The sequence below is a fragment of the Spiroplasma endosymbiont of Polydrusus cervinus genome, from assembly GCF_964019755.1.
Lineage (GTDB): Bacteria > Bacillota_I > Bacilli_A > Mycoplasmatales > Mycoplasmataceae > Spiroplasma.
Window position 1 is genome coordinate 576,716 of record NZ_OZ026469.1, and the last position, 57,671, is coordinate 634,386.

75 protein-coding genes, 3 rRNA genes and 10 pseudogenes (1 of these 88 cut by a window edge) are annotated in these 57,671 nt (G+C 26.0%); 35 read left to right on the plus strand and 53 right to left on the minus strand.

Annotation, left to right across the window (positions count from 1 at the left end; genetic code table 4):
* Positions 1–216 precede the first annotated feature (216 nt).
* From AACK78_RS03620 to AACK78_RS03640, 5 genes are read left to right on the plus strand one after another with little or no spacing between them, the layout of a single operon-like run.
* Positions 217–441, plus strand: coding sequence for a hypothetical protein (locus AACK78_RS03620; RefSeq protein ID WP_338954365.1), 225 nt, complete (start codon positions 217–219; stop codon positions 439–441).
* Positions 434–1,894, plus strand: a complete 1,461-nt coding sequence (locus tag AACK78_RS03625) for a PBSX family phage terminase large subunit (protein ID WP_338954366.1) — start codon at positions 434–436, stop codon at positions 1,892–1,894. Before AACK78_RS03620 ends, AACK78_RS03625 begins: the two co-directional genes overlap by 8 nt.
* Positions 1,894–2,172, plus strand: a complete 279-nt coding sequence (locus tag AACK78_RS03630; RefSeq protein ID WP_338954368.1) for a hypothetical protein — start codon at positions 1,894–1,896, stop codon at positions 2,170–2,172. The genes AACK78_RS03625 and AACK78_RS03630 overlap by 1 nt, the downstream gene beginning before the upstream one ends.
* Complete coding sequence (locus AACK78_RS03635) at positions 2,165–3,556, plus strand: hypothetical protein (RefSeq protein WP_338954370.1); 1,392 nt, start codon at positions 2,165–2,167, stop codon at positions 3,554–3,556. Before AACK78_RS03630 ends, AACK78_RS03635 begins: the two co-directional genes overlap by 8 nt.
* A gap of 3 nt (positions 3,557–3,559) precedes the next feature.
* Positions 3,560–4,843, plus strand: coding sequence for a hypothetical protein (locus AACK78_RS03640; protein ID WP_338954372.1), 1,284 nt, complete (start codon positions 3,560–3,562; stop codon positions 4,841–4,843).
* 1,083 nt (positions 4,844–5,926) lie between these two features.
* Here the strand turns inward: AACK78_RS03640 and AACK78_RS07510 are convergent.
* Together AACK78_RS07510 and AACK78_RS03650 are read right to left on the minus strand one after the other, a co-directional pair.
* Positions 5,927–6,166 carry a lipoprotein gene (locus tag AACK78_RS07510; RefSeq protein ID WP_422396885.1) on the minus strand — a complete coding sequence of 80 codons (240 nt, stop codon included), beginning with the start codon at positions 6,164–6,166 and terminating at the stop codon, positions 5,927–5,929.
* A gap of 120 nt (positions 6,167–6,286) precedes the next feature.
* A complete protein-coding gene (locus AACK78_RS03650; protein WP_338954376.1) occupies positions 6,287–7,540 on the minus strand; it encodes a hypothetical protein in 1,254 nt (417 codons plus the stop codon).
* A 330-nt stretch (positions 7,541–7,870) separates the two neighbouring features.
* Here AACK78_RS03650 and AACK78_RS03655 point away from each other — a divergent pair, with 330 nt between their 5' ends.
* The 6 genes from AACK78_RS03655 to AACK78_RS03680 all read left to right on the plus strand — a co-directional run bounded on the left by AACK78_RS03655 (position 7,871) and on the right by AACK78_RS03680 (position 12,377).
* Positions 7,871–8,332 (plus strand): hypothetical protein, encoded by a 462-nt coding sequence (locus AACK78_RS03655; protein ID WP_338954378.1) that lies wholly within the window; start codon positions 7,871–7,873, stop codon positions 8,330–8,332.
* A 123-nt stretch (positions 8,333–8,455) separates the two neighbouring features.
* The gene (locus AACK78_RS03660) at positions 8,456–8,767 is read left to right on the plus strand and encodes a hypothetical protein (protein ID WP_338954380.1); all 312 of its coding nucleotides are present in this window, start codon (positions 8,456–8,458) and stop codon (positions 8,765–8,767) included.
* Positions 8,768–8,890: 123 nt separating this feature from the next.
* Entirely contained in the window at positions 8,891–9,751 is an 861-nt protein-coding gene (locus AACK78_RS03665; RefSeq protein ID WP_338954382.1) for a hypothetical protein, read from the plus strand.
* Positions 9,752–9,757: 6 nt separating this feature from the next.
* Complete coding sequence (locus tag AACK78_RS03670; RefSeq protein WP_338954384.1) at positions 9,758–10,675, plus strand: hypothetical protein; 918 nt, start codon at positions 9,758–9,760, stop codon at positions 10,673–10,675.
* Positions 10,665–11,873, plus strand: coding sequence for a hypothetical protein (locus AACK78_RS03675; RefSeq protein WP_338954385.1), 1,209 nt, complete (start codon positions 10,665–10,667; stop codon positions 11,871–11,873). The genes AACK78_RS03670 and AACK78_RS03675 overlap by 11 nt, the downstream gene beginning before the upstream one ends.
* 15 nt (positions 11,874–11,888) lie before the next feature.
* Positions 11,889–12,377 carry a hypothetical protein gene (locus AACK78_RS03680; RefSeq protein WP_338954386.1) on the plus strand — a complete coding sequence of 163 codons (489 nt, stop codon included), beginning with the start codon at positions 11,889–11,891 and terminating at the stop codon, positions 12,375–12,377.
* 19 nt (positions 12,378–12,396) lie between these two features.
* On the opposite strand, the gene AACK78_RS03685 is transcribed toward AACK78_RS03680, so the two are convergent.
* The 3 genes and pseudogenes from AACK78_RS03685 to AACK78_RS03690 form a co-directional block, all read right to left on the minus strand.
* Positions 12,397–12,993, minus strand: a complete 597-nt coding sequence (locus AACK78_RS03685; RefSeq protein ID WP_338954388.1) for a DDE-type integrase/transposase/recombinase — start codon at positions 12,991–12,993, stop codon at positions 12,397–12,399.
* Positions 12,994–13,014: 21 nt separating this feature from the next.
* Positions 13,015–13,287: pseudogene (locus AACK78_RS07515) on the minus strand (hypothetical protein); the annotation flags it as partial.
* A complete protein-coding gene (locus tag AACK78_RS03690; protein ID WP_338954390.1) occupies positions 13,254–13,517 on the minus strand; it encodes a transposase family protein in 264 nt (87 codons plus the stop codon). The pseudogene AACK78_RS07515 and the gene AACK78_RS03690, both read right to left, overlap by 34 nt.
* Before the next feature lie 301 nt (positions 13,518–13,818).
* Here AACK78_RS03690 and AACK78_RS03695 point away from each other — a divergent pair, with 301 nt between their 5' ends.
* A complete protein-coding gene (locus AACK78_RS03695) occupies positions 13,819–14,202 on the plus strand; it encodes a hypothetical protein (RefSeq protein WP_338954392.1) in 384 nt (127 codons plus the stop codon).
* Between the two features lie 26 nt (positions 14,203–14,228).
* On the opposite strand, the gene AACK78_RS03700 is transcribed toward AACK78_RS03695, so the two are convergent.
* The 9 genes from AACK78_RS03700 to AACK78_RS03740 are packed head-to-tail and all read right to left on the minus strand — an operon-like array spanning position 14,229 to position 17,422.
* Complete coding sequence (locus AACK78_RS03700; protein WP_338954394.1) at positions 14,229–14,408, minus strand: hypothetical protein; 180 nt, start codon at positions 14,406–14,408, stop codon at positions 14,229–14,231.
* A gap of 4 nt (positions 14,409–14,412) precedes the next feature.
* Complete coding sequence (locus AACK78_RS03705) at positions 14,413–14,886, minus strand: hypothetical protein (protein WP_338954396.1); 474 nt, start codon at positions 14,884–14,886, stop codon at positions 14,413–14,415.
* A complete protein-coding gene (locus AACK78_RS03710) occupies positions 14,871–15,164 on the minus strand; it encodes a hypothetical protein (protein WP_338954398.1) in 294 nt (97 codons plus the stop codon). Before AACK78_RS03710 ends, AACK78_RS03705 begins: the two co-directional genes overlap by 16 nt.
* On the minus strand, positions 15,165–15,722 hold the full coding sequence (locus tag AACK78_RS03715; protein ID WP_338954400.1) for a hypothetical protein: 558 nt from the start codon (positions 15,720–15,722) through the stop codon (positions 15,165–15,167). It abuts the gene before it with no gap.
* A gap of 14 nt (positions 15,723–15,736) precedes the next feature.
* Positions 15,737–16,528 carry a hypothetical protein gene (locus tag AACK78_RS03720; RefSeq protein ID WP_338954402.1) on the minus strand — a complete coding sequence of 264 codons (792 nt, stop codon included), beginning with the start codon at positions 16,526–16,528 and terminating at the stop codon, positions 15,737–15,739.
* A 2-nt stretch (positions 16,529–16,530) separates the two neighbouring features.
* Positions 16,531–16,677, minus strand: a complete 147-nt coding sequence (locus AACK78_RS03725) for a hypothetical protein (protein WP_338954404.1) — start codon at positions 16,675–16,677, stop codon at positions 16,531–16,533.
* On the minus strand, positions 16,670–16,960 hold the full coding sequence (locus AACK78_RS03730) for a hypothetical protein (RefSeq protein WP_338954406.1): 291 nt from the start codon (positions 16,958–16,960) through the stop codon (positions 16,670–16,672). The genes AACK78_RS03725 and AACK78_RS03730 overlap by 8 nt, the downstream gene beginning before the upstream one ends.
* A gap of 13 nt (positions 16,961–16,973) precedes the next feature.
* The gene (locus AACK78_RS03735) at positions 16,974–17,105 is read right to left on the minus strand and encodes a hypothetical protein (RefSeq protein ID WP_338954408.1); all 132 of its coding nucleotides are present in this window, start codon (positions 17,103–17,105) and stop codon (positions 16,974–16,976) included.
* Entirely contained in the window at positions 17,105–17,422 is a 318-nt protein-coding gene (locus tag AACK78_RS03740; protein ID WP_338954410.1) for a hypothetical protein, read from the minus strand. The genes AACK78_RS03735 and AACK78_RS03740 overlap by 1 nt, the downstream gene beginning before the upstream one ends.
* Positions 17,423–18,408: 986 nt before the next feature.
* Here AACK78_RS03740 and AACK78_RS03745 point away from each other — a divergent pair.
* From AACK78_RS03745 to AACK78_RS03765, 6 genes and pseudogenes are all read left to right on the plus strand, one after another.
* Complete coding sequence (locus tag AACK78_RS03745) at positions 18,409–18,942, plus strand: DDE-type integrase/transposase/recombinase (protein ID WP_338954412.1); 534 nt, start codon at positions 18,409–18,411, stop codon at positions 18,940–18,942.
* A 60-nt stretch (positions 18,943–19,002) separates the two neighbouring features.
* A pseudogene (locus tag AACK78_RS03750) lies at positions 19,003–19,329 on the plus strand (IS30 family transposase); the annotation flags it as partial.
* Between the two features lie 218 nt (positions 19,330–19,547).
* On the plus strand, positions 19,548–21,716 hold the full coding sequence (locus AACK78_RS03755) for an AAA family ATPase (protein ID WP_338954416.1): 2,169 nt from the start codon (positions 19,548–19,550) through the stop codon (positions 21,714–21,716).
* 152 nt (positions 21,717–21,868) lie between these two features.
* Positions 21,869–22,132 (plus strand): transposase family protein, encoded by a 264-nt coding sequence (locus AACK78_RS03760; protein WP_338954390.1) that lies wholly within the window; start codon positions 21,869–21,871, stop codon positions 22,130–22,132.
* 173 nt (positions 22,133–22,305) lie between these two features.
* Positions 22,306–22,371, plus strand: a pseudogene (locus AACK78_RS07520) (hypothetical protein); the annotation flags it as partial.
* Between the two features lie 21 nt (positions 22,372–22,392).
* On the plus strand, positions 22,393–22,785 hold the full coding sequence (locus AACK78_RS03765; protein WP_338954418.1) for a DDE-type integrase/transposase/recombinase: 393 nt from the start codon (positions 22,393–22,395) through the stop codon (positions 22,783–22,785).
* 9 nt (positions 22,786–22,794) lie between these two features.
* Here the strand turns inward: AACK78_RS03765 and AACK78_RS03770 are convergent, their stop codons facing one another.
* The 3 genes and pseudogenes from AACK78_RS03770 to AACK78_RS03775 all read right to left on the minus strand — a co-directional run bounded on the left by AACK78_RS03770 (position 22,795) and on the right by AACK78_RS03775 (position 23,915).
* Positions 22,795–23,391: a DDE-type integrase/transposase/recombinase gene (locus AACK78_RS03770; protein WP_338954420.1), complete on the minus strand. Its 597-nt coding sequence runs from the start codon at positions 23,389–23,391 to the stop codon at positions 22,795–22,797.
* Between the two features lie 21 nt (positions 23,392–23,412).
* Positions 23,413–23,685: pseudogene (locus tag AACK78_RS07525) on the minus strand (hypothetical protein); the annotation flags it as partial.
* On the minus strand, positions 23,652–23,915 hold the full coding sequence (locus AACK78_RS03775) for a transposase family protein (RefSeq protein WP_338954390.1): 264 nt from the start codon (positions 23,913–23,915) through the stop codon (positions 23,652–23,654). The gene AACK78_RS03775 and the pseudogene AACK78_RS07525, both read right to left, overlap by 34 nt.
* 121 nt (positions 23,916–24,036) lie before the next feature.
* On the opposite strand from AACK78_RS03775, the gene AACK78_RS03780 reads away from it, so the two are divergent.
* On the plus strand, positions 24,037–24,219 hold the full coding sequence (locus AACK78_RS03780; RefSeq protein ID WP_338954422.1) for a hypothetical protein: 183 nt from the start codon (positions 24,037–24,039) through the stop codon (positions 24,217–24,219).
* A gap of 111 nt (positions 24,220–24,330) precedes the next feature.
* On the opposite strand, the gene AACK78_RS03785 is transcribed toward AACK78_RS03780, so the two are convergent.
* The 11 genes and pseudogenes from AACK78_RS03785 to AACK78_RS03855 form a co-directional block, all read right to left on the minus strand.
* Positions 24,331–24,690: a lipoprotein gene (locus AACK78_RS03785; RefSeq protein WP_338954423.1), complete on the minus strand. Its 360-nt coding sequence runs from the start codon at positions 24,688–24,690 to the stop codon at positions 24,331–24,333.
* Between the two features lie 20 nt (positions 24,691–24,710).
* A complete protein-coding gene (locus tag AACK78_RS03790) occupies positions 24,711–25,556 on the minus strand; it encodes a hypothetical protein (protein WP_338954425.1) in 846 nt (281 codons plus the stop codon).
* 209 nt (positions 25,557–25,765) lie between these two features.
* A pseudogene (locus AACK78_RS07530) lies at positions 25,766–26,747 on the minus strand (IS30 family transposase).
* A gap of 432 nt (positions 26,748–27,179) precedes the next feature.
* Positions 27,180–27,644, minus strand: a complete 465-nt coding sequence (locus tag AACK78_RS03820) for a hypothetical protein (RefSeq protein WP_338954436.1) — start codon at positions 27,642–27,644, stop codon at positions 27,180–27,182.
* Between the two features lie 386 nt (positions 27,645–28,030).
* A complete protein-coding gene (locus AACK78_RS03825; RefSeq protein WP_338954438.1) occupies positions 28,031–29,050 on the minus strand; it encodes a hypothetical protein in 1,020 nt (339 codons plus the stop codon).
* 312 nt (positions 29,051–29,362) lie between these two features.
* Positions 29,363–29,578, minus strand: a complete 216-nt coding sequence (locus tag AACK78_RS03830) for a hypothetical protein (RefSeq protein ID WP_338954440.1) — start codon at positions 29,576–29,578, stop codon at positions 29,363–29,365.
* Positions 29,579–29,990: 412 nt separating this feature from the next.
* Positions 29,991–30,155, minus strand: coding sequence for a hypothetical protein (locus AACK78_RS03835; protein ID WP_338954442.1), 165 nt, complete (start codon positions 30,153–30,155; stop codon positions 29,991–29,993).
* 538 nt (positions 30,156–30,693) lie between these two features.
* A complete protein-coding gene (locus tag AACK78_RS03840; RefSeq protein ID WP_338954444.1) occupies positions 30,694–30,834 on the minus strand; it encodes a hypothetical protein in 141 nt (46 codons plus the stop codon).
* A gap of 351 nt (positions 30,835–31,185) precedes the next feature.
* Positions 31,186–31,292: ribosomal RNA gene (gene rrf / locus AACK78_RS03845) — 5S ribosomal RNA — on the minus strand.
* 71 nt (positions 31,293–31,363) lie between these two features.
* Positions 31,364–34,278, minus strand: a 23S ribosomal RNA gene (locus AACK78_RS03850).
* 273 nt (positions 34,279–34,551) lie between these two features.
* Positions 34,552–36,073 (minus strand): 16S ribosomal RNA (locus tag AACK78_RS03855).
* Together the 16S, 23S and 5S rRNA genes form the textbook arrangement of a ribosomal RNA operon.
* Before the next feature lie 400 nt (positions 36,074–36,473).
* Between AACK78_RS03855 and AACK78_RS03860 the strand changes: the two genes are divergently transcribed.
* Positions 36,474–36,824, plus strand: a complete 351-nt coding sequence (locus AACK78_RS03860; RefSeq protein ID WP_338954446.1) for a nitroreductase family protein — start codon at positions 36,474–36,476, stop codon at positions 36,822–36,824.
* A gap of 38 nt (positions 36,825–36,862) precedes the next feature.
* Positions 36,863–37,111 (plus strand): hypothetical protein, encoded by a 249-nt coding sequence (locus AACK78_RS03865; RefSeq protein WP_338954448.1) that lies wholly within the window; start codon positions 36,863–36,865, stop codon positions 37,109–37,111.
* A 552-nt stretch (positions 37,112–37,663) separates the two neighbouring features.
* Here the strand turns inward: AACK78_RS03865 and AACK78_RS03870 are convergent.
* Positions 37,664–37,777: a lipoprotein gene (locus tag AACK78_RS03870; protein WP_338954450.1), complete on the minus strand. Its 114-nt coding sequence runs from the start codon at positions 37,775–37,777 to the stop codon at positions 37,664–37,666.
* Positions 37,778–37,813: 36 nt separating this feature from the next.
* Between AACK78_RS03870 and AACK78_RS03875 the strand changes: the two are divergent.
* Positions 37,814–38,071: pseudogene (locus AACK78_RS03875) on the plus strand (helix-turn-helix domain-containing protein); the annotation flags it as partial.
* Positions 38,072–38,112: 41 nt separating this feature from the next.
* Here the strand turns inward: AACK78_RS03875 and AACK78_RS03880 are convergent.
* The 19 genes and pseudogenes from AACK78_RS03880 to AACK78_RS03960 all read right to left on the minus strand — a co-directional run bounded on the left by AACK78_RS03880 (position 38,113) and on the right by AACK78_RS03960 (position 44,815).
* Positions 38,113–38,709 (minus strand): DDE-type integrase/transposase/recombinase, encoded by a 597-nt coding sequence (locus tag AACK78_RS03880; protein ID WP_338954454.1) that lies wholly within the window; start codon positions 38,707–38,709, stop codon positions 38,113–38,115.
* A gap of 21 nt (positions 38,710–38,730) precedes the next feature.
* Positions 38,731–39,003: pseudogene (locus AACK78_RS07535) on the minus strand (hypothetical protein); the annotation flags it as partial.
* Positions 38,970–39,233 (minus strand): transposase family protein, encoded by a 264-nt coding sequence (locus AACK78_RS03885; RefSeq protein WP_338954456.1) that lies wholly within the window; start codon positions 39,231–39,233, stop codon positions 38,970–38,972. The pseudogene AACK78_RS07535 and the gene AACK78_RS03885, both read right to left, overlap by 34 nt.
* Before the next feature lie 70 nt (positions 39,234–39,303).
* A complete protein-coding gene (locus AACK78_RS03890) occupies positions 39,304–39,630 on the minus strand; it encodes a hypothetical protein (RefSeq protein ID WP_338954458.1) in 327 nt (108 codons plus the stop codon).
* 219 nt (positions 39,631–39,849) lie between these two features.
* Positions 39,850–40,188 (minus strand): hypothetical protein, encoded by a 339-nt coding sequence (locus tag AACK78_RS03895; protein WP_338954460.1) that lies wholly within the window; start codon positions 40,186–40,188, stop codon positions 39,850–39,852.
* Positions 40,157–40,306, minus strand: a complete 150-nt coding sequence (locus AACK78_RS03900; protein WP_338954462.1) for a hypothetical protein — start codon at positions 40,304–40,306, stop codon at positions 40,157–40,159. The genes AACK78_RS03895 and AACK78_RS03900 overlap by 32 nt, the downstream gene beginning before the upstream one ends.
* A gap of 286 nt (positions 40,307–40,592) precedes the next feature.
* The gene (locus AACK78_RS03905; protein ID WP_338954465.1) at positions 40,593–41,057 is read right to left on the minus strand and encodes a hypothetical protein; all 465 of its coding nucleotides are present in this window, start codon (positions 41,055–41,057) and stop codon (positions 40,593–40,595) included.
* 23 nt (positions 41,058–41,080) lie between these two features.
* On the minus strand, positions 41,081–41,248 hold the full coding sequence (locus tag AACK78_RS03910; protein ID WP_338954467.1) for a hypothetical protein: 168 nt from the start codon (positions 41,246–41,248) through the stop codon (positions 41,081–41,083).
* 52 nt (positions 41,249–41,300) lie between these two features.
* Complete coding sequence (locus tag AACK78_RS03915) at positions 41,301–41,768, minus strand: hypothetical protein (protein WP_338954469.1); 468 nt, start codon at positions 41,766–41,768, stop codon at positions 41,301–41,303.
* Between the two features lie 70 nt (positions 41,769–41,838).
* Positions 41,839–41,985 carry a hypothetical protein gene (locus tag AACK78_RS03920; RefSeq protein ID WP_338954471.1) on the minus strand — a complete coding sequence of 49 codons (147 nt, stop codon included), beginning with the start codon at positions 41,983–41,985 and terminating at the stop codon, positions 41,839–41,841.
* Complete coding sequence (locus AACK78_RS03925) at positions 41,978–42,160, minus strand: hypothetical protein (RefSeq protein ID WP_338954473.1); 183 nt, start codon at positions 42,158–42,160, stop codon at positions 41,978–41,980. Before AACK78_RS03925 ends, AACK78_RS03920 begins: the two co-directional genes overlap by 8 nt.
* A gap of 69 nt (positions 42,161–42,229) precedes the next feature.
* Entirely contained in the window at positions 42,230–42,352 is a 123-nt protein-coding gene (locus tag AACK78_RS03930) for a hypothetical protein (RefSeq protein WP_338954475.1), read from the minus strand.
* Positions 42,353–42,444: 92 nt separating this feature from the next.
* Positions 42,445–42,783, minus strand: coding sequence for an HNH endonuclease (locus AACK78_RS03935; RefSeq protein ID WP_338954477.1), 339 nt, complete (start codon positions 42,781–42,783; stop codon positions 42,445–42,447).
* A gap of 9 nt (positions 42,784–42,792) precedes the next feature.
* Positions 42,793–42,987 (minus strand): hypothetical protein, encoded by a 195-nt coding sequence (locus AACK78_RS03940; protein ID WP_338954479.1) that lies wholly within the window; start codon positions 42,985–42,987, stop codon positions 42,793–42,795.
* A 119-nt stretch (positions 42,988–43,106) separates the two neighbouring features.
* Complete coding sequence (locus AACK78_RS07540) at positions 43,107–43,337, minus strand: recombinase RecT (RefSeq protein ID WP_422396886.1); 231 nt, start codon at positions 43,335–43,337, stop codon at positions 43,107–43,109.
* Positions 43,309–43,443, minus strand: a complete 135-nt coding sequence (locus tag AACK78_RS03945; protein ID WP_338954480.1) for a hypothetical protein — start codon at positions 43,441–43,443, stop codon at positions 43,309–43,311. Before AACK78_RS03945 ends, AACK78_RS07540 begins: the two co-directional genes overlap by 29 nt.
* 1 nt (position 43,444) lies before the next feature.
* The gene (locus tag AACK78_RS03950; RefSeq protein ID WP_338954481.1) at positions 43,445–43,717 is read right to left on the minus strand and encodes a hypothetical protein; all 273 of its coding nucleotides are present in this window, start codon (positions 43,715–43,717) and stop codon (positions 43,445–43,447) included.
* A 59-nt stretch (positions 43,718–43,776) separates the two neighbouring features.
* Positions 43,777–44,148, minus strand: a complete 372-nt coding sequence (locus AACK78_RS03955) for a hypothetical protein (protein ID WP_338954483.1) — start codon at positions 44,146–44,148, stop codon at positions 43,777–43,779.
* A 7-nt stretch (positions 44,149–44,155) separates the two neighbouring features.
* Positions 44,156–44,815: a hypothetical protein gene (locus AACK78_RS03960; protein ID WP_338954485.1), complete on the minus strand. Its 660-nt coding sequence runs from the start codon at positions 44,813–44,815 to the stop codon at positions 44,156–44,158.
* Positions 44,816–44,996: 181 nt separating this feature from the next.
* Between AACK78_RS03960 and AACK78_RS03965 the strand changes: the two genes are divergently transcribed.
* Entirely contained in the window at positions 44,997–45,305 is a 309-nt protein-coding gene (locus tag AACK78_RS03965; RefSeq protein ID WP_338954487.1) for a hypothetical protein, read from the plus strand.
* A gap of 35 nt (positions 45,306–45,340) precedes the next feature.
* On the opposite strand, the gene AACK78_RS03970 is transcribed toward AACK78_RS03965, so the two are convergent.
* A complete protein-coding gene (locus AACK78_RS03970) occupies positions 45,341–46,081 on the minus strand; it encodes a DNA-methyltransferase (protein WP_338954488.1) in 741 nt (246 codons plus the stop codon).
* A 737-nt stretch (positions 46,082–46,818) separates the two neighbouring features.
* Between AACK78_RS03970 and AACK78_RS03975 the strand changes: the two genes are divergently transcribed.
* The 9 genes and pseudogenes from AACK78_RS03975 (at position 46,819) to AACK78_RS04010 (ending at position 53,798) form a co-directional block, all read left to right on the plus strand.
* Positions 46,819–46,944, plus strand: a complete 126-nt coding sequence (locus AACK78_RS03975; RefSeq protein ID WP_338954491.1) for a hypothetical protein — start codon at positions 46,819–46,821, stop codon at positions 46,942–46,944.
* Between the two features lie 46 nt (positions 46,945–46,990).
* A pseudogene (locus tag AACK78_RS07545) lies at positions 46,991–47,140 on the plus strand (IS3 family transposase); the annotation flags it as partial.
* A 39-nt stretch (positions 47,141–47,179) separates the two neighbouring features.
* Entirely contained in the window at positions 47,180–47,344 is a 165-nt protein-coding gene (locus tag AACK78_RS03980; RefSeq protein ID WP_338954493.1) for an integrase core domain-containing protein, read from the plus strand.
* A gap of 194 nt (positions 47,345–47,538) precedes the next feature.
* On the plus strand, positions 47,539–48,147 hold the full coding sequence (locus AACK78_RS03985; RefSeq protein WP_338954495.1) for a hypothetical protein: 609 nt from the start codon (positions 47,539–47,541) through the stop codon (positions 48,145–48,147).
* Positions 48,148–48,211: 64 nt separating this feature from the next.
* Positions 48,212–50,185 (plus strand): DUF2779 domain-containing protein, encoded by a 1,974-nt coding sequence (locus AACK78_RS03990; RefSeq protein WP_338954496.1) that lies wholly within the window; start codon positions 48,212–48,214, stop codon positions 50,183–50,185.
* Between the two features lie 18 nt (positions 50,186–50,203).
* On the plus strand, positions 50,204–51,163 hold the full coding sequence (gene fmt / locus AACK78_RS03995; protein ID WP_338954498.1) for a methionyl-tRNA formyltransferase: 960 nt from the start codon (positions 50,204–50,206) through the stop codon (positions 51,161–51,163).
* A 2-nt stretch (positions 51,164–51,165) separates the two neighbouring features.
* Positions 51,166–51,708 (plus strand): hypothetical protein, encoded by a 543-nt coding sequence (locus AACK78_RS04000; protein ID WP_338954500.1) that lies wholly within the window; start codon positions 51,166–51,168, stop codon positions 51,706–51,708.
* A gap of 435 nt (positions 51,709–52,143) precedes the next feature.
* Positions 52,144–53,562, plus strand: a complete 1,419-nt coding sequence (locus tag AACK78_RS04005) for an NADP-dependent glyceraldehyde-3-phosphate dehydrogenase (RefSeq protein WP_338954502.1) — start codon at positions 52,144–52,146, stop codon at positions 53,560–53,562.
* Positions 53,563–53,669: 107 nt separating this feature from the next.
* Positions 53,670–53,798 carry a hypothetical protein gene (locus tag AACK78_RS04010; RefSeq protein ID WP_338954504.1) on the plus strand — a complete coding sequence of 43 codons (129 nt, stop codon included), beginning with the start codon at positions 53,670–53,672 and terminating at the stop codon, positions 53,796–53,798.
* A 354-nt stretch (positions 53,799–54,152) separates the two neighbouring features.
* Here the strand turns inward: AACK78_RS04010 and AACK78_RS07550 are convergent.
* Positions 54,153–54,480: pseudogene (locus AACK78_RS07550) on the minus strand (IS30 family transposase); the annotation flags it as partial.
* 64 nt (positions 54,481–54,544) lie between these two features.
* On the opposite strand from AACK78_RS07550, the gene AACK78_RS04015 reads away from it, so the two are divergent.
* The 3 genes and pseudogenes from AACK78_RS04015 to AACK78_RS04020 all read left to right on the plus strand — a co-directional run bounded on the left by AACK78_RS04015 (position 54,545) and on the right by AACK78_RS04020 (position 55,668).
* Positions 54,545–54,808, plus strand: coding sequence for a transposase family protein (locus AACK78_RS04015; RefSeq protein ID WP_338954456.1), 264 nt, complete (start codon positions 54,545–54,547; stop codon positions 54,806–54,808).
* Positions 54,809–54,981: 173 nt separating this feature from the next.
* A pseudogene (locus AACK78_RS07555) lies at positions 54,982–55,047 on the plus strand (hypothetical protein); the annotation flags it as partial.
* A gap of 21 nt (positions 55,048–55,068) precedes the next feature.
* Entirely contained in the window at positions 55,069–55,668 is a 600-nt protein-coding gene (locus AACK78_RS04020; protein ID WP_338954506.1) for a DDE-type integrase/transposase/recombinase, read from the plus strand.
* A gap of 210 nt (positions 55,669–55,878) precedes the next feature.
* Here the strand turns inward: AACK78_RS04020 and AACK78_RS04025 are convergent, their stop codons facing one another.
* From AACK78_RS04025 to AACK78_RS04035, 3 genes are all read right to left on the minus strand, one after another.
* Positions 55,879–56,799, minus strand: coding sequence for a hypothetical protein (locus AACK78_RS04025; protein ID WP_338954508.1), 921 nt, complete (start codon positions 56,797–56,799; stop codon positions 55,879–55,881).
* Between the two features lie 214 nt (positions 56,800–57,013).
* Entirely contained in the window at positions 57,014–57,448 is a 435-nt protein-coding gene (sufU, locus tag AACK78_RS04030) for a Fe-S cluster assembly sulfur transfer protein SufU (RefSeq protein ID WP_338954510.1), read from the minus strand.
* Positions 57,449–57,671, minus strand: the 3' end of a protein-coding gene (locus AACK78_RS04035) for an aminotransferase class V-fold PLP-dependent enzyme (RefSeq protein ID WP_338954512.1). The gene runs 1,007 nt beyond the window's last position; the window shows 223 of its 1,230 coding nt (coding positions 1,008–1,230); its start codon lies beyond the right edge, outside the window — the gene reads right to left on this strand; it ends in the stop codon at positions 57,449–57,451.

The following is a 57,671-nucleotide window of genomic DNA, read 5'->3' on the forward strand; positions in this document are numbered from 1 at the left end:
CATTAAATAATAGCAATTTTAATATGCAAAAAGGAGTAAAAAATGAAAGAATTTAATCCAAAAACAGCAAGTTTGGCAACTTTTTATCGTAAAATATAGCAATTTTGAGAAAATAAATCACCTAATAAACCATATACTTTAAATGATTTATTCAATGAATTAAACCTTTCTCGCAAGTGAAGATATGATACTTATGCGAGCAACAAGATAGTTCCTTTGATTGAACGACAAGTTGATAAAATTGAAAGTGAACTTATTAAACAAATGGTTAAAACGCCTGATGGGGTAAAAACATATTGACAACGAGCATTTAATTATAAATATTCCTTACAAGAAAAAGAACTTGAAAAAGAATTAAACTTAAATAATCAACAACCAATAATTGTTAATTTACAAACGGATATTAGAGATATTAAAAAAGAAAGTGATAATAATGCTTAATCATTTTACTTATTTATTAGAAACGTCTTATTGGTTATTACAAAATAGTAGTATTGGTAATAAATATCCCTTTGCTAAAAAGTTTGAATTAGTAAATGAAATTAATCAAATTGGGACACGATATAGTGGTAAGACTATATCAAATATTAAAATGTTTGGTGAATTATTAAAAATTAGTTTATTAATTAGAGAACCAATTTGTATAATTGCTAGTATGTATTGGAGTAAAGATTTAAAAGATAGTGTCTTTCAAAATATATGAAATATGTTAGATGAAAATAATATACCTTATAGTATTAATTTATCAAATTTTACTTTTACTTTATCAAATGGTAGCAAAATATATTGTAAAGGTTTACATTCACCAAGTCGGAAAGAAAAATTAAAAGCCTTTGCTGATTTGAATAAGTATAAATTAGTAATTGATTGAAGAGAAGAATGTGACCAATTTCAACAAAAAGATTTAAGTGATTTAGAATTTGCTATTCGTGGTTATAAAAATAAAATAACAATTAATACGTGTAATCCTGAAAGTTTAAAAAGATATATTGTTGGCTATTGTAATGAATTATTAGCTTTTAATGAAGAAATAATGCGTAATAAATATGAACAAATTAAATATATTGAAAAATGAAATATGAAAATTATTATTCATTATTCTAGTTGAAGACTTAATTATAAATTACCACAAGATAAAGTTAATGAACAATTAAGATTAGAACAATTAGATATTGAAAGAGCAAGAGTATGGAGTTGAGGATTGCCCGGTAATACTAGTGGTTCAATTTTTGCAAGATATATTGATATTATGCAAGCAACAGATATTATTCAACCAACGAAATTATTAGGTGGTGTTGATATTGCTAATGCTACTAGTCTAAAAGGACACACTACTGCCGCTAGTTTTTGACTATATAATTCATTTGATAAAAAAGCATATAAAGTCACAGAATATACTCATTCAAATGCTACACAGCAATTTAAAACTGAATTAGAACAGGTAAAAGATATTTTAGAGTTTTATAATAATCAATTAAATCAATATTTTAATTTAATACAACAAGGTATATCAATAAATATTGATGATAGTGCTTATTCAACATTACAAAGTTTAAATCGAGAAAAATATAATTATTCTTTTGGTCAATATATGACATTTAAACCAGCACAAAAACAAAAATTTAAAATACGACATCGTATTGAGGCATTTACAATGTTAATAAATACAAACCAATTAAAATGATTATGAGAAAAATGTCCTGTAAGTAAAACACAATATGAATTAATTCAATGAGAAGATAAGTCATATGCCAGAGAAGAAAGAATGTTAGATTTATATGATGATACATTTGATAGTGATTTTTATGCTTTACACTTTGAATTAATACCAATGGTTAAACATAATAGTTCAGCAGATTATAAATTATGACAACAAAGGGAGTGAATGACTTAATGAAAAAAGATATTTATGTAATACATGATGAGCGTGTATTAAATGCAAAAAGACCTTATATGTCTGTTTGTGGACAAGTTAAAAAAAGACTTTGTCAAGAATTAAAAAAAGATAATATCGCAATATGTAAATTAAGTTTATATAACGAATATATTAAAAAATATCAAAAAATTAAAGTATGTGTACAAGTTTTAGCAAATGAGCCAAATTTATTAACAGTAAATATTATTAATTATGCACTTATCTTAAAATTAAAGGAGAAAAATAATCATGAATAATACTTTCCCCAGTTTACCAAACTTAAATGATATTAATAGTGTTTTAAAATTTTATAACTATGATTGAACAATTAATTTAGCAAATATTATTTCTCGCCATCAAATGCGATTAATAAATGGTAAAGATATTTTATTTAAATCGCATCGTAAAGACATTTTAGAAAAATTAAACTGATGATATGAAACTTATAAAATAAAAGAAAAATTAGATAAAAATGAATTAACAGCAAGTTTAATGGGTAAAACTATTTTTGGTTTATTAGAAACTAGTGATGGAAATATTGATTTATGAATTAACCATTTTAACTTTACATCTCGTGTAAGTAAAATAAACGAAATTGAACAAGGTGCTGATATTTGATTAAATTATCACCAATCAGACAGTAAATTTATTTTAAATTTAATTTGTACCAAAGATAAAATAGTTATTAACGGTTGGCCAAAAAATAACGAAATAGTTGTTGGACAAAGCAAAACACAAATTGAAGATAATGTTAGACCTGTATTAATACAAGAATTTAAAAACAAATTAGGTATTGTACCTTTTTGAGAAATGATTAATGAGCCCAATCCATTATTCTTATCAACATCAACTACTTTAAATCCATGACCCACAATGGCAAATTGTTATAAATTACAATTTGATTTAGAAGATAGTTTTAATATTAAATCAAAAGAAAGATGAGCAAATCGTACGCACTGATATGGAATATTAGACGATGATTTAATGACTGCCTATAACAAAGGTAATAAAAAAGTATTACAAGATGCTTTTGATGATATTTTTATTCAATCAGGTCAATCAGCTGTAGATGGTCAATTATCACAATCTTTACAAGTAGTACAAGGGACACCAACCTTAGAAACATATACTGACGACCAAAAAGCAATTATTGAGCAAGTATATTTAGCCTGCCATTTTTCTAGTCCATTTGGTGATAAATCAGATAATGACCAGAATAAAACCCAATCATTATTAACTAAAACAAAAGACTTAGAAAAACAAGCATATTTACAAGCATATCGTAAACAATATTATACTAAAATGTTTGATACTGTTTTAAAATATTATGGTTTATGGGACGGTAGTGGTGAGCGCCCTTATGGATTTTATTTTATTAGTGCTAGTTTAGTTGACCAAATGCGACAAAATGAATTAATTACTGCTAGATTAGATAATGGCACAATGGAACCAGTAAGAGCCATAACTGAATATGACAATATTGATGAATTAGAAGCAACAAAATATTATGAAAAAATAGAAGAATGACAAGATAAATTACAAACAAAAGAAATCGAACATAATAATAAATTAATGGAATATGATGAAACTGGTAATAATCAAAATGCCTTGCAAGGTAGAACAGAAATAAAGGAGAATTAAAAAATGAGTAGAATTAACCCCGGAGTTATCGAAGAACTAAGAAGACAAGCCCACGATACTTTAATAGATATTAGAGAAAATATACGAGATAATCGCCATTGAATGGTATTTCCGTTTAATATTTATAGTTCATATATTCCTGATACTGAAACAGGTTGAAAACCCAATAACGCAAAGCCTAGTGATTATGGTAGTTATTCAAGAATATTTGATAATATGGAAAGCACTATTGCCCAATGACAAGACAGTTTAAAAATAGTTCAAAAACATAAAGGTGAAGAAACTAAGATATTAACGATTGATGATTTTAATAACCAATCAATTAATTCAACTATATGAGCAAATAATGAAACACCTTTCGCGATAAAATTAAAAGATGAAAATAATAATGTTTATTGAAAATTAATTGATGGGGAAAATATTTATGATATTAATAGAATGTTAGAATACTTAAAGCAATATAAATTAAGTTATTTTACTAATAATGATAATGAAGCAGATAACTTTTATACAAAAGAAGTTAAAGTTGGTAAATATTGAGATGCTTATATGATTGATGATAGAATTTCAATTCAATTTGGAGAAGCTAAATTTGAACAAGTATTTACTCAGCAATCAACTGAAAGACAATATACTTTATTAATTTTAGATGAAGATGCAAATAAATTAAATATTAATGATTATTATAATTTTTATACGGTTTTTAATGACCATGGATTAAATATTGGTGGAGGTAATATAAATATTGCTCCCCAAGATAGACAATGATTATATCCATCAAATGTTATTAATTATTATTCACCATATGATGGTAGTTTTTTATGACAAGAAATTACCTTTTCAAGTATTAATGACAAAATTAGTAATAGTGGTTTATCTGTTAGACAATTTATTCAAACATCAGCACCAGGCGAGGGTTATTGTTTTCCTAAAATAACTTATTATGAGAAAACAAATAAAGGAATTCTTGAATTAGATGAGGTTTTATTAAAAGATCCTGGTGTTAGAGCAATGGCAGTTAAATTTTATGGTAATCCGATCTTTTTTGATATGCCCGTTATTGGTCGACCAATTATTAAAGGTCAATTTAATAAAAAAGTAATGAATTCAAGAGATTTGTTAATGTATAAAATGTTTCCTGCTCCCCCTGATAAAATAAATACTTATGCATCACCAGAAGTAAGTTGATATAACATTCAAGGGATTCAACCAACAATGATAACTGGTTATAAAGATTGAAAAAAAGATATGGAAAGTAGATATGACTTTTGAAAACAAAAAAAATAGTGAGGGTATTGTTATAACTGACCAAGAAAAGTCAACAGCAACTAATCCTACGGTTGGCACAACTATTAATGAAGAAGATAATAATTCTAAATTTTATTGGTCTAAAAATTGAAGGATTATTCCACCAGATAAAGTAAAAGTAAATAATAAAGATGTTAATAATATTATTAGTACTCAAGCATCATCTTATTTTAGAAGAAAAGATGAATTTGGCAATACTGTTGGTAGTGTTCAAATTGAGTATAATAAAATGGGTTTATGTAATGTTTGAGATATTTTAAATATGAATAATTTTATTAATCGCCAAGTTACTGTATTACCTTTAAACTATACACAAAAATTAGTGTTTAATCCTTTTACTATTCCAGGTGGTGTTGGTAAATTCCTAAACTTTATTTCGTTTGGTATTCCATGAGGCTGAGTTATTAATCAAGATGAAAAAACTTGACCTAATTTTCAATGACTTAATGGCTTTATGAGTGCTAATGTTTATAGTTTTTATAACCATGCTTTTTGAAGTGGTAATGCAAAAGGTAATGGTTATTTACCATTTGAAATATTTAGAGAACAAGGCAATGATAAAGTTGGTGCTATTTTTGGAGCAAATGCCACTAGTTTCGGGTTTACTACTTTATTAACAGATAAAATACAAGGTACTATTTTAACTAAAGATGGTTCACCAACAAGTGAATTAGTATATTCAACATATAATTTAAAACAATTAAATCAAAAAACTAATCGAGTTTATTTAATTAATGAATGTACAAGAGCAGTAGATGCTCAAACACCAGTTAGTGGTAGTGAAGAAGATAATGATTGTGAATTCTTACAAACACCTGATGGAACAAATTGTAGTTATATTATTGATATGTTTTCAATACAAGCATTATATAAAGGAAATTTTGAAATTATCTTTTATGCTGATAACCCATATACAAATAATGAAGAAGATTATTTACGATTATCAGTATGGAGTTTCAGAGGTAAAACAAAAAGTACCTTAAATAATTATTTACGCGATATGACAACTAATTATAAAACTAGTTTCTTATTACCACATGATTATGAAATACCAACCTTTAATTATCCACAATATGTTTTGCCACCAAAACCATCAAATCAAAGTAATTGAAAATTAATTGAATTATTTTTATCAATTAATTTTCAATTACCATTCTCTGGTGGTAGTTCTGGTTTAAAATTAGGTTCTTTTTTGCTATCTTTTTTATTTTCTCCGTTAGTAACTTTATCACAAGAAACTAAACTTGTTGTGCTTGTTCCAATTAAAGTGATTGCTGCTAAAATACTTAATATTTTTTTCATATTTATCCTTTCTTTTTTATATAGTTGTGTTTGATAATTTAATTAAAAATGAAAATAAAATTTGCTTATTTTCATTTATTTATGTTTAATAATTGTTTTAATTTACTTATTACTATTAAATTAATTATTTCTAATATCAATATTAATTTGTGTTTCATATGAATTTTGTTTTTTTTCAGTATTTTCTATTGTTTTATTTATACTTTTTAAAAATTGATCTTGGTCTAATGAAACATATTTAACAGGAATTTTTTTAAATTCCTTTCTACAAATCTCTAGTGCTGTCTTAAGTTTATTAATTTGAATTTTATTTTTATTTATTATAGATCTTAAATCTTTATATATATAAACTCCTGAACTTACAAGACTTGTTCCAAAATACACATTATCATTATCATCTACAGTTATTGATCTTGACACAGGTATTTTAGTTATTTTTGTTATATTATTTTTTTCTTGATTAAATATAAAACCACCTGCTTTATTATCGTTATTTTCTCCTCAAACTGAAAAATAAATTTTATTATTTGAATTAACTGAAATTGAAATAACACTTCCATTACAACTAATATGTTTAATAATTTTTAAATCTTTTAATATATAAATATTATTGGTTCCACCGATATAAACAGAATTATCTTTATTATTAAATCATATAAATCATACACCTTGCGCAGGAATATCAAGCGACAGAGCAATTGTTTCACCCTTTTTAATAATAAACACTTTATTAGCACTTAAAAAACCTAAATACAAATTATCATCTCTATCAATTGCTAGGGCAACAATATCAATATTAACATTATTATATCTTGTTAATACATTATTTTCCCATTTAAATAACCCTCTTGAATAAATAGAAAAATAACAAACGTTGTTGATATCTGTAACAATTCAACGAACACTTCCTTCTGTTCCATCAATTTTTGTTGCATTTTGTTCATTTGATTTTAATAAATAAAATCCTTTATCTGTAGCAAAATACATATCATTATTAATTTTATTAAAAGTAATTGACCAAACATTTGTATTTGGTATTCCATCAATTTTTGTTATATTATTTTCTTTTAAATTATAAACAAATGCCCCGGCATTTACAGTTCCTAAATAAAGTTCATCATAATTTTTTTCATTAAAACATACAAAATAAATATTATAACCCAATAATTTTTCTATTTTTTCAATATAAAAATCATCGTCAATACTTTTTTTGCTTCTTTTTAAATTTCCTAAATTATTTTTTTGTAAAGAATTAATTTTACTATTTTCTAGATTAATTTTTTCTTCTTTTTGATAAGGACTAGCAGCAATTGTTGTTGGTACAGCAGGTCCACTAATAGTTAATACACTTAATAAACTAAGTAATTTTTTCATACTTGTTTTTCTCCTTTTCTTAATCTTGAAACTTTTTATTGAAACTTTTTATCAAGATTCAGCTTTATTTTATATATATATATATATATATATATACAAGCAAAATTAGTGATTATTTTAAAAACTTTTATCTTGTTAAAAAGCTACTATTACATGTTTTAAGGGGTAAATTAGCAATTAAATATATTAAGTTTAGATTTATTATACAAAATATATTGTATTTGTGAACTATTAGTATATAATTAAACTTATAGGTTTAATCTTTTTCCGTAAAAAAGAGTTACGCTGACTTGTTAATCGGACAAGGATAAAAAAAGAGGAGTTTATAAAATGGCACTTACAAAAGAACAATTAATCGAACAAGGTTTAAGTGAAGAAATTGCAGAAAATATCTTAAATCAGTTTAATAATGAAGCAAAACAAATTAGAGAAAGTGTGCAAAAACGCGAAGATGTTATATCAAAAGAAGACTTTATTAAATTATCTAATGAATTAGATGAATTAAAAGCCTTTAAAGATGTTCCATCTACTAAAATTGAAGATATTAAAACTAATTTAGATAAAGTTAGTGGTACTTCTTTGGCTGAAAAAATGCAAACTTTAAAAGAATTAAAACCTGATTTGTTTATACAAGAACAACCATCAGTTTCACCAGCTAATTTAATTAAAGATATGATTGAAAATTCGGTTGAAAATAAGAATGATGAAATTGAAACTATTAAAGAAAAAGGAGCATATACTCCGGAAGAAATTAAAAAATTAACTGATTATACACTTAAAAACCTTAGATAATAAGGGAGTGAATATTATGGCAACAATTAATTTGCCACAAGTACCTCTTTTACATTACAAGGTAATACAACAGGTCAAAAAGCCTATGTTGATATGGTTAACGCTATGCTAAGAGGACCATTAATGAATGAGCATGCAAGTATTATGCAATATGCAACTGCTGAACAAGTTGCTTGATTACCTAATGCAGGACAAGCGTTATATAATTTAACTCATCGTGTGGTATGACAAGATGATTATTCATTACCAAATGGTGGGGCAACTCAAACAATGGGATTAACAAGAATTCCAGTTCCGATTGATAAAAGATTTAATTTAAAATTAATGAATGAAGCATTTGACTTAGCAATGATAGAACAAAATATTAAAAATGGTGTTATTGCTAACGCTATTTCTAGTATTGTACAAAATAAATTTGTTAACTTAGAATGTTAATTAATTCAAGCTATTTATGATTATTGTTTAGCAGATGGTCAATATGAAGTAATTCCATTTCGTAGTTATACAGCCGATAGTGCTGATGAAGCAAATAAAGCATTCTTTACATTAAATGAAACTTTGATTGAATTAACTAATCAAATTAGTAATCTATATTTTGGTTTGCCAACCGATAAAATGTTTATGGTTTTAGGTCGAAGAGCCTATTTAGGATTAATACCTGCTTATTTAAAAGTAATTGGTTCACAAGCTCAATTAAAAGCAATGGTTAATGGTGAATTATATGAAAATACCGCAATGGGTATTCCGGTATCGAAAAGTTTTCATTTAGAAAAAACATATACAAAAGGACAAGTTAACCGAGATAAGGGTTATAATTTTACTAATGTAAATGGTTTACTTATTAATAAACAAGTATGAGCATATCCAATTAATATGGATACTATTCAACAAGTTTTAGATAATGATACTGCTAACCCTAAATTAATTGGTAAAGTACAATATGCAACACCAACAATTTTATATCCAAAAACATGTAAGATTATTTTAGAAAAACAACCAACACAAGAAGAAATAAATACTGCTAAAAGTAATTTAAATAAAACATTTAGAGTGCCGGTTGATTATGAAATTTCTACACTAATAAATACAACAAAATCTAATGCAATTTTAACACCAGACGTTGCTAAAATAGATATTAGTAAAATTAATAAAATAGACAAACCAATCATTCATGTTGCAAACGCAGCAAGTACAACACCAGAAGAATTAAAACCACAATTTAAAGATGTTGTTTTAAAAGCAGTTAAAACAGTAGATAGTTCTTTAACTGAAAATGATTTTGATTATTCTATTAATCCTAAAGATGAAGACTGACCAATTGATATTACAAATGATAAAATTGTTGAAGTTTTAATTGAAGGTAAAAACAAAGCAACTGGTAAAACAAAGTCAATTGAAGTAGTAATTAAAAATTCTTAATAAACAATGAATTTATTAATATTACGAATTTTAACTTTATTAACAGAAAATTTAGGCAATAAACCTTTAATAAATAAGTTTGTTAATTTAATTAATAAGGTTAATAAGTTTGCTTCATATTATGCTAATCCTTTTCAAAAGATTACAAATAAAATTGAAGATATTTATCAGTGATTAAATCCTTATACTTATTTAAATTTAATTAAAAAAGATCATAAAAAAGAAATACAGCAAATATTAAATAAATTAGAAAAAGATAACAATATTAAAAATAGAGAACAATTTAAAAAAGAAAATTATCTAAATACTAATTGACAACCTTTAAATAGTAGTTGGCTTAATAGTGGTATGTTTAATATAACAAATAAGTTAACTTTAACAGGTAATTTAACTATTTTAATATATACAAAAACAGCAAAACATCCGAAATTTTATGGTCCATATGTTTATCCTAGTGTTCCAGTTGAAATTTGAAAATTATTAAGTAATGCTGTGTCTAATGCAGGAACTTTATTTTGGCGTTATTGATTAAGAAAATGATTACCTAGTCATTTAAGAGATTATATTAAAAAACGATTACCACAAGAATTAAAAGAAAAATATCCAAAAGGAAATATTAAATTAACATTACCACATATTCAAAAATTACAACAAATTAAAAGGTTTATTAATAATTTAAAGATTGGCCATTTTAATTTCAATTTTGCTGGTGAAATTAATAATAAAAAATGGTATCGAGAGCGAAAAAGTGATGTTAAAAATATTAAGAATTTATATAAAACACCAGTTAAAAGTATTTTTTATAAAACTAATCAAACTATTAAAAAAATTAAAAAAGTACAAAGAAAAGTTAATAGTTATAAACTATCTAATTTAAGAAATAAATATCGAAATCAATTAAGGGGTGTTTTATATGGAAAATAATTTAAGTAATTTGTTATTTATAACAGTTGAAGATGTTAAAGAAAGTAACCTTTGACAACCTATTAATGACCGTAAGCAATCTGCTTATAATGATAATTTAATTTATAATGCTATTTTAAAAACTAGTTTATGAATGGATAGATTATCAGGTGGCACAATTTCAGATAAGATTAATAAAAAAGATTTATTTCCCTGAGTGAAAAAAGATAATACTGGTTTAATTGAATATGATAAATGATTAAGTTATATTCAATCTGCTTGTTTATTAGCAGTTATGAATTGATATTTACCAAAAGGTGTTAATGATTTAACTGGTAGTGCATCTTTTTCACAAGGTGGAGTTGCTTATTCACAAACTAATGACCCCGAAGCAAATGAAAATATTACTAGAGATGTTAAAAATGCTTTAAAATTAGCTGGTGAAATAATTGATATTATATCTAGTAAAACGGTTGATAGACCATATAATTATCATTTAGGGAATTATGCTCATTCTTGAGAAGAAGAATATAAATATATTACTAAAAAAACACTTTATGACAGTTTATTATTTTATTTAAAAGAAAGAGTGCAAACTGATAACACTATTAATATTACTCATCCAACAATTATCGATTATAGTAAAATTGATTATAATGAATATATTAAACTTGTTGTTCCGTTTGATAATGATACGATTTATTATGAAAATAATGTATGAAAAGCAAAACAATGTTCAAGTGTAGAAACATCAATTGATAATAAAACTATTATTAAAAATGACCAACAACAATTAATGGTATCAGATGTTAAACAAGATAAATTAATAAGTGGAACAAATATTAAAACTATTAATGGGAATTCATTATTAGATAATGGTGATATATCTATTAATACTAATAATGATTGAGAAGTTGTGAATACTAGTGATTTTATATCAGATAGTAGTCATTATTATGACATTAAAAACTATGATAAAGATAATTATAGTTATCAAGTTTTTGTTCAAAATAATGAAAATAATCCAACTGGTGGATATGGTGGTATGGTTACAACAAATCCTAGGTTCCCATTTTCTGTTAAAGCCCCGATTGAAACAAATGATGGATTATCTTTTTATGTATCATTTTCACAAGGAAAAATTATATCATATAAAAATCAATACGGAACACCTGCAAAAATGCAAGCATTATATATTCAAAGAAAAAAAGTAAGTTAGAAAGGAATTTAATTAGTGAAACAAGATAAAACAACTTGATTAAAGGGTGTATTACCTTGAAATTGATTTAAAAAAGACCCTATTCCAACTTATAATTGAACTCATAAAGATATTAGAGAATGAGAAAAAAAATATAAAATTCGTAGCTGAGTAGTTAGTTTTTATACTTTAATATTTTTAGCATTAAATTGTTGATTAGAATATGGAATGATTGATGCAATTAAAGGTAAAATTGATTGATATAATTATGGTCAATATTGAGGTAATGGAATCGCTATTTTATTAACACCTTTATTTACCCATGGAATTCAAGGAATATTTGTTGCTAGTAGTAAACCAAAAGTAGATATGAAAATTGATATTCCACGATTAAAAATATCTAAAATGGGATTAGTATTTACAATTTTACCTTTAATTACTTTAATAATTTCTTTAATTATTATTTGAATTGATAAATCAAAATGAAAAAAAGACCATTTAAGATATAGACTGCACCCTGCTTAGTAAGTATTAATAAAAAGGTTTACAAACTTTCATTTATTATATATTTTTCTTTTTGGTTTGAATATCATTTATTTCATTTTTTAACATCATTAATATATTCATTATGAGATTTATAATTTTTATTATGGATTGTTCCTTTTTTAAGTAATGAATGAAAACTTTCAATAATAATGTTGTCTGCACAATGATAATTTTTACCCATTGAAATTATAATTTTGTTATCTAAACATTTACTATTGTAATCTTTAGATGTATATTGATATCCGTGATCTGAATGAATTATTATTTTATTTAAATCTTTTTTTATTTTTTTAATTTTATTAATTGCATCATTTAAATTATCAATTACAAGTTTGTTATTATTAAATTTTGATCATTTTACATCAATAATTTCTTTAGTATATCCATCAAGTATTGTTGATTGATAATGTTTTTTACCATTTCAAATTAAATAAGTTACATCAGTAAATAAAATTGAAAATCTTTCTTTAATATCATTAAAATTACGATTTACTAAATCAGGATATTTAATTATATTTTTATTTCTATTTTGTTTTATTAATATTTTTCTACGCATACGCTTTACATATTCAGCTTGAATATTATTTTCTTTCATAATTCGCAATACTTTCTTAGCATTATAAACAATGCCATAATCTTCTTTTAAATATTTGGTAATTCGACGATAACCAAATTGTTTTAAATTTTCTTCATAGACTTTTACAATATTTTTTAATGATTCGCTATCCTTACCATTACTTGAATAATTTTTATATTTATCTCAATAACTACGCTTTAAATCTGTTATATCAAGTAATAAATTTAGTGGATATTTATTAATGTTTTCTTTGATAAAAGATACAATTTTTCTTTTATTTAATTGTAAAAGTCATGAAGCTTTTTTAGTAATTCATACCTAACTTTGTAATAGTTTAAATCTCTTTTTTCAAATGATTCTTTTGGACCTTTATTGGTGTTTAAAATTCCTTTCTTAAAATTTTCATACCATGAAGCAACAGTTTTTTTATTAATTTGATATTTTTTTGCAATAAAACTTATACTATTATTTTTAACCTCTTGTACTATCATTTTTCGAAAATATGCTGTATATTTATTAAATTTTTGTCCTTTTCTTGCCATATAAAAATGCACCTCCTTTAAAGTTTAGCAAAGACTTTTTTTCTTTACTTACTTTTTTGGGTGCAGTCTAATATATTGTTTAGATTGTCGGATTAATCCGCGTGTTATTCAACCACGAATAGCAAAACAGTGAAATAATTTAGATGGTATAACAGAAGAAATATTTAAAAATATACAAGATGAAAATATTAAAAAACAAAAGCAAGAAAATAATAAAAAATTAAATATAAATAATAATTATGAAACCAATAATTAAATTTTATTAAAATAGACTATATATAGGGGTGGTAGATATTTTTGGGTGGTTATATATAGCTTAATTTATAAATTATTTTGTTCCGAAAGAATAGATGGCCACTGTTTGAGTAAGAATAAGAAAGGAAATATAAAAATGGAAATTAGTAATGAATTAGTAATTACTTTACTTGTATTAGCTGGTGCTGGTGGAATGGGTAGTCTTGGGATTATAGGCTTATCTGCTAAAAAAGTTAAAAAATATAAAGCAGAAATTAGAGAATTAAGAACTGCTGTTATTGCCCACGAAAAACATTTACGAGGGCCCGATTATGCAACAGAATTAGCCCTTAAAACAGGTCAAATTAAAAACGTTAAAAAACAAGTTAAAGTAAACGACAAAAAACAAGCACAAAAAGATTCTATTAGAAAATTAACAAATAGTATTTAAAAAAAATAACCAATTAAGGTTATTTTTTATTTTTCTTTGTTGTGACTTATATAAAAATTAATAAGATATTCTATTCGTTGAGAATAGGTATCAAAGTTAGATAATTGATTTCAAACTTTTTCTTCATTTTTATTTAAGTAAATATTAACATTTCGAATTTTACAAGAATAATATTTTCCTGTTTTTTGATTATATGATTCTTTCATAATATTAACCTTTATAATTAGCAATAATAATTGCATCTCTTAAATGATGAGATATTTTCTCATTATTATAAAATCAACCTTTACCATATTGATAAGTTAAATTATTATCTTTATCAAATTTTCATATACAACTGTCATTATATTTACTTAAATTTTCCATATTTTTAACAATTGATTTAGTATGTTTTGGTGATACTCAATTAATAATGTTGCGTACTTTTTCTGTATTGTATTTAACTGTTCCAATTACTTTTAATAAATCATCCCTATCTTTACTTGGATTAGCAGATGTATATAAACAATCCTCAATATTAATAATTGCATCTTGTATTAATTTATATAAAATATTATCAGTTTGTTTAATTCGATCATAATGTATATATTCCATTTTATCTATTAATTTATTGTCTTCATAAACAACAATAGCACTGGTACCGGTTCCTGATGGGTCAATACCTATTTTTATCAAGTGGTTCATTGCTCATCATTGTTAACTACTGGTACTACATTAGAAATATCATCTTCTTTAACTATATTATTGTTTGTGTCCGCTATTTCTCTATAAAATGGGGTATTTATATTATTTGATAGGGGTTCGTCACTTATCTGACCCTGATTTTTGGCGACAGTAATATCATTAAAGGGTATATAATCAAAATTACCATCTTCTTTAATTTCTTTTTCATCTAAATCAATGTCAGTAATATCTATACCTAATTCTTGTGCTAATTTACGATATAATTTTGCTTCAACCATTTATTTTGATCATTTATTTCAAGGCGAATATTCACTATTTCCACTTGGACTACTATTTTTTAAACGGTCAATGTCTGCTTTTCTTAATAAAATACCTTTTGTTTCGCCAGTTAAACGATTAATTCCAAAAGCATAAGCGCCAATAATATTTTCATATTGACTTGTATTTGTCATAAAATCTATTTCGTGTAATTTTGGTTTTTGTAAATCGGTATCTCATACAAATTTTTCACTTTTATAAATAATTCCTCTTTTTAACATTCAATTTTCTTGTTCCATTCTTTTTTGAAACACACTACTATCAATAATGGTTGTTAATTTATTTTTGAATGGAATAATATTAAAATCTTTTCCAAAAATTAAATCTTTATTACTTAAATTAATAATTCCTAAGGCTGTAATTTTTCCATTATCAGCATTACCAATCAAATTAATATAACTTTGATTATTTTTTAATTTTAGTTCTTGTAAAGCAATTAAATTATCTTGTAAATATTTAGCATTAACATTTAATTCATATGCTTTAATTGCTGTCGCTACTAATTCTTTTATTCCCATTTGATTATTCGTAATTATTTCTCTCCTTTATTTATTTTGAATTTAATTCCATTAACACCAATAGTATTAATATCTTTATTGCTATCTCATTGTTCTTTGATTTTATTTTTAACAACTTGTTCATCAACAATTAAATATTTTTTAATAAGATTAATAAGTTCTAATTTATCGGAATTTTGTAAAAAATCATCATTAATACCTAATATTTCAATATCTTTAATTAATAATTTTTCTTTAATAAAATTAATTCCAACTTTTTTTAATTGTTTTGGGTCAAGTGATTTATCAATTTGTTCAATTTCTTTCATTACACGAACTTGCTCATCTTCAATTTGACCAATATCCAGACCCATATCTTCACTTAAATTATTTGCTTGTTCTATTAGTTCTTGTTTTTTTAGTTCTTGTTCTTTAAATAATTCATTTTGTTTTTGTATTCGCACTTGATTAATGTTATTTTTAATTTCAATTTTATGATTTTCAATTGATTTTTCAAAATTAATAATATTAGTACGAATTCGATTTAAATCATCTTTGAAAGCTTTTATTAATTCCAATGGTTCTCTAAAAACAAAATCAATTTTACTAATAACACTTGGTATATCTTTTAAGCGTACATCTTCATAATTCGTGGCTACTCAATGATTTCGATGGCGAAGAATAAATTCTGCTAAATCTTGACCGTTATTATCAAATCATTCTTTAATTGGTAATGCTTTTAAACTTAATTCTTTAAAATCATTTCCTTTTAAATAAAATGGATAAGTAATATTTTTAATTTGATTATTTAATGTTAAATCTGCCATTATTAAATTTCCTCCAAATTCATATCCATAATTAAATTATCAATATATTCATAAGCACTTTCTTCTGAATAACATTCTTCTAATGCTATATTAAATAAATCTTCTTCGGTATAAGCTTTGCCATCTTTATCTTTTCACATATTATTCATAATTTATCACCTCGTAATCTGCTTCTTCATCTTCTAAATAATCAGTTATTAAACCTTTAACTTCATCAATTTCATATCATTTTAAATTTAAGTCAAAATCCGTTGACAATAAAACATTACCTACATGTCTTTCTTCATTACCAAATTTAAGATATAAATTTAATTCTCAACTCATATCATAATCACTATCAATTTGTGCATAAATAATATCTTTATTACTAATTTTTAATGCTTTATTATTAATTCATTTTTCATTTAAGTAATCACTAATACAATATGACATTTTTTTATTCCTCCTAATTCTTTTTATTGTTTAATGCTCAATATTCATCAGTAATATCATCCGTTGAAACTGGATATAATCTTAAAATTAATTCATTTAATTTTGTTGTTATTTTTTTATTTAACTTTTTTATAATTACCTCCATTAATTTATTTGTTTTATTTTTTTCTCAATTTGTAATATTTTTCAACCATCTGATGCTAAATCTAAAATATCGTTAATTTTGTAATGTTGCATATAAGAAGCAATAACATCTCATTTATCTTCAAATAAATTTAAGTACATTTTTGCTCATTCTAAACACTGTAAATCATAATGATTTTTATGATGAGAAATACGACAATTAACAGGTTGACAATTCACTCAATCAAATAATATTGTTATTTCATTTCAAGTTTTATTAATATACAAACTTTTATATTCCATTGTTTTTCCTCCTATTTTTAATTCGCTGGCACTCACTCCCAAGTGAAAGTGCCAAAGCGATAATTAGTTATATAAGTATTTATCTATTTATTTACTACGCCATCCGCTTCACTGAGGGTGAGCGGTGGCGATAATATATTTAATATTTATTTATTATTAGATAATAGACAGTTGTTTTTTATTGTTTACGCCAGAGAATTCTCTCTTCATCCGCACCATTTCAGGTCAAAACGTTCAGTTTTTAAAATAAATTCACTTGCACCTTGAAGAGCCTAGTGCTGACTTTGTGGTTTTTAAACCGCTGCCATCCTCGATGGGACACAATATCTATCGCAAATTTATTTATAAAGTGACCATCTCTATATTTATTGTCGTTTGATGTTGACCTTGCACTTATCACGACTATCGCTTAGTTTAAATATAACCAGCGCCGATTTACATGTTTCCTCATACACTATTTCAGTACTTGCCTCGGCTGGCTGTGGGAATGAGCTTAAACTCATGTTCTTATGGAAGCACTTAGTTATTTAAAATAATCGTCCCACTATGTATTAAGTTGTTTTATAAAATCAAAGTTTAAAAGAACCAGTTTTATCATCAAAGATAATTTTTGAATTTTCTAGTTTTTGATAAAATCGCTTTTGTTTTTTATCTTTTGTTCGATTTAATAAATCTTTATGTTTTTCACAAGTTCATAAAACTCTATTTGATACAAATTATTCGGTAATGAATGATATTGATTTATAGCAATTATCAACATCACATATTGTTTGTTGCTTATTAATTGCCATTACTTACTCCTTCCTTTAATATTAAGTTTTTTCATTTATTAGCCAAATTAATTAACTAAAACAGAGAAAGGACAGCATCTTAAAATTGGAGAAAAAAAGGTACACTTTGTAAAGATTTATAAGATATTTAATAAATGTGTAAACAACTTTAAGTTAATGAAAAAGTTGTAATAAAAAGTTTCTATTTTAAGAATTTAAGATGCTGTCCTTTCTCTGAATTAATTAATAATTATGGGTTTACAAATAAAAAAACAACCCTTTTTATTTAACAAGAGTTGTTTTTTGGAGCTTCATCGTACATGATACAATATTAAAGAAAGATTTTCAATTTTATTTACTGATGTAACTTATTTAATTTGAAATGGTAAAAAACATTATCAATCAACAATACTTGATGGATATACTAAAGAAATTATTGATGTAAAATGATCAAAATTTAATAATAACAAACTTGTAATTGATAATTTAAATGATGCAATTAATAAAATTAAAAAAATAAAAAAAGATTTAAATAAAATAATAATTCATTCAGATCACGAATATCAATATACATCTAAAGATTACAATAGTAAATGTTTAGATAACAAAATTATAATTTCAATGGGTAAAAATTATCATTGTGCAGACAACATTATTATTGAAAGTTTTCATTCATTACTTAAAAAGGAACAATCCATAATAAAAATTATAAATCTCATAATGAATATATTAATGATGTTAAAAAATGAAATAAATGATATTCAAACCAAAAAGAAAAATATATAATAAATGAAAGTTTGTAAACCTTTTTATTAATACTTACTAAACAGGGTGCAGTCTAGTAAAACAATTTTAATGAAAATGATTAAACAAATTGGTATTAGTAAATTTAGTTGTATTTTAACCGATAGAGGAAAAGAATTTTATAAATGAAAAACAATAGAAAAACACTTTAAAATAAGAGTTTATTTTTGTGATCCTGGTAAACCTCGTCAGAAAGCATTAGTAGAAAGAATAAATAGAGATGTAAGGCGTTGATTGGGTCAAAATGAGCCATTAATTAATATTCGTAGTAGATTAAAATCTATTTTAGATATATTAAATACCACAATTAGACCTTGCTTGGAAAATTTTACATCAAGACAATATTTTAAAAAAATTTTTTTAAATTAAATTAGTGTTTGTTAAGATTAGTAAAATTTATTTTTTGTTGTGTTTAATTTTATAATTTTAAAAATAAATATTAAAAACAATATTTTTAATTTAATATTTTTTGTGATTATTGTTTTTTATTTTTAATTTGTTATAATTTCATTAACTTTTTATGATTTAGTTTTACAGTATACACATATAATAAAAAATTATGTTATTTATAGGGAAGGGCTACTAGCATGGCGGGAAAAATACAGGGTTATTTAAAATTAATTATTTTTGAATCGAAGAATGGTTATCGGATTTGTAAATTTCAATTAGAAAATGATAAAACCCATTTTATTTTTATTAAAGGGTTTTTATCAGCTTTACAACCAGACCAATTATATGAATTAATGGGAGACTTTGTTTATAATGAACGCTATGGCGAAAATTTTGAAGTAACAGAAATTAATAAGATTTTACCCCGTAGTACTGATGAGGTCTTAAAATATTTAACTAGTAGTTTATTTCCAACGATTGGACCTAAAACAGCGCAAATAATTATTGATTATTATCAAACCGATGTTATTACCCAAATTAAAGAAAATTTAACAACATTAAACCAAATTCCAGGCATTAGTTCTAAACAAGCTAATGTTATTGCCAAAGTATTTACGTCAATGAGCCATGATTATGAATTAAATCATCAATTTAATCAAAAAGGATTATCGTTACAAGTTTTATCCTTATTAAAAACAAAATATAATGTTGATCAAATTTATGCTCTTTTAACAAAAGATCCTTTTTCATTATTGTTAAAAGATAATATTTCTTTTAAAACAATTGATAAGATTTATTTAGCCTTTGAACAAGATCCCGTGAGCGATATTCGAATTGGTTATTATGCTTGATATTTAGCAAAAGAATTTTGCAATAATAGTGGGGATACTTATTTAACTTTAGATGAATTAACAGCCCTTTTAGGAAAACATTTTCCGACTTTAACAAAAGAACATTTATTGGCTGGTTTGAAATATAGTAAGGAAATTAATTTGTTAATTTTTAAAAATGACAAAATTTATGTTACTGAAGTATATCATAGTGAAATTAACATTGCAGCAATGTTAGCGGGTTTAAATACAACTGATCAATATGATGATCAAAAACTAACAGCAGAGTTAGCAATGTTAACAAATAAGAAGCAAATTACTTATAATATGCAACAAACAAAAGCTATTAAGGACGCTGTTTATGCTAATTTTTTAGTTATTATTGGTGGACCAGGAACGGGGAAAACAACCGTTGTTGATGGGATTGTTAGCTTATTAAAAAAAGTTTATTACCAATCAGAAATTGTGTTAGCAGCTCCCACCGGTAAGGCAGCAAAACGATTACGTGAAAAAACTCGCCAACGAGCATTAACAATTCATAAATTATTAAAATATGATGCTTTAAAAAATCAGTTTTTTTATAATGAAAATAATCCTTTGGAAAATGATATTTTAATCCTAGATGAAGTTAGTATGGTTGATAGTTTATTATTAGCTCAAATTGCCAAAGCTAGTCTGAATTTACGAAAATTAATTCTAATTGGTGATCCTAATCAGTTACCATCCGTTGCTTGTGGGGATTTACTCCGTGATATTATTCAAAGTGATGCTTTTAATGTGGTGAAATTAGATGAGGTTTATCGCCAGGAAGCGGGAAATGATATTTTAGAATTAAGCTATGCAATTGAGCAAGATAATTTTGAATATAACTTATTTGATAAAAAAGATGTGACATTTGTGGCAGAAACTGACCCGCAAGAATTATTAAAAACTGTTGGTGATTTATACCAAAAGCTTAATGATGAGCAGCAAGAAGATTATAATGCGGTTCAAGTTATTGCCCCAATGTATAATGGACCAGTTGGTATTAATACTTTAAATACTTACTTACAAGATCGTCTTAATCGTTCATATGGTCAGAAAGAAATTAAGATTGGTCATCGCCTTTTTCGCGTAAACGATAAAGTTATGCAACTTAAAAATCGCCCGGAATTGGAAATTTATAATGGTGATGTCGGTGTTATTATTGATATTAGAAAAGGTAAAAATTTAAATGATATTCTCTTAGTAAAATATGACCATGTTATTGAGTATAATAAAGAGTTATATTATGATATTACTTTAGCTTATGCTTGTAGTGTTCATAAATTACAAGGAAGTGAGTATAATAATATTATTTTTGTTATCACAAGAAGTTTTTGAATAATGTTGAAACGAAATTTAATTTATACGGCAATTACTCGTGCTAAAACTAATTTACATTTAATTGGCGAACCAACCGCTTTTTTACAAGGTGTTAATAATTTACCGCAAAAACGGCGAACAACCTTGCAAACAGCGATTAAAACTTTTTATGATGAGCAAGAAAGCAAGTAAGCAATCGATTACTTAGGGGTGTCTACTGTAAAACTAAATCATAAAAAGTTAATAAAATTATAACAAATTAAAAAAAGTGTATTAGACTGCACCCAAAAGAGTAAGTAAAGAAAAAAAGTCTTTGCTAAACTTTAAAGGAGGTGTATTTTTATATGGCAAGAAAAGGACAAAAATTTAATAAATATACAGCATATTTTCGAAAAATGATAGTACAAGAGGTTAAAAATAATAGTATAAGTTTTATTGCAAAAAAATATCAAATTAATAAAAAAACTGTTGCTTCATGGTATGAAAATTTTAAGAAAGGAATTTTAAACACCAATAAAGGTCCAAAAGAATCATTTGAAAAAAGAGATTTAAACTATTACAAAGTTAGGTATGAATTACTAAAAAAGCTTCATGACTTTTACAATTAAATAAAAGAAAAATTGTATCTTTTATCAAAGAAAACATTAATAAATATCCACTAAATTTATTACTTGATATAACAGATTTAAAGCGTAGTTATTGAGATAAATATAAAAATTATTCAAATAATGGTAAGGATAGCGAATCATTAAAAAATATTGTAAAAGTCTATGAAGAAAATTTAAAACAATTTGGTTATCGTCGAATTACCAAATATTTAAAAGAAGATTATGGCATTGTTTATAATGCTAAGAAAGTATTGCGAATTATGAAAGAAAATAATATTCAAGCTGAATATGTAAAGCGTATGCGTAGAAAAATATTAATAAAACAAAATAGAAATAAAAATATAATTAAATATCCTGATTTAGTAAATCGTAATTTTAATGATATTAAAGAAAGATTTTCAATTTTATTTACTGATGTAACTTATTTAATTTGAAATGGTAAAAAACATTATCAATCAACAATACTTGATGGATATACTAAAGAAATTATTGATGTAAAATGATCAAAATTTAATAATAACAAACTTGTACTTGATAATTTAAATGATGCAATTAATAAAATTAAAAAAATAAAAAAAGATCTAAATAAAACAATAATTCATTCAGATCACGGATATCAATATATAGACTGCACCCTGTTTAGTAAGTATTAATAAAAAGGTTTACAAACTTTCATTTATTATATATTTTTCTTTTTGGTTTGAATATCATTTATTTCATTTTTTAACATCATTAATATATTCATTATGAGATTTATAATTTTTATTATGGATTGTTCCTTTTTTAAGTAATGAATGAAAACTTTCAATAATAATGTTGTCTGCACAATGATAATTTTTACCCATTGAAATTATAATTTTGTTATCTAAACATTTACTATTGTAATCTTTAGATGTATATTGATATCCGTGATCTGAATGAATTATTATTTTATTTAAATCTTTTTTTATTTTTTTAATTTTATTAATTGCATCATTTAAATTATCAAGTACAAGTTTGTTATTATTAAATTTTGATCATTTTACATCAATAATTTCTTTAGTATATCCATCAAGTATTGTTGATTGATAATGTTTTTTACCATTTCAAATTAAATAAGTTACATCAGTAAATAAAATTGAAAATCTTTCTTTAATATCATTAAAATTACGATTTACTAAATCAGGATATTTAATTATATTTTTATTTCTATTTTGTTTTATTAATATTTTTCTACGCATACGCTTTACATATTCAGCTTGAATATTATTTTCTTTCATAATTCGCAATACTTTCTTAGCATTATAAACAATGCCATAATCTTCTTTTAAATATTTGGTAATTCGACGATAACCAAATTGTTTTAAATTTTCTTCATAGACTTTTACAATATTTTTTAATGATTCGCTATCCTTACCATTATTTGAATAATTTTTATATTTATCTCAATAACTACGCTTTAAATCTGTTATATCAAGTAATAAATTTAGTGGATATTTATTAATGTTTTCTTTGATAAAAGATACAATTTTTCTTTTATTTAATTGTAAAAGTCATGAAGCTTTTTTAGTAATTCATACCTAACTTTGTAATAGTTTAAATCTCTTTTTTCAAATGATTCTTTTGGACCTTTATTGGTGTTTAAAATTCCTTTCTTAAAATTTTCATACCATGAAGCAACAGTTTTTTTATTAATTTGATATTTTTTTGCAATAAAACTTATACTATTATTTTTAACCTCTTGTACTATCATTTTTCGAAAATATGCTGTATATTTATTAAATTTTTGTCCTTTTCTTGCCATATAAAAATACACCTCCTTTAAAGTTTAGCAAAGACTTTTTTTCTTTACTTACTCTTTTGGGTGCAGTCTAATATCTAAAGATTACAATAGTAAATGTTTAGATAACAAAATTATAATTTCAATGGGTAAAAATTATCATTGTACAGACAACATTATTATTGAAAGTTTTCATTCATTACTTAAAAAAGGAACAATCCATAATAAAAATTATAAATCTCATAATGAATATATTAATGATGTTAAAAAATGAAATAAATGATATTCAAACCAAAAAGAAAAATATATAATAAATGAAAGTTTGTAAACCTTTTTATTAATACTTACTAAACAGGGTGCAGTCTAAGTTTAGCAAAGACTTTTTTTTCTTTACTTACTTTTTTGGGTGCAGTCTAGTGCAGTCTATATTTAGCACTTTTTATTTATCAATTATTTCACCATTTGTACTATTTATATTAGGAATAAATGGCGCTTTTTTTTCATCTGACCATAAATAAACTTTTCAATCAGGTTCTAACATTAATTTACTTAAATCTATTGTATTTTTATTAATAACACGTCCTTTTCAACTATTATTTGGACTTAAAAAATTATTTGAAATTAATAAATATGTTTTTTTATCATAGTCTTTAATAAAAAAATCTTGTCTTACATTTATTGATTTTCATTCTTTATAATCATTATTTTTTTCTGTATATTTTTTATTACAAGCAACTAAACTTGTTGTACTTGTTCCGATTAAAGTGATTGTTGCTAAAAGACTTAATATATTTTTCATCTAATTATTTCCTTTTTTTATTATCAATTAAGTGATTCTGCTGAAACAGTATAATTAACATTTACATTTTTAGTATAAACAGTTTTATCAGCGGAAGTGATTATTGCACTGCTGTTAGTAATATTCTCAACTTTGATTTTTGTGATATCTAAGTCGGAATAGATTTCTTTTAGTTTATCTTTGATTTGTTGTTCAGATGGATTAGATAAATTATTAGTTATAAATTCACCTAAATTAGTTTGAGTAATAATTTTATTTAGTCTAATAAACTCAAAAATTTTAAATGTTATGTTTACTTCACCAGTATAAACGATTGGATCACTTGAAAAAATAGTTACACCATTATTAGTAATGTCTTTAATATTAACTTTATAAATATCTATCTGTGGATTTAATTTTTTTAATTTAGTTATTATTTCTATTTCTAAAACTGATATATTTTCATCTTTTAATTTATATTTTAATTGACCCAAATCGGTTTTTATAATTATTTTATTTAGGGGCATAGATTTATCAACTGTAAAATTAATTGTTTTTTGATTACTAAAACCAGTTACAGTGATTACCGCGCTATTTTCAGTAATTTTTGTAACATTAATGTTATTAATATTTAATTGAGGATTTAATTCTTTTACTTTATTTTTGATTTGTTTTTCAGTTGGTCTGTCAGCTCCATTAGTTTTAAATATATGTTTAGTTTGATTGTTTTTTGTGTCTCTTTTATTTTTATTTATATTTAAACCTGTTCAATTTAATTCAGATAAATCTTTAATAGTATTTTTTTGATAAGGGATATCAGCAATCATTATTGGCACACCAGTTCCACTAATTGTTAATATGCTTAATAAACTTAGTAATTTTTTCATACTTATATTTCTCCCTTTTTTCAATTTCTATGATTGTATAATGTAAAACTAAATCATAAAAAGCTAATAAAATTATAACAAATTAAAAATAAAAAACAATAATCACAAAAAATATTAAATTAAAAATATTGTTTTTAATATTTATTTTTAAAATTATAAAATTAAACACAACAAAAAAATAAATTTTACTAATCTTAACAAACACTAATTTAATTTAAAAAAATTTTTTTAAAATATTTTCTTGATGTAAAATTTTCCAAGCAAGGTCTAATTGTGGTATTTAATATATCTAAAATAGATTTTAATCTACTACGAATATTAATTAATGGCTCATTTTGAGCCAATCAACGCCTTATATCTCTATTTATTCTTTCTACTAATGCTTTCTGACGAAGTTTACCAGGATCACAAAAATAAACTCTTATTTTAAAGTGTTTTTCTATTGTTTTTCATCTATAAAATTCTTTTCCGCTATCGGTTAAAATACAACTAAATTTACTAATACCAATTTATTTAATCATTTTCATTAAAATTGTTAATACAATACTTGCCTTTTTACTAAATAAAATATGATAAAAAAGTATTTTTGATTTACGATTTACTAAAACTAACAAATAAAAATTACCACAATCAAGAGTATCCATTTATCAAATTCCACTAAAACTTAAATCATTTCCATAATCATTTAAAAATTGCTTATAATCTCTAATATTAAGTAATTTTCCACGATTATCATTTTGTTCCCCATTTTTTGTTTTTCTTTTTTTATTTTTAATATATAACATTTCTTTTTTTAAATTAAAATAACCTAATTTAATATATTTATACATTGTTTTAAACATACACCAAATTTTACATTATATTGTAATTCATACGAAGTAATAATATTTTGTGGCGAACGACCAAAATTATTATATTCATTAGAAAAGTGACTTAATTCTTGTGAATTTAACATTGAATATTTACGACATTGTTTTTTATTTTTATCATGTATTTTTTGTGCTTTTGCAGCATTATAATCATTAATATTATCAAACATATTTAACTCTTGCCAAATAGTTCTATAATCTCTATTCATTTGCTTAGCAATTTTTCGAATATTAATTGTTCCATTTTTTTAAATAATTCATTATCTTTTAATTTTTCCAAATTTACTCTTTCATTAAAATCTAATCTTTCATATTTTTTCACACTTTACCTCCTAAAATATTTAAAATGTTATAATTTATGTGCAATAATTATAGCATTTTAAATATTTTAGGAGCAGTCGGATTAACAGCAAGACGTACAACATCATTAATTAGTTGCGAAAAACCAAATAATAGTGAAAACGGCGAGTAATAAACCAGAACCCAAACCACAACAACCACCAGTTGGAAGTAATTGAAAGTTAATTTAAGATTGTAAATTACGCAGGATAATTTATTCTTTACTTTTTAATTTCAATATCATTTGCAATCTTATTGACAGTATTAATAACAATATCTTTACCATACTTTTTCACTAACGACCGCAAAATTAAATATTTCTTTATTTGCATAATTTCAACCTCCTATAATTAACTTAAAAAGTTAACTTAAAAAAGTTAACTAAATTAATAGTTAACTTTTTATGATTTGATATTTACAATTTACAAACATTAATTTTGTTTATGTTAGAACCTTTAAAACCTTTGTAAAAATCATTGCGGGCTAATTTACCAATTGTATGTAATAAAGTTTCATTATTAGCTTGTTTTGTAAAATAAAATATTAATTTATCAGATAAAATATTTTTACCTGTAAATTGCCTTACAACATCTTCTAAGTTATTAGCAGTTCTTACCCCTAATTTTTCAAATAATTTAGTTTCTTTGGCTAATTTTAAAATTCTCGTTGTTCGAGCAGCACGCGTTAATTTACCAACACCACCAATTGCTGATAATAAATTTAAAGTTGTACTTGTTGCTGTTACTTCTGAGGTTAAACTATCATATATTTGATTTACGGAAAAATCGGTTGTTATTTCTACTCCAAACGAAATAAAATCTGCCGCAAAATTTGATAATCCCCCACCAAAACCAACAGCCGAAGCAATACCACCAGTCAAAACTGATAAACCAAGGTCTAAAAATTGAATTCCTAAAAATTCTAATAATTGTAAACCAAAATTTTTTTCTTGTTGCTGAATCGATAATCTAGTTGGTTTTTTTTAACAGCATAAATAAGAGCTGTTTTAGATGTTCCGATTGACATTTTTAAAACGAAAAAGTACTATTTTTTAGTAATTAAGGCTTTTTAATTTTAACATCAATTGCATTTTTTTGACCAGTAGCATTGTTTTTACCCTCAATTTGAACTGAAATAGTTTTATCATTTGTAATATCTATTGGTCAGTCTTCGCCCTTACTTTCAATAAAGTAAAAAAAATCACTTTCAGTTAAAGAACTATAAATTGCTCTAACTGCTTTAAAACAACATCTTTAAATTGTAATTTTAATTGTTCTGCTGTTGGGGTCTTGCTGGGTCTGCAACATGAATAGTTGGTTTATCTAATTTATTAATTTTACTAATATCAATTTTTGTAACAATATGTTTAATAATTCCCTTAGGTTCAACTACAGCTCCACCTAAATATAAAACTCTTTCCATAATCAAAGTATTACCCATACCAGTACCTAATGCAGCAGCACCAACTCTTAACGGAATATGGTCTTTTTTGCGTAAGATACGGGGATCATATTTTTTACTAAACTTAAAAGCAATTGCATTAACACCATCTGGTAATAGTCTGATTGTTCCTTCTAAACCATCTTTATTAATAATTGGTAATTTTTTAGGAACCATATAATATGTTGTTCCTTCAACAGTTTTCATTGCTCCGCTCCTTGCAATTACACTATTTATTTGGTCATTTGCTCCAAGTTGCAACTGTAATTTATTACGAATTCCACGAATAAAATCAGCGGAACCTAAAGCAACTGTTTCTGATGGGGTAAAACCATTTTCATATATTTTATCCATAATTTCATCATAAATTTGTAAAGCATTTGTATAATCCGCTTTTTGCCCTTGAATAGTTGTAACTGTTCCTTTATTAATAATTTCTAAAATTTTATTGCGTTTATAAGCAGCTTCTGTATCCATTGCTTGTTCTATATCAGCAGCCCAAAGATTAGGGTTAAATTCACTTTCTACAGGGTCTAATTTACGAGTAAAAATTAAAATTTTATCTAATTCAACAATCCCATCTTCAAATTCCACTGTTGAATATTTTAATAGGTTATCATCAGTATTAAATACTTGTCCATCTTTTCCTAAACCTTGATTATATTTAATATTTTTCTTTCTTTTATATATTAAACCAAACTTATTTGCTTCTTTTCATGCAAATAATGCTTCTCAACTAAATTTTTGTTGATAAGTTTGTAAATATCATTGGTCAAATGCTTCGCACTCTTTTTGTGTTGCTTTGTTAGCAATATCACCAAATATTCTTTGTGGATTTTGTGCCATAATTATCTCCTTCTTTCTTATTTATTAAATACATTGTCTGTATCTAAAATATTGGTTTCTTTATTTTCTACTTTTGGTACACACCACCAGTATTAATGGTTTGTACTTTAATTAATTCATCATAAACACTTTGTAAGTGTGTTTTAATAGCTCCAATATCATCATTAATATCATAAGATTTTAACAAGACATTTTTAAATTCTTCATTATCAGTTAAATAATTAATAAAGTCATTTAGACTGCGCCCTGTTTAGTAAGTATTAATAAACAGGGCGCAGTCTAAATGACTTCAATTTGTTTTAATTGCAGTGTTTATTGTTCTAATTGTGAAATTAATTCAGTATTTTTTGTTTGTAGTTCGTTGATTTGTTGATTGCTATTTTCTAAATTACTTGCATTAAATTCTCCAAATTCGGCAGTGTTTTCTAAAATAACTTCTGGTGTTTTAATATCAAAACTATTATCTTCATTTTTAATTGGTTCATTATTTTCATTTATAAGAACATATTTTACATTTTTTAATGCCATTGTTTTTCCTCCTATTTTTTAATATTTGTATTTGTTCTTTTTCTAATTGCCTTTTGTATAATTTCAAAACTATCAACGCGAAAAGATAAAAAATATCGTTTAGTTTTTATATTTAAATGATTAAATACTGAGCCTTTAATTTTTATCTCATCATCTTTTCTTAATTTCAAAAAATTAGTTAAAATAGATGGGTTATATATTGATAATGTTGAGTAATTTAATCCGTCTCACTGACATTTCGCCGAACAACAAGCATCAACTTCAACACCACTGGCAACCAGAGCCTTAATTTTTGTTTTAATAGGATTTTCATGTAATCTAACAGTTAATTCTAATTTATTAACTCTTTTATTTTTAATTTTAGGTTTATTAGCTATTTATTTTTTAGATAAATTACTTTTAGTTTGGGACATTATTTCACATCCTTACTAGGTAATTTGTCATATTTTTCTTTCGAAATATAACCCCTATACATATTCTTTAAATCAAGAACAATAAGAAAATCTTCTTTAAATAATATTTGTTGTTTTAATTCTTCAATTTTACTATCTAAATTTTGATTAAAATAATGTGCCATATCTATTTGTTGTTTAAAACTATTAATTTCTTGTTCTTTTTCGGCAAGTTCTTTTTTAAGAGTTTCATTTCCTTCTTTAAGTTTGTCAAATTTTATTAATTCTGTTATAGTTATTATTTATCCTTCTTTTTTAAAAAATATTGCAAATGTTTCCAAGCATCATATTCATGTTCTGTGATTTTAATATTTCCTTTATATATATAATTTTTCTTAATGACTGGTGATTGTAAAACATATTTTAAATTAAATAGATATTTACATAAAACTTTTAAACCACCAATGAATTTAGGAGTAGATATTGGGTTTGTTATTTTTAAACCCTTATGAAGTTAATAATCTTCAATTATTACAATAACTTTATTTAAATAAGAACAAATTTTATTTTTAAATTCATTTAATATTAAATACATATTATTTATTGCTTCTTCTTCGTTTTTAGAATTAAAAGTAATATTATTAATTATTTTATTTTACAAAACATTATAAATAATAACACCAGTTTATCCAATTCCGGCGGGGTCAATTGCAATAATATATTTTAATTTATCTGGTTTATTTTTTTCTCAATTTGTAATATTCTTCAACCATCCGCAGCCAAATCTAAAATATCATTAATTTTATAATGTTGCATATATGAATTAATAACATCTAATTTATCTTCAAATAAATTTAAATACATTTTTGCTCATTCTAAACATTGAAAATCATAATGCTTTTTATGATGTGAAATACGACAATCAACAGGTTGACAATTAACTCAATCAAATAATGTTGTTATTTCATTTCAAGTTTTATTAATATATTTACTTTTATATTCTTACATAATATTTTTCTCCTTTATTTTTATTTTTTTTGTAAATTGTAAATACTAAATCATAAAAAGTTAACTATTAATTTAGTTAACTTTTTATGATTTAGTATTTACAATTTACAGATAAAATTTAATAAATTATTTTTAGTGTGCTATAATTTACACCATCCATCATGTAAATATGATAAATTATAAATTAAAAAGGTCGAAACCTTTTTAACCTGGCACTGCCCTATTTTCACCTTGCGACTATCGTTGGCGTAATAGTGCTTAACTGCCGTGTTCGGGATGGGAACGGGTGTGTCCACTATGCCATAAGCACCAGATTTATCTGAGGGAAATTATCCGCTCAAAACTAGATAATAAACTATCTAAAATTTGTAAATAAGCTCTCGCTTTTTTGAAGTCCTCGACCTATTAGTATTGGTTAGCTGAACACGTCACCGTGCTTACACACCCAACCTATCAACCTTGTCGTCTTCAAGGGGTCTTACTCCATAAAAGATGGGAAATCTCATCTTAAAGTATGCTTCTCGCTTAGATGCCTTCAGCGATTATCATTTCCACACATAGCTACCCAGCTGTGCCACTGGCGTGACAACTGGAGCACCAGAGGTGTGTCAATCCCGGTCCTCTCGTACTAGGGACAGATCTCTTCAAATTTCCTACGCCCACAACAGATAGGGACCAAACTGTCTCACGACGTTCTGAACCCAGCTCGCGTACCGCTTTAATGGGCGAACAGCCCAACCCTTGGAACCAACTTCAGCTCCAGGATGCGATGAGCCGACATCGAGGTGCCAAACCTCCCCGTCGATGTGAACTCTTGGGGGAGATCAGCCTGTTATCCCCAGGGTAACTTTTATCCGTTGAGCGACGGCCCTTCCACACGGGACCGCCGGATCACTAAGCCCAGCTTTCGCTCCTGTTCGACTTGTAAGTCTCACAGTCAAGCACCCTTCTACCTTTGCGCTCTATGTATGATTTCCGACCATACTGAGGGTACCTTTGGGCGCCTCCGTTACATTTTAGGAGGCGACCGCCCCAGTCAAACTACCCACCTGACACTGTTTCTGATCTGGCTTACAGATCTAGGTTAGGATTCCGACATAACAAGGGTGGTATTCCAAGGATGACTCCACAATAACTAGCATTACTGCTTCAAAGTCTCCCACCTATCCTATACATGCTATATCAAAACCCAATATCAAGCTATAGTAAAGCTCCATGGGGTCTTTCCGTCTAGTTGCGGGTAACCTGCATCTTCACAGGTACTAAAATTTCACCGAGTCTGCAGCCGAGACAGCGAAGGGATCATTACGCCTTTCGTGCAGGTCAGAACTTACCTGACAAGGAATTTCGCTACCTTAGGACCGTTATAGTTACGGCCGCCGTTCACTGGGGCTTCGGTTCAAAGCTTCGCTAAATGCTAACTAATCCCCTTAACCTTCCAGCACTGGGCAGGCGTCACCCCCTATACGTCGTCTTACGACTTTGCAGAGAGCTGTGTTTTTGCTAAACAGTTGCCCCTTCCTCTTCACTGCGGCTCATATTTCTATGAACACCCCTTCTCGCTAACTTACGGGGTTATTTTGCAGAGTTCCTTAGCTACAGTTATCTCGCTTGCCTTAGGATTCTCTCCTTGACCACGTGTGTTCGTTCTAGGTACAGGCACCATATAAATAGTGCTAGAAGCTTTTCTTGGAAGCATGGAGTCATATACTTCGCTACTAGGCGAGCCGTTCGCTCCCCATAACACTTCAAGGTTATGCAAGGCGGATTTGCCAACCTTACCCTCTTTGTGCTTAACCCGGAATCCAATAACCGGGATATACTATCCTTCTCCGTCACTCCATCGCTCTATATGGTGGTACAGGAATATCAACCTGTTGTCCATCGACTACGCCTTTCGGCCTGGCCTTAGGTCCTGACTAACCCTGGGTGGACGAACCTTGCCCAGGAAACCTTGGTCAAACGGCATGAGGGATTCTCACCCTCAAACGTTACTCATGCCGGCATTCTCACTTCTAACCAGTCCAGCAGTCCTCACGGTCTACCTTCATCCCTGTTAGAACGCTCCCCTACCGCCCTGTATATAAATATACAAAACCCATAGCTTCGGTATTATGCTTAGCCCCGGTACATTTTCGGCGCAAAGTTACTCGACTAGTGAGCTGTTACGCACTCTTTAAAGGGTGGCTGCTTCTAAGCCAACCTCCTAGCTGTCTAAGCGACTTCACATCCTTACACACTTAGCATAAATTTTGGGACCTTAGCTGATGATCTGGGCTGTTTCCCTTACGTGCATGGACCTTATCACCCATGTACTGACTGCCGAGTATACAAAATTGGCATTCGGAGTTTAATTGAATTCAGTACCCCTAGGTGGGGCCATCATACATTTAGTGCTCTACCTCCAACTTGCTAACCTCGACACTAGCCCTAAAGCTATATCGGGGAGAACCAGCTATCTCCAGGTTCGATTGGAATTTCACCCCTAGCCACAAGTCATCCGCGGTCTTTTCAACGAACGTCGGTTCGGTCCTCCATTAAGTTTTACCTCAACTTCAACCTGCTCATGGCTAGATCACCTGGTTTCGGGTCTATGACAACATACTAAACGCCCTATTAAGGCTCGCTTTCACTACGGCTCCGTATTTTCTACTTAACCTTGCATGCTATCATAACTCGCCGGCTCATTCTACAAAAAGCACGCCGTCACCCATTAACGAGCTCCGACTTCTTGTAGGCATATGGTTTCAGGTACTATTTCACTCCCCTCCCGGGGTGCTTTTCACCTTTCCCTCACGGTACTGGTTCACTATCGGTGAATAGGTAGTATTTAGCCTTACGCGGTGGTCCGCGTTGATTCCGACAAGATTTCACGTGTCTCGCCGTACTCAGGATTCCATTTCGAGTCTTGTCTATTTCGTATACGGGACTATCACCCTCTGTGGTATGGTTTCCCAACCATTTCTACTATAAATAAGTTTTGTAACTCTACTAACATGGTCCTACAACCCCAGATAAATCTGGTTTGGGCTGTTCCCCGTTCGCTCGCCGCTACTAAGAGAATCGCATTCGCTTTCTTTTCCTCTAGGTACTAAGATGTTTCAATTCCCTAGGTATACCTTCACTATAACTATTTATTCATTATTAGGATGATGAGAGATTAATCTCACCAGGTTTCCCCATTCGGACATGTCCGGATCAAAGCTTACTTCCAGCTCCCCGAACCTTATCGCAGGTAGTCACGTCCTTCATCGTCTCCTATTCCCAAGGCATTCACCATACGCCCTTTGTAACTTCAAAGTTTTATAAATTATTTGACCTGATTTTAAATCAGTTTTTTTGAGAATCATTTACAAATATAACTGTGAAATTTTAGTTATTTTTAAAAAATAAATAAAATTTTGAATTATTGTTATTTTAATAACATGATTAAAATAACAAGATGTCTATTATCCAGTTTTCAAAGAACAATTTGCAATAACATTTTTTGTTATTGTCAGAGAACTAATCTCTGAAAACTAAACATAACGGTCATTAAAACTAATTAATTACTATAAAGTATTAATTCCATAGAAAGGAGGTGATCCATCCGCACGTTCTCGTACGGATACCTTGTTACGACTTCACCCTAATCATTAATCCTACCTTGGGCGGCTTCCTCCTTGCGGTTAGAATACCGACTTCTGGTATTATCAACTCTCATGGTGTGACGGGCGGTGTGTACAAGACCCGAGAACGTATTCACCGCGACATTGCTGATTCGCGATTACTAGCGATTCCGACTTCATGAGGGCGAGTTGCAGCCCTCAATCCGAACTGAGATCGACTTTTTCAGATTAGCTCCCTCTTGCGAGATCGCAACTGTTTGTACCGACCATTGTAGCACGTGTGTAGCCCAAGACATAAGGGGCATGCTGATTTGACGTCATCCCCACCTTCCTCTAGCTTACACTAGCAGTCCCATTAGAGTATCTCAACTTAATGGAGTAACTAACGGTAAGGGTTGCGCTCGTTACTGGACTTAACCAAACACCTCACGGCACGAGCTGACGACAACCATGCACCACCTGTCTCAATGTTAACCTCCACTTGTATTTCTACAGCTTTGCACTGGATGTCAAGCCTTGGTAAGGTTCTTCGCGTTGCTTCGAATTAAACCACATGCTCCACCGCTTGTGCGGGTCCCCGTCAATTCCTTTGAGTTTCACTCTTGCGAGCATACTACTCAGGCGGAGTACTTAATGCGTTAGCTGCAGCACCGAACTTAGTCCGACACTTAGTACTCATCGTTTACGGCATAGACTACTAGGGTATCTAATCCTATTTGCTCCCTACGCTTTCGTGCCTAAACGTCAGTGATAGGCCAGTCAATCGCCTTCGCCACTGGTGTTCCTCCATATATCTACGCATTTCACCGCTACACATGGAATTCCATTGACCTCTCCTACACTCTAGTTTAACAGTTTTCAAGGCGAACTGGAGTTGAGCTCCAGTATTTGACCCCAAACTTGTTAAACCGTCTGCGCACGCTTTACGCCCAATAAATCCGGATAACGCTTGCCACCTATGTATTACCGCGGCTGCTGGCACATAGTTAGCCGTGGCTTTCTGGTAAAGTACCGTCAAATAAATATCATTTCCTATACTTACTGTTCTTCCCTTACAACAGACCTTTACAATCCGAAGACCGTCTTCAGTCACGCGGCATTGCTCCATCAGGCTTTCGCCCATTGTGAAAAATTCCCTACTGCTGCCTCCCGTAGGAGTTCGGGCCGTGTCTCAGTCCCGATGTGGCCGATCAACCTCTCAGTTCGGCTACGTATCATTGTCTTGGTAGACCATTACCCCACCAACTAACTAATACGGCCGCATCCTCATCCATTAGTGGTCCAAACGGACCTTTTAACATTCTCTGATGCCAGAAAATGTCGTATGCGGTATTAGCAGTCGTTTCCAACTGTTATCCCCCGCTAATGGGTAGATTAGATACGTGTTACTCACCCGTTCGCCACTGGGTGCAAGCACCCCGTTCAACTTGCATGTATTAGGCATGCCGCCAGCGTTCATCCTGAGCCAGGATCAAACTCTCATTAAAAAAAATATTGTTTTTGTTCCTAACTTTAATGACGGATATTCATTGAATAAATGATTATCTTTTGTTGTTATGTTTAGTTTTCAAAGATCGTTGTTGTGTCAGCAAAACACCTTCTAAATTATACAAAATTATGCGATTATTGTCAATAACTTTTTTTACTTTTTTTCATATTTTTAGTATTGTTTTTAATTTAAGTAAGTAATAACTTGTTATCAACTGACACCTTTATAAGTATATAAAATCCTCATCTTTTTGCAAGTGTTTTTGGTAAAAATATTAATATTTTTATTTTTAATTTGTTATAATTTTATTAACTTTTTATGATTTATTTTTACAGTATACACATTTTATTAGCGTATAATAAATTTATAAATAAAAAAGAAAGAACGGAGGAAAAATCGTGAGTGTTCAAGGAACAGTGCAATTTCGGAAAGCAATTAAAATTTATGATAAAATAAAAACAGTTAATGAAGCTGATTTAAAAACAATTTTAGCAACAGGAACTTTAGCTCCTAGTTCAAATGGATTAGAACCAGTCAAAGTTATTATTAAAGATCAAAAGCTGAAAGAACAAGCAGCATTAAAATGTTTTATGCCAGGTAATCAACAAAAAGTAAAAGATGCCCCTGTTTTAGCGTTATTATTTAGGAGCAAATGGAGATTATTTAACTTTAGACGAATTTTTGACAAATCGATTAGGTCGCATTTTTACTGGGGAAACATTAAAAACAAATGTACATGGAATGAGTAATTATTTAAAAAGTTATCCGAGCCCAGATATGTTTGCTGATGAATAAAGCACATATCGTTGCCAGTTTTATGACTTTACAAGCTGCTGTTTTAAAAATTGGATCAAGTATTATGGGAGCGATTACACGAATTGAAACTAGTTCTTTCTTTAGTGAACATCAAATTGTTGACCCAACAAAATGACATTTAGCTTTAGGAATGTTATTTGGATATTATGATGATAAAGTCACAGGAACTAGTTTTCCCCGCTTACGGATTGCGGAAGATGAATTTGTCACTATTTTTTAAAATTTAATTAATAAAAATTTTACGAAAAATAGTTTAATAACATAATGAAAACATCTTTAAAAAAATTTTGAATTATTAGTTTACTTACTAATATCCTTTTTCTACTAATCCAAGTTAGCATCACAATTCCGTTAATATGATATAAAAAACAATGACAGTTAAATAATAGTGATTTATCGCAAATATTCTTTGGAATTCTAATTGTTATCATTTTAGCACTGTTCATTACAAATTGAATCCTTGTTAAAAACCCCTTACGAAAACTAAATATTACTAAAGAATTAACCCCTTGGCAGGCTGAGATTGGTTTTCAAATTATTACCAAATATACCCATTTACAAACAGAATATAATGGCTATATATGATACTTAAAGAAAAAAAGTTTTATTCTACTTGCAACGCTTGGCATTAACTTTGGTTATGCCTTAATCGCCGCTGTTGTGTTTTCAATTTTAGGATTGTAAAGTGTAAATTATCCCGCGTAATTTACAATCTTCAATTAACTTTCAATTACTTCCAACTGGTGATTGTTGTGGTTTGGGTTCTGGTTTATTACTCGCCGTTTTCACTATTATTTGGTTTTTCGCAACTAATTAATGATGTTGTACTTGTTGCTTTTAATCCGATTGCTCCTAAAATATTTAAAATGTTATAATTTATGTGCAATAATTATAACATTTTAAATATTTTAGGAGGTAAAGTATGAAAAAATATGAAAGATTAGATTTTAATGAAAGAGTAAATTTGGAAAAATTAAAAGATAATGAATTATTTAAAAAGAAAAATGGAACAATTAATATTCGAAAAATTGCTAAGCAAATGAATAGAGATTATAGAACTATTTGGCAAGAGTTAAATATGTTTGATAATATTAATGATTATAATGCTGCAAAAGCACAAAAAATACATGATAAAAATAAAAAACAATGTCGTAAATATTCAATGTTAAATTCACAAGATTAATAGACTGCACCCCGTTTAGTAAGTATTAATAAAAAGGTTTACAAACTTTCATTTATTATATATTTTTCTTTTTGGTTTGAATATCATTTATTTCATTTTTTAACATCATTAATATATTCATTATGAGATTTATAATTTTTATTATGGATTGTTCCTTTTTTAAGTAATGAATGAAAACTCTCAATAATAATGTTGTCTGCACAATGATAATTTTTACCCATTGAAATTATAATTTTGTTATCTAAACATTTACTATTATAATCTTTAGATATATATTGATATCCGTGATCTGAATGAATTGTTATTTTATTTAAATCTTTTTTTATTTTTTTAATTTTATTAATTGCATCATTTAAATTATCAATTACAAGTTTGTTATTATTAAATTTTGATCATTTTACATCAATAATTTCTTTAGTATATCCATCAAGTATTGTTGATTGATAATGTTTTTTACCATTTCAAATTAAATAAGTTACATCAGTAAATAAAATTGAAAATCTTTCTTTAATATCATTAAAATTACGATTTACTAAATCAGGATATTTAATTATATTTTTATTTCTATTTTGTTTTATTAATATTTTTCTACGCATACGCTTTACATATTCAGCTTGAATATTATTTTCTTTCATAATTCGCAATACTTTCTTAGCATTATAAACAATGCCATAATCTTCTTTTAAATATTTGGTAATTCGACGATAACCAAATTGTTTTAAATTTTCTTCATAGACTTTTACAATATTTTTTAATGATTCGCTATCCTTACCATTACTTGAATAATTTTTATATTTATCTCAATAACTACGCTTTAAATCTGTTATATCAAGTAATAAATTTAGTGGATATTTATTAATGTTTTCTTTGATAAAAGATACAATTTTTCTTTTATTTAATTGTAAAAGTCATGAAGCTTTTTTAGTAATTCATACCTAACTTTGTAATAGTTTAAATCTCTTTTTTCAAATGATTCTTTTGGACCTTTATTGGTGTTTAAAATTCCTTTCTTAAAATTTTCATACCATGAAGCAACAGTTTTTTTATTAATTTGATATTTTTTTGCAATAAAACTTATACTATTATTTTTAACCTCGTGTACTATCATTTTTCGAAAATATGCTGTATATTTATTAAATTTTTGTCCTTTTCTTGCCATATAAAAATACACCTCCTTTAAAGTTTAGCAAAGACTTTTTTTCTTTACTTACTTTTTTGGGTGCAGTCTATTAAAATTCTGGCAAAATTGGATTTTTTTCTTGTCTTTTATTACCACGAATATTTTCAACATCAATATAATAATTATCTAATTGACGAATTTTTTTGTCCATATCATCAATTAATCATTCAATTTTACAAAATTTTTTAAGAAAATTAATTTTTGATTTATCTAATTTAACATTATTATTAATCAATATTTTTTTATAATCTTTAAAAAAATTGTTTATTTCTTTTTCTCCTTTTAAATTTAGTTCATTTTCGTTTAAAATCGTATTATTTTTATTTATTTTTGGGTTATTTTTTATCAAGTTTTTATTATTTGTCTTACTTTCCATTAATAAAACCCCTTATTTTATATAATTTACTTCATCACACCACAAAATTTTTACCTTTTGTGTGCACGTGCCCCTATCCCTCGGTAGCCCAAAATACCTTTAAAATAAGGTACAATAGAGGGGTAAAATAAAAATATAATTATATATTTAAAAATCACTGACATAATAACGTCAATTAAATTGTTTGTCAAATTAAATAATTAAAAATTATATATTTTTTTAATCTACTAAATGATAAAACAAAATTGCTAATTGAAAGCTCTTTTTATTATCTTGCTCAAATGAAAACTCATAAATAATATCATAATTATTTAATCATTTATATTTTTTTATAAATTGTGGATGTTCAATTATTGTGGAATTAATTTTTTCTATAATTAATGATATATTTTTATCTTTTACAAAAATAATCAACGCTGATTTTGTATCTCTTCATGTTAAATAACTTTGTAATTGATTAATCGCAAAAAATAATTGTTTTTTTCCATGTCAAATTTTACATTCAGCTATAAATATATTTTCATTATTATATTTTAGTAATATATCTGTTTTTTCCATTTCTATTAAATGCTTCAGCCATTACAGATACTTTAAAATTTAAAGAAAGTATTAATAAAATATAATCTCTAATTGTTTCTTCGTTTTTATTACGATAAATATTTTGATACTCTTCCATTCTTTTTCCAAATTCATAAATTACACCTAATATTTGTAAATAAAGATCTTCAGAAATTATTGGATCTAAATTAAAGTTATTTTTAATATCTGGTAATTGAATTGATATTTTTTATTTTTTTTATTGGAGATACTGAAAATGTATTGTTATCTTCTATTTTTTTTAATGGAACAATTAAATTTTTTAAAAAATCTACTTTTTGTTTAATTTTTTCTTTTTTATTATTAAAATTATCTTTTATATAATTTTCTAAAGAATTGTTATATAAATTAATTTCATCATTTAATTATTCTGTATAAAATTTAAAATTATCTTTAATTTCATTAATTTTATCATTACAATAACCTATATTATCTTCTTTTAATTCAACAACAAAAGAAATTTCATTATTAGTTATTTTAATTTCATATTCACAATTTAATAACACGTTAATGTTAAGGTGTACTTTAATTAAATTTGAATTACCATAATATGGTATATAAATTTTTATCATTGTTGCAATATATTTATATGTGTTTGAATTTGAAATTACATTAAAAGGAATTGGAACTATTTTTTTCTCTTCATATTTCTCTGAATACCAATTATCAACAAATAAATTAATGGGTTCTGTTTTATATTTATTTAATAAATATTCAAAAATTTTATATTTATCTACATTTAAAATATAATTATCTTCATAATTATTAATTTCATTTTCAATACTATATAATAAATTTTCAAAATATAGTGATTTAGGGTTATATGACATTATTATTTTTTCCTTTATATTTATTAATTATTTTTCAACTCATCAATTATATTATATAACATTTGCTCAGTTTCTTTAGAAAAATTACCTTTTATATGTAATTTATATATTATATTTTTTAAATTATCAAAATCAGAATTAATTATATACTCCGTTATTTTATCTAACATTTCTTTATTTATTTTTTTCATTTTATTTTTTCTCCTATATTTTTAACAATTATATTAATTCTTAAATTGTTTTTTATTTTTTATCACATTTGTTGTATCCTAAATAAAAACCATTATCTCAATAATTATGATTATCAATATTTTCTAAATCTTTTAGTAATTTTTTTAATTCTTCTGATATTAATTCTTTTTGTTGGAGTTTAGTATTTTCATAATGATTGTTATATTCATTTAGTAAATCATTATTAGCATCATTTTTATTATGTGAATTAAAATTATTTTTATTTTCTTTTTTTAATTTTTCAAAATATAAAATTAAATTTTTTCCCATAATATTACCATTTTTATTATTAACACTACTATGGACTACATATTTTTTATTTTCATCAATTTTTAAACTAAAATAATTTTGATAACTTGATAAACCTAAATAATTTTTATCTCAAACAACATAATCTTTTTGCTTATTTATTAAAATGTGATTATTATTATTTATTTCTTGTAAAATTAAATTTTGATTTAAATAAATTCTTTTTATCATATTAACCTCGATTTTTTATATTTTTTTTATTTGTTTTTAATTTGATTATTTAACTTTAAATTTGCCATAATTAAATTTCCTCCAAATTCATATCCATAATTAAATTATCAATATATTCATATGCACTTTCTTCTAAATGGCATTCTTCAAGTGCTATATTAAACAAATCTTCTTCGCTATAAACATAACAATTTTCATTTTTTCACATATTATTCATAATTTATCACCTCATAATCTGCTTCTTCATCTTCTAAATAATCAGTTATTAAACCTTTAACCTCATCAATTTCATATCATTTTAAATTTAAGTCAAAATCTGTTGGCAATGAAACATTACCTACATGTCTTTCTTCATTACCAAATTTAAGATATAAATTTAATTCTCAACTCATATCATAATCACTATCAATTTGTGCATAAATAATATCTTTATTACTAATTTTTAATGCTTTATTATTAATTTATTTTTCATTTAAGTAATCACTAATACAATATGACATATTATATTTCCTCCTAATTCTTTTTATAGTTGCTCAATTTTCATAAGTAATATCATCAAGTGACACTGGATAAATTATAAGCATTAATTTATTTAATTTATTAATTATTTTTTTATTTAACTTTTTAATATAACCTCCATCAATTAATTTAAATTTTTTTATATTTTTTAGAATTATTATTTTTTCTTTATGATGTATTCACCAGTTTCTAAATTAATTTCAGTATTATCTTTAAATGATTTTTCACGAATATGTTCTTTATTGTGACATGCTAAACATAATAACTCTAAATTATTTATTGATAGTAATATTTCTTTATTTCAATTAATAAAATCTTGATCTTTTATATATTTTTTATGATGAACTATTATTCCTTTATTTAAATAACCCTTATCTTTTTTACACCTTTCACACATACTCATTTTTAAAGTGAAGTAATAATCTCTTACTTTTTTTCATTCAGTAGTATGATAAAATTTATTACGAATTGGACGAGTTTTATATTTAGTATTCATTAAAAATTATTATTCTAATGTTAAATCATCATTAATTAAAGCATTTTCATCAAAATTGTTATTTTTTTCATTTTCATTTTCATTATTAATATTGTTGTTTGATTCAATGCTAATAAGTTGTTGATTGTCAATATAATTTATATTGTTGTCATCATTAATAACTGTTTGATCATATTTACATGCTTCTTGCATTTCAATATTCATAATTCCTCATTTTTTAATAAGGCAGATAAAACAGTTTTAAGAGCCATATCCCCAAAACCACTAACCATAAATTTTCCATATTTTTTATAAGTTTGTGAATATTTACTAAAATGACTTTCTTATTGTTCTTTTGTTCAAAATAAAGTTTTTTCAAAACCATTTAATAGTTTAAAATATGCGACATATCCAATAGTTTCTTTTTTAATTCTTTGGTTTTTATCTTCTATTCAATTAAAATTATATTCTTCCTTTAAAAAATTATAATTTTTTAATTCACCATCTTTAACTTCAATAGCATTAATAGTTAAATATTGCCCAGTTCTAATAGCAAGTTGAATATATCCCTTTATATCCTATTTGAAGTTGCGCCAAATACTTATTTTCTTTTTCATTTTTAAATTTTGTATTTAATCAATTTTTTGTGTTTGGTTGTTCTAAATAATTTTTAATTTCCATTTTAAATCTCCTCTTTAAAATTTGCACTATTTTTTAAAAATTGTGCTTTTGCATCTTGTCATTCTAAATTTAATTTAGTTGTTATTTTAAAATTAATTCTTTCAATTCCATTTTTATTTATAATTCAAATTTCCCCTTTATCAGCAACATTAATACCATTGGCTTTTAATAAATGTGCATATCCCGTAATTTGTAATTGTGCCATTTTAATTTTTTTAAGTTCAACATTTTTTCAAGTTTTAAAATCAATAACAACTGCATTATTATTTTCCATATAAACCAAATCGGGTGTACCACAAATTAATCCATCTGAAATTTGTTGTTCTATTATTGCTATAATTTTTTTAAATTCTTTTTCGATTTTTTTAATAAAATAATTAATTTTTTTATTAATGGAAATAATTCTTTAATTTCATTATATTCAACATTTAATAATTCTAATATTTGATTAATATTGTTCCGTGAGTTTTCGTTTTTAACACAATCGTATAATATTCTTGATGCAAATTCATGAATAATATTTCCTCTAATTATTGCTTTATTAAAATATGCAGAACCTTTAATATCAGAATAATTTGTATTAAAATAGTTACTAACTATGGGTGTGACACTTGGCAAAAATTTATTATTAAATTTATATCTATGTTGATCTTTCCAAAATTCAGCTTCATACTTTAAATTAATATTTTCATCAATAAATTTCATAAATAATTTAATAATGAAATTTTGTTTTATAATTAATTTCTAATCCATTAATTTTAGGATTTTCAATTTTCTGATTTTTTATTCAATTTAAAACATAGTCTGTATCAAGTTCTTTTTTAATAAATTTATTAGGAACTTTATCAATGTCAATTATTTTAATATCATATTCTTTTTTTTGTTTTAATCCTCTAATTTTTAATTCATTTTTACTAATTAATTGATCAATAATTCCAACATTATTAGTTAAGTTTTTATTTTCTAAAATTAATTGTTGCTGTTTTTCATACCAATAAACTTGTTTTTGTAAAATTTCATCAGTTAAATCTTTAAATTTATTGCTAATTTCTATTTCGAATAATAATAAAATCCTTCTTACTTGATTTAAAATAGTTTTTGATGAAGAAAGTGAATTTAAGTATTTTTTTTCTTCCATTTTTAAAATAGACTTTAATTCGCTACCATTATCTGCATCGTTTTTATTTTTAATTGTGTAATTAATGATTTTATTTTGTAAAGAATTAAAATACTCAATATTATTTTTATCAGTTATTTTTGATATAAAATCTTTCAAATAATTTAAAGAATCATTAAGTGAATTCCTTAGTTTTATTTTTTCATCTTCAATATCATTTTTAGTTATTAATTCTTTTATAGTTATTAATTCCATATTTTTTATTTCTTCCTTTATTTATTTACTATTAAATAGTTTGATTATTTTTAATGTTATAAAATAGAAAATTGGTAAACATCTTGTATTTGTAATTAATATTCCGATAATTATTTGTTCTATACTTAAAACTCCAATATTTAACCAAAAAAGAATAAAATCAATCGGAAGATAAATAATTATGTTTGCTAATAAAATTAGAATAATTTTAATAATATGATTTATTTTTATTCAATTAATTAGTTTAATTAAAATTGCCAATAAACCCATGCCAATATTTCAGCATAATGATCCCACAGTAAAACCTCATAATAATAAATCAGATAGAAAATGTCCCATAAATCCAATCAACAAATACCAATATCAATTTAAAATAAATACACTTATAAAAATGGGGATTAAAAATAATGGAATTGATATTCTTGAAATAATTTGTATTCGCATTACTTGTGATAATACAACCATCATTGCAATTAAAATTGCCACATAATTTATTTTTTTAATTAATTGAAAGTTATTCATTTTTTAAAAATTTAAGTTAAGTTGTATTTTATTTAATCGTTTTTGTATCATTGCAAAGTAATTATTATTTATTTCACAACCTAGTCATTTTCGGTTTAATTGTTCACAAGCATGTGCGGTTGTACCACTTCCCATAAAAGGATCTAAAATTAAGTCATTTTCTTTGCTATGTTTTTTAATCAAATCGCCAAATATATTTAATGGTTTTTCTGTTGGGTGTTCTGTTTTTTTATAAGATGAACCTATTGGGTTTTTAAATATTGTTTTTTTATTTTCATAGTTTTTTATATAGTTTGGTATTGGATCTTTTTTAGAATAAATAATCATACAATATTCTTTATCTTGAAAAATAAAATTATTAGTTGGCATTGGATTTGTTTTTTCTCAAAAATAAAAATCAAAATTCATATTATTTTTATATACTCAATCTAAGTAATATTTAATTTGTCTTCTATTCATTCAAATTAACATAAATTTATTTTTTGAAATTCGATAAAATTCATCTAAATAAGTATTTATATCAAATGAATTATGTAAATTATTATCATAGATAGCGTTAATATATTTATTTATACTTTTTGATATTTCGCTGGAATTTATTTGTTCTTTTTTCCTTGTTGGTAAATCATATAAATAAGGTGGATCAGTTAATATTAAATCAACGCTATCATTTTCTAATATTTTGACAAAAGATAAAGCATCATCATTTATTAACTTACCTAAATTAGTCTTAAATTCTTTCATTAAATTATCATCCTATTTTTGTATTTTATTAAAATAAAATTATTAAATATTTTTTTAACATTATTTTTTATATATATTTTTAAGATATGTTTATCAAAAATATTTAATTTAATATGTCTATATTGTTTGTTTATGATAGAGATTGAAATAAATATATTATTAATACTTTTTTACTTACTTTTACTCTAATTTATTTATTAACAAATATATTAATTTTGTTATTAACTAATTATTTATGAGAGAGTGAGAGAAATATTAATATTTTCTTTTTTTATCTCTTTATCTCTCTGTCTTTTAAATAAATATATTAAATATATAGTAAAAATAAATTTTGGCACATTTAAAATATGCAAAATAGTAAAAATTGGCACACTGAAAAATACTATTAAGTTTTCAAAGATCGTATATTAAATATTAATTTTTTAATAAATAATTAAGTGTGCCAATAGAGATTAATATACCGAAACAGAGAAGAGACAACACCTTAAATTAGAATAAGAACAGGTACATTTTTTGTAAAGATTTTAAGATATTTAATAAATGTGCAAACAACTTAAAGAGGGCATCAAAAAGTTGCTATAAAGTTTTTTATTATATAAAAATAAGATGCTGTCTTTTCTCTGTTTCAATTAAATTAATCTATAATTATGGTTTTATAAATAAATAAACCATTTTAGTAAATGGTTTATTATTCTTATTCAATTTCTATATATTTTCTTAAAACCCTTCTTTTTTCCATGCGATCGAAAAATAATGATCGTAGTTATGAAAATTTATTAGATGCTAAATATAATTTATTACAAAGAAATTTTAGAGCTGAAAAAATTAATCAAAAATGAGTTACTGATAATTACTTATATTAAAATTTATAAACAAAAATATTTTCTTTATTTAAGTACTATTATTGATTTATATGATAAAAGAATTATTGCATATGAAATTAGTTTTAAAAACAATACAGAGCTAGTAATGAATACTCTTTTAAAAGCTGTAAAAAATAAAAAATTAAATGGTTTAATATTACATTCTGATCAAGGAATTCAATATAGAACCACTAAATATAATAAATTTTGTGAAAATCTTGGAATACGTATATCAATGTCAAGAAAAGGTACTCCTTTAGATAATGCAGTTATAGAAAGTTTTCATTCAATTTTAAAGAAAGAAACTATTTACAATAATATTATCAAAACAAAACACGATATGATTAATTTAATTCATAAATGAATGAATTTTAAACAAACATATCGTGTAGAATATTAATACCAAATGTTTTTTATTTTATGTCTACTTTTTGGGTATCGTTCCAATAATAGTGATGGGTTAATATTATTCGTATACTGTAAAACTAAATCATAAAAAGTTAATAAAATTATAACAAATTAAAAATAAAAAAATTGAAAAAAGTGCCTTAATAGTGCATAATAATAGTAAAGTAAAAAGGAGTTTAGATAACAATGTCAAATTTTTTGGGTGGTAGTATGACAATGAACGTGATTTTAGTAGTAATTGTATTTGCAGTTATTATTTTTGCCATTGTTTCTTCCATTATGGGGCAAAAAGCCCAACGAATTGAGCGTGAAAAAAGAAAAAAACAAGTTAAAGATAAAATTAAACAATATATTAAAGATACTGATAATCGTAAAAATTTAAGACTACAATATGAGAAAGTTATTGCCCGTAAAGGAAAAGAATTTAAATATCGGGATATTTTTGATGTTATTGTTAATATTTATGAAGCAAAGACTAATGCTTTTTTAGAACAGAAAGCTTTTGAAATTGAAGGAATTTCAAAGAAAATTAGTAAGAAACAATATGAAACAACTTGAATTGTTAATCAAGAAATTAATTTAGAAGAAACAAAACACCGAATTGAAATTAGTGAGAAAAAAGTTAAGTTAACAAAAGAAGAAAAAAAAGCAACAAAAATTGCCGCAAAAAAAGAATATGAAGCACACTGCGCTGAAATGATTAAAAAGCGTGAAGAAGAAAGAAAAATGCGTAAAGTTGGCCACTGTCCGGTTGAAAAACGCCCAAAAGCAGAGAAATTTGTCCCTAGAAAATAAGTGTCATCTTATTTTATTTGTCTTTCTAATGATAAATATGAGATAACGAAAGTGAAGTGCAACAATGGATTTAGAAATCACTTTAAAAAAAGAAGATTTTAAACGATTTAAGAAATGTTTAAAAATTGCTTGAACATTAGCATCGCGGGATAATTTAAAAATAGTGCAAGATTGAGTAACAGCGCAAAAGATTTCTGTCTTTTTTGATTTACAAGATAATATTAATAGTGCCAAAGTAGATGAGAGTACTTTTTTTGATAATAATAACAATAATGATACAAAAGGATTATTTACGCCGCATTTATATGATTTAGCGTTAGAAACTTATTGACCAGCTGATGAAACAACAAGCAATGATGATGTGAGAAAGTTACCAGATGATGTTAAAATTGATTTTTATCCGGGTGAAACAATTGCCGATGGAAATGAAATTGGCCAACGGGCACGCGAATACTTTATGCGTGATCATAATTATTTTAATTTAGAACATTACAGTAAGAAAATTGCTTTTTCTAAAACAACCGCTGTTTTAGCAGACCCTAATTATGATGTTTATTTTGAACCATCGTTTGTTTACAACAATTGCATTACGAAATGTGATATTTTACAGAAACTCCGGGATGGAACGTATCATTTAATAGAGGTTAAAGCATCAACGGGACGGAAATATGCTAAAGATACCCAAATGTATATGGATAAAGAAATTAAAGATGAATATGGCTATGATGTCGCTTATCAGTATTATATTTTAGCGGGGGCTGGTTTAACAATTAGTCGTGTTTCCTTAATGTTATTAAATTCGGAATATTCTCGTGATGGCGATATTGATGATGACCAGTTGTTTATGTTTCAAAACCTTTATAAATTGCCAACCAAAACATTACCACCAGTTAGCTTATTAGAATTTTGTCAGCAAATGATGACTGGTCAATTTGCGAAACGAGTTGCCAAGAATCGTCTTATTACTGATGATTTAGCTTTAATTAAAAGTTATTTTATGCAACCAGCAACTAAAATTTTTCCATTATTTAGTAAGGAACAATGTTTTAACGGTAAGGGTGATCGGTATGGTTATTGCCAGCATATTACGAGTTATTTACCAACCCATCATAGTGTTTTTGAATTAACGCAGGGAATGGAAAAAAAGACATTATTAAAGTATCAAGAGAACATTGATTTATTAAAAGATATTGTCTTACCTTTTACCTTTCACCAGTCAGCTCGGCAAAAAACTCCCGTTTTATTTTCCGAAAAACAACAGCGTCAAATTCTTGCCGTTCAAGATAATGCGCCTGTTCTTAATCCACAAAAAATTCCGGAAATTAAACAAGTTTTAACCCAATATCAGTATCCATTATATATGTATGATTTTGAAACGATGAAGGCCGCTGTCCCGCGGTTTGATTATTCTTATTCTTATCAACAAATTCCGTTTCAATACTCAGTTCATATTATTAAAGATAGCAATTTTGATTATCAAGATGAGACAACTATGACACATTATGCCTTCTTAGCGGATGGGGAAGGTGATCCACGGTTAGCATTAATTGAACATTTAGTTACTGATTTATTTAACGCTGGGCTAGGGGTTTATGTTGCTTATTATAAAAGTTTTGAATGTAAAGTTTTAGCAGAATTAATTAATTACTTAGCAATCTTAATTAATCAGACGCGAAATGAAGAAACTATTGTGAGATATCAGGATTGGCAACAAAAACTAAGAATAATTCGTAATAAAACAATTGATTTAATGGACTTTTTTCAAGATTTTATGATTTATAAAAAGGAATTTTATGGTTCGGCTTCCATTAAAAAAACTCAGCCAGCATTTGATAACCAATTTACTTATCAAGTCTTAAAGGTCCAGAAAGGGGATATGGCAAGTGAAATCTTTCGTCGGTGTGCGGAAAATAACATTTCATTATCAATTTGGAATAAATTCTTTCGCTCGGAAATGTTAAAATATTGTAACCGTGATACGTTAGCAATGGTAGTAATTTATCAACATATTGTTCACTTAATGACACCTTTAAAATAAATTGAGGGAGGAAAAAAGATGCAAAAATATAGAGTAGTTTTTATGGGGACACCAATCTTTGCCACAGCGGTGCTAGCGGCCTTACAAAAATTGGCCCCAGCAATTGAAATAATTGGAATTGTGACCCAACCTGATCAAAAAATAGGGCGAAAACAAATAGTGCAATTTTCACCCGTCAAAGAATTTGCTTTAGCGAAGCAGATTGCGGTTTTTCAACCAGAAAAAATTAATGATCTTTATCAAGAATTAGTTACCTTACAACCAGATGCTATTGTTACTTGTGCGTATGGTCAGTTTATTCCGGAACGAATTTTAAAATTAGTCCGGATTAATTGTATTAATGTCCATGGCTCTTTATTGCCAAAATTACGGGGAGGGGCTCCGATTCATAAGGCAATTATTTATGGGGAAAAAGAAACCGGGATCACCCTAATGAAAATGATTAAACAAATAGATGCTGGGGAAATGTATGTTCAAACAGCAATTCCAATTATGTCAACGGATACTGCTTCATCCTTGCATGACCGGCTAGTGGTTTTAGCAGGAACAATGATTGAAAAATATTTATTAGATATTATTACCGGCAAGATTAAAGGAACCCCTCAAGATGATAGAAAAGCAACATTTGCTTATAATATTACACGGGATGAAGAAAAAGTTAATTGATTTTTACCAAAGCAAAAAATTGTTGATCAAATTAGGGGCTTATGGGCTTGACCAATTGCTTATACCACAGTTAATAATATGCATTATAAATTACACCAAGCAATGATTGCTAATGAACTATTAGCTGAGAAAGATGCTGATTTTGTTAATGGCACAATTATTGATGTGTTAAAAAATGGGATTAAAGTTAAAGTTGAAGATGGTTATTTATTAATTACTCGCTTACAACGAGAAGGTAAGAAAGTAACCGATGCTAAAAATTATTACCACAGCGCGTCACCAGAAATTATGGTTGGAAATATTTTCATTTAATAATGTATCGTTTAAAATCATTAAAATATTTAACAACAACGGGGTTAATAACAGCCTTGTTAGTAACGATTGCTTATATTTCACAATTTATTCGGATTGATTTTGGTAGCGGGAAAGGGATTATTCAGTTAGCAGATGGCTTATTCTTAGCTTTAATAACTTTAATCAAAGGACCAATGTTATTAATTAGTGGGATTTTGTATGTAACAATTATTGATCTTGTCACAGGGGACTTTATTTTTATTCCTGTTTCTGTTGTCATTCGAATTTTAATGTTTTTTATTATTTATTTTGGGGCGCGGATTTTTAGTCGCTATGGAGCTATTTTTATTAGTACATGGATGTTATTATTATATGTTTTATATAGCTATCTTTTATTTAGGCCAGCTGTCGCAATTGTTGAATTAATTGCTGATGCCATTCAAATTGGAGTTGCCACAATAATTGGAATTATTTTAGCAGCTGTCTTTGTCCGTATTAATGACCATAGTGTAAATAAAATTTGAGATGATGAACAATTTTGATATTATAAAAAGAGTAATTAAGACTGCATCCATTTTAGTAAGTGTATACTGTAAAACTAAATCATAAAAAGTTAATAAAATTATAACAAATTAAAAATAAAAAACAATAGTCACAAAAAATATTAAATTAAAAATATTGTTTTTAATATTCTGGATTGGCAACCCTTTTTAGGACACTTTTTATATGGACTGTTGAATTTAGAAAACAACAGTCCATATAAAAAGTGTCCTAAAAAGGGTTGCCAATCCAGATACTATCCGATCAATAATGCAAATAAATTTATGTTTTTTAATATAAAAATAAAAAAACAATCTCACAAGAATTGTTTTTTTTGCCGGTTCATCGTACAGGACGCCTTTTATTAACTTTTTATGATTTATTTTTACAGTATACAAATTTTAAAAAAAAGCATAAAATATAAATAGAGTAATGCAAGAAGAAAAGAGGCATTAGAAATGAATTTGGAATTAAATGCATTAATTAATGGTGAATTAATAAACAATGGGGATTGATTAGAAATAATTTCACCAATTAATAATAAACCGTATGGTCGTGTTCCAGCTTTAAAAGAGAAAGAAATTAATGAAGCTTTTAAAACAGCGCGCCAAGCGCAAAAAGGATGAGCAAAATTAACCTTATTTGAACGAATTAGTTATCTTCGTAAATGAGCAGAATTATTAGCGAGTCATAAAACCGAACTTGCTAAAATTATGGCGTATGAAGTTGGGAAAAGTTTAAAAGATGGCCAAGTAGAAGTGGAGCGTAGCATTGAGTATATTGATTATACAATTGAAGAAGCAAAACGAATTTTTCCTGAAACATTAACTGGTGATGGTTGAAATGTTCAAAACAAAATGGGAATTTTTTCGCGCGTTCCAAAAGGTGTTGTTTTAGCAATTTCCCCATTTAATTATCCGGTTAATTTAAGTATTGCTAAAATTGTCCCAAGTTTGGTGGTAGGGAATACTGTTGTCTTTAAACCAGCAACAAATGGTAGTTTAACAGGGTTATATATGGCAAAGTTAACCCATGAAGTTGGCTTTCCAAAAGGTGTTTTTAATGTAGTAACTGGACGTGGCCGTGATATTGGTGATTTATTAGTTTTAAATCCTGAAATTAATGTTATTTCCTTTACAGGGTCAGTTGCCGTTGGTAATCATATTCGGACATTAGGACATAGTAAAGACTTAGTATTAGAATTAGGAGGGAAAGATCCCGCTTTAGTATTGAAAGATGCTGATTTAACAAAAGCAGTAAAAGAAATTATTGCTGGAGCTTATGCTTATTCTGGGCAACGTTGTACGGCCATAAAACGGGTATTCGTTGATGAAACTGTTGCGGATGAATTAGTAAAATTATTAAAAACAGAAGTTAGCAAGTTGGAAGCAGGTTCGCCATTAGATAATAAGGCCATTATCCCAGTGATTGATTTAAAAGCAGCTGAATTTGTCCAAGAATTAATTGATGATGCTTTAGCCAAAAAAGCAACATTAGTTATTGGCAATGAACGAAAAGATAACTTACTTAGTGCAACTTTAATTGATCATGTTACCCCAGCAATGCACTTAGCATGAGAAGAACCATTTGGGCCAGTTTTACCAATTATTCGTTGTAAAAATGTCGCGGAAATGATTACTTTAGCAAATGAATCAAACTTTAAATTACAAGCGTGTATCTTTACGAAAGATATTAATGCCGCTTTTAATATTGCAAATGAATTAGAAACGGGAACAGTAAATATTAATGGACGAACACAACGTGGTCCTGATTCTTTCCCATTTTTAGGAATTCATGATTCAGGACAAGGGGTCCAAGGAATTCGAGAAACAATTAATTCTGTTACTCGTTTTAAAGGGTTAGTAATTAATTATTAACCTTTCTTTTAAAACATAATCTTATATTTAATTTTATGATATATTATACTTATAAGTAGGTGGAAGAAAAAATAGAAAATTAAATTGAGCAAGCTTTAAACGAACTAATGTTAACAATTAAAGCAATTAGTTTAGATGTTAGTGAATTACAAGAACGGGCAAGTTTAAAACTAGTTCTGTTTTTGATGATTATAATGCAATTGCTGAATAAATTACTAATATTGCAAAAAAATTAGTGAGTTAGAATATAAGTTTCATATTACTAAAATTTCCTTATATTTAATTTTCTTAGGGCGGTGTGTAAATACAAACGGCAAATTTATATCTTGCTAGATTAATAATAAAATATTTTTAATAAATTGCAACCATTTTTTCAAAAAAAAATAAATATTTGGAATTTCATCTTATTTTAAGTATTGTATACTGTAAAACTAAATCATAAAAAGTTAATAACATTATAACAAATTAAAAATAAAAAACAATAATCACAAAAATATTAAATTAAAAACAGTATTTTTAATATTTATTTTTAAAATTATAAAATTAAACACAACAAAAAATAAATTTTACTAATCTTAACAAACACTAATTTAATTTAAAAAAATTTTTTTAAAATATTGTCTTGATGTAAAATTTTCCAAGCAAGGTCTAATTGTGGTATTTAATATTTCTAAAATAGATGTTAATCTACTACAAATATTAATTAATGGCTCATCAACGCCTTATATCTCTATTTATTCTTTCTACTAATGCTTTCTGACGAGGTTTACCAGGATCACAAAAATAAACTCTTATTTTAAAGTCTTTTTCTATTGTTTTTCATCTATAAAATTATTTTCCTCTATCGGTTAAAATACAACTAAATTTACTAATACCAATTTGTTTAATCATTTTCATTAAAATTGTTAATACTAGACTGCACCCAAAAAAGTAAGTAAAGAAAAAAAGTCTTTGCTAAACTTTAAAGGAGGTGCATTTTTATATGGCAAGAAAAGGACAAAAATTTAATAAATATACAGCATATTTTCGAAAAATGATAGTACACGAGGTTAAAAATAATAGTATAAGTTTTATTGCAAAAAAATATCAAATTAATAAAAAAACTGTTGCTTCATGGTATGAAAATTTTAAGAAAGGAATTTTAAACACCAATAAAGGTCCAAAAGAATCATTTGAAAAAAGAGATTTAAACTATTACAAAGTTAGGTATGAATTACTAAAAAAGCTTCATGACTTTTACAATTAAATAAAAGAAAAATTGTATCTTTTATCAAAGAAAACATTAATAAATATCCACTAAATTTATTACTTGATATAACAGATTTAAAGCGTAGTTATTGAGATAAATATAAAAATTATTCAAGTAATGGTAAGGATAGCGAATCATTAAAAAATATTGTAAAAGTCTATGAAGAAAATTTAAAACAATTTGGTTATCGTCGAATTACCAAATATTTAAAAAAAGATTATGGCATTGTTTATAATGTTAAGAAAGTATTGCGAATTATGAAAGAAAATAATATTCAAGCTGAATATGTAAAGCGTATGCGTAGAAAAATATTAATAAAACAAAATAGAAATAAAAATATAATTAAATATCCTGATTTAGTAAATCGTAATTTTAATGATATTAAAGAAAGATTTTCAATTTTATTTACTGATGTAACTTATTTAATTTGAAATGGTAAAAAACATTATCAATCAACAATACTTGATGGATGATATACTAAAGAAATTATTGATGTAAAATGATCAAAATTTAATAATAACAAACTTGTACTTGATAATTTAAATGATGCAATTAATAAAATTAAAAAAATAAAAAAAGATTTAAATAAAATAATAATTCATTCAGATCACGGATATCAATATACATCTAAAGATTACAATAGTAAATGTTTAGATAACAAAATTATAATTTCAATGGGTAAAAATTATCATTGTGCAGACAACATTATTATTGAAAGTTTTCATTCATTACTTAAAAAAGGAACAATTAATAATAAAAATTATAAATCTCATAATGAATATATTAATGATGTTAAAAAATGAAATAAATGATATTCAAACCAAAAAGAAAAATATATAATAAATGAAAGTTTGTAAACCTTTTTATTAATACTTACTAAACAGGGTGCAGTCTAGTTTTTAGGCGCCATTACTGTTATTTTTTAAGTAAAGCCATTTATTGCAAAAAGATTGAATTAAAGCGAATGAAATGGTTAACACCGCGAAGCACCAGTATAACGTATCAGATTATGTCGGAATTATTTTATTAACTTTTTATGATTTAGTTTTACAGTATATAATTTACAGCTATAAGCGTTTTAATTGTCGCATTTGTTTTCAACTAGTTTTATTTTGGGCAAAATAGAACCCAAAATAATAACCAGAAACAATTAACGCAAATGTTATATAAACAGTCATTGTCTGAACGGTCATTGAAACTTTGCCATTTGTATAACTAGCTTTGGGATTAGTAAACTCCATAAAATCATAAGGAAAATAACCAGAGAATGACATATCTGGCATTGGCTTTCAACTATGTGTTGCTTTTAAAATACAACCTAGAATGGTAAATACTAAGAAATATCCTAAAATCGTTGATAAACTATATCCTCATCAACATAACATTGCTGTTTTATTATAAGTTAAATTATAATGCTTATAACAAGTAAAGTAATAAAGAACCCCTAACAATGGAATTAAAGAATGTTGTAAAAACATACTCATTCATTGGATTGGTAATCACTTTTTAAAATCGCCAGTAATCGGTAAGGAAATATTATAAAAGAATAAGGTAAAACAAATAACAACCATTGTTAATAATCCTACTTTACTATTATCATATTGTCCTTGTCCTTCTTTTAAGGTATTAAAAGCAGAATTAAGAAAAAATGAAGAAAAAATAAAGGTTGAATATGAAGTATATAATGTTAAATTCCGAAAAATAACCATGAAACTAACACTGATATCTGATCAACTTTGTAATTCTTCCAATCTTGTGTCATATTTCGAAACCCAACTCTTTGGAAAAACATCATGATGTTTACATCATAATATTAATGATAAACTAACATTAGTAAAAATAATAATTGAAATAATTGGTAAAATTCCAATAATTAATTTAAATCAAAATCGTCAGCTTTTAACTAAAAGTTTAACATTATTTTTCAAAATTCAATCTTTGTTGTTATTTTGTTGTAATATCGCATCGTTGTTTGTTATATTGCCCATTTTTAAGTCCTTCTTAATTGTATAATGTAAAACTAAATCATAAAAAGTTAATAAAATTATAACAAATTAAAAATAAAAAACAATAATCACAAAAAATATTAAATTAAAAATATTAAATTAAAAATATTATTTTTAATTTAATATTTTTTGTGATTATTGTTTTTTATTTTTAATTTGTTATAATTTTATTAACTTTTTATGATTTAGTTTTACATTATACAATTAATAATAATGTTTGAAAACCAGCAACACCAATTGTGGCGCATTTAATTCGATTCGGTTGTTTTGAAATATTAATAAAAGCAATTAAATCATCTAATTTTTTTTCATCATATGATTGTTCAAAAATCATTGCTAAATAATTATCAATAATTGCTAAACTTCCCATAATTGTTTTTCCTTCTAATTCTTCCGCCATAATATCCGTTGACGCTGTTGAAATGGCACAACCCACACCATCAAAACGAGCACTAATAATCTTATCTTTTTCAATCATTAATTCTAAATAAATGTCATCAATGCAAGACTCTGAAGCTTGATGAATCGAATAAACCGCTGGTTTTTTGGTTAAACCTTTATGTTGTGGCTCTGAATAATGGTCCATAATAATTTGTCGTAAAAACATTGGGTCATTTTTATTAAATTCCATTTAAACCAACCGTCCTAAAAAATCTTGTTCATCAATAAGGTCTGATACTAATAAATCAATATCTTCATAACTATTATAAATTGAAAAACTAACTCTAACGGTATTTTTTTCAGGAATAACTTCACCAATTAAACGGGCACAATGATCACCACTTCGAACCGTAATATTATTCCGACTCCCTAAATGCATTGCAACATCTTGGCAAAAAACATTTTTAATATTA